Genomic DNA, 57,671 nt, shown 5'->3' on the forward strand with positions numbered 1-57,671 from the left:
ATTTTCACATATAAAAAATAAAATAATTCATTTCAACCAAATAATTTATTATTCAAGATAAGATAAATTTTTTGATAGCATTATGGTTTTGTTAAAATAAAACGCTGAATAAAAAACTCACTTAATATAAGAATACTACATTAGTATATTTTAACATAATTTTTATTATATATTTTTTAATGATATTTAATTAAAAAAATAAAAAATTTTTATAAAAAATAAAATAAAAAATAAATTTTATATTATAAAGGTTATAACATGACAAAGTTAAATAACTTTCAAGTAATTATTATTGGAGGAGGCCATGCAGGAACTGAAGCGGCGTCTGCTAGTGCTAGAATGGGTTATAAAACACTTTTATTAACTCAAAAAAAAAAAAATATTGGATGCTTATCTTGTAATCCATCTATAGGAGGTATTGGAAAAAGTCATTTAGTTAAAGAAATTGATGCTCTTGGGGGTATTATGGGATTGGCAATTGATCAATCCGGAATACAATTTAAAATACTAAATACAAGAAAAGGCATTGCTGTACGATCAACTAGAGCTCAAGCAGACCGTGTACTATATTCAAAATTTGTACAACAATATTTAAAACAACATGCTAAGTTGACAATTTTAGAACAAGAAGTTAATGATATAATTATAAAAAATAACAATGTTATAGGTGTAAAAACAAAACACAATAATTTATTTTTTTCTAAATCAGTTGTATTAACTACTGGTACTTTTTTAGGAGGAAAAATACATATAGGAGATAAAACTACAATAGGAGGTAGAAAAGGAGATATTTCATCTATTCCATTAGCTTTAAAATTACGAGAATTACCTTTAAAAGTAGGAAGATTAAAAACAGGAACACCTCCTAGATTAGCATTAAAAAGTATAAATTTTAAAAATTTAAAAAAACAAAACGGAGATTTTCCTCTACCTTATTTTTCTTTTTTAAAAAAAAATTGTATAAGACCAGCTCAAATTCCATGTTTTTTAACTTTTACTAATAATGAAACACATGAAATAATATATGAAAACATAAATAAAAGCGCAATTTATAATGGTAAAATTATAGGAATTGGACCTAGATATTGTCCATCTATAGAAGATAAAGTCATGCGTTTTAAAGATAAAAATCGTCACCAAATATTTCTTGAACCTGAAGGTTTAAAATCAGAATTAATTTATCCAAATGGAATTTCTACTAGTCTACCTTTTTCTATTCAAAAAAAAATAATTCATTCAATTGAAGGATTAGAAAACGCTGAAATTGTCCAACCAGGTTATGCTGTTGAATATGATTATTTTAACCCAAAAGATCTAAAGTTAAATTTAGAAAGTAAATATATAAACGGTTTATTTTTTGCTGGTCAAATTAATGGAACAACTGGATATGAAGAAGCAGCTGCGCAAGGATTATTAGCTGGTATCAATGCAGCCCGGTTTTCAAACAACTTAGAACCATGGTTTCCTCGTAGAGATCAAGCATATTTAGGAGTCATGATTGATGATTTATGTACACAAGGCATTACAGAACCATACCGTATTTTTACTTCTAGAGCAGAATATCGGTTATCATTAAGAGAAAATAATGCTGATTTAAGATTAACAAAAATAGGTAAAAAATTAAATCTTATTGATACAAAACGTTGGTTACGTTATATTGAAAAAATAGAAAATATTGAAAAATATCAAACCATTTTAAAAAAAAATATTTGTTTTAAAAAATCTGAAAATGCTAAAAGTATTTTTGTATTTACTACATTAAATATAAAAGAAAATATTACTTACTTTGATTTACTAAAAAGACCTGAATTGAGCATTCATACATTAATAAACTTAAATTTAATTAAAAATAAAAATTTAGATATAGAAGCATTAGAAGAATTAGAAACAAATATAAAATATCATGGTTATATTTTAAGACAAAAAAAAGAAATTATACGTCAAATATTATATGAAAAATCTTTATTACCTATTAATTTTGACTATAATCAAATTAAAGGATTATCTAAAGAAGTTATATCGAAATTAAATACTTCACAGCCTTTTTCTTTAGGACAAGCATCTCGTATCGAAGGTATTACCCCTGCTGCATTATCTATTTTACTTATTTATATAAAAAATAATTTTTTTTTAAATAAATATTAAAAATAATAAATAAAAATAATTAATGTTCCATTTAAATATTAAATTTTAAAAAATTAAAAAAACAATATATTTAATTATTAAAAATTATTTATTTTTATAAACAAAAATTATTATTATTTAATAATAAAAAATTATGCTAATTATCAGTTATCTAAATAAACTCAATTATCAATATTAAAAAAATAAAAATTATATTTTAAATATAGATATTTATTTGTAATAAATTAAAAAAAATAAATTAAATAATTTTTATAAAAAAATATATATAAAATTTTATTAATAATTAATATATTTAACATATTAAAAATTAATAATTGTTTATGATTAATAAAAATGCATTTTTATTAATCATAAACAATGTAATATATTTATGCATTATATTTAAATAATTATGATGCTTTATTATATAAATATATAAGCTAATATTTTATAAAAATATATAAACAAATCAAATAATACAGGGCATATAAACCAATGTTTTTTAGACAAATATCTACTCCTCAAGAGTATATTAGTCATCATTTACAACATGTAAGATTAGATTTATCTAGTTTAAAATTAATACCAAGCAATATTTTATCAAATTCATTTTGGGTATTAAATCTAGATTCAATAATTGTTTCAATATTATTAGGGTGTATTTTTTTATCTTTTTTTTACATAGCTTCAATACAAAATTCTTATATTCCTAATAAAATTCAGATTTTCATAGAATTAATAATAAATTTTGTTAATAAAAATATTAAAGATATAATGCATACAAAAAATAACTTTGTTGGCCCTTTATCATTAACAATTTTTGTATGGATATTTTTAATGAATGCTATGGATTTAATTCCTGTTGATTTTTTTCCTTTCATTTTCGAAAATATTTTTAATTGTCCTAATCTTCGTATTGTTCCTTCTTCTGATATAAATATTACTTTTTCAATGTCACTTGCTGTTTTTTTATTAATTTTATTTTATAGTATAAAAACAAAAGGTATATCTGGTTTATTTAAAGAGTTGATTTGTCAACCTTTTAAACATCCTATTTTTTATTTTTTTAATTTTATTTTAGAAACAATTAGTTTATTGTCTAAACCTATTTCTTTATCGTTAAGACTGTTCGGTAATATTTATGCAGGAGAAATGATTTTTATTTTAATTTCTAGTTTTATACCATGGTGGATGCAATGGATCTTAAATGTTCCATGGGCTATTTTCCATATTTTAGTTATAACTCTTCAATCATTTGTATTTATGATATTAACTATTGTATATTTATCAATGGCTTCGAAAAAACATTAAAAAATTATAACAAAAAACATAATAACTTAAAAAATTAGAGGTAATTGATGAATCATGTAAATGCAGATACTATTTATACAGCTGTATCTATAATAATTGGCCTAGCATCAATAGGGGCTGCAATTGGAATAGGATTATTAGGTGGTAAATTTTTAGAGGGAGCGGCTCGACAACCAGATTTAGTGCCTTTACTCCGTACTCAATTTTTTATTGTTATGGGTTTAGTAGATGCTATTCCAATGATTGCTGTTGGTATAGGTCTTTATATACTATTTGCAACCAAATAAAAATTAAAAAAATATTAATAATATTCATACGATACGCGCTGCCCTTACAGTTAATATCAAAAAAAGTAAGGGCAATAAATATTATTTATTTTAACATTAATAAAAAAGGATATACATTCTGTGAATTTAAATGCAACGCTAATTGGACAAACTATTTCATTTATTTTATTTGTATGGATATGTATGAAATACATATGGCCTCCCATCATTTATATTATTAACAAAAGACAAAAAAAAATAATAGATTCTTTTGAATTAATAAAAAAAGAAAAATTAGAAATAGATATACAGAAAAAAAACATACAACAAGAAATAAAAAATGCAAAAAAAGAAGCTTTTTCTATTTTAAACAAAGCTAAAAAAAGAAAAGAACAATTATTAAAATCCACTATTGAGCAAGCGGAAAAAGAACGAATAACAATATTAAAAGAAGCCAAATTATCAATTCAAGCAGAAAGAAAAAAAATGATCATAGAGTCAAACCAATATACTACTAAAATAGCCATACAAATTGCAGAAACAATATTAGAAAAAGCAATTAAAAAACATGGAAATAGTAATTTAATAAAAACATTAATATCAGATATATAATATGAGAAAAATTATGTTATGTACATATCATAAAAATATTGCATACCCTTATGCTAAAGCAGCATATCAATTTTCTAAATCGAACAATTGTATTCAAGAATGGAATAATATGTTTATTCTAGTTACAAAAACATTAAAAATACCAATATTTAATTCCTTATGTCATGGAATATTAGGAATAACTTATCCTAAAACCATTTTTAATCAAATATTCGAAAAATACATAGATTGTTTTTTTAAAAATTTTATTTATATTATTATAGAAAATAAAAGATTATTTTTAATAGAATCTATTTTTTTTATTTTTAAAAATCTATGTGAAAAATTTAATAATATACAAAATATACAAATCATAGTTCCAAATAAATTATCTGAAATAGAATATAAAAATATTATTAGTCAATTAGAAAGAAAATTCTCTTCAAAAATTAATTTAACGCATAATGTTAATAAAAATATTATTGGAGGAATTATTATTAAAAAAGAAAAATTACAAATAGATAAAAGTATTAAAAATTATCTAAATCAAATTAAAAAATATTTAAAAACTAATTAAATAAGAGATAAAAATGCAATTAAATTCAAATGAAACTTTTGAAATAATAAAAAAAAGAATAAAAAATTTTAATTTTATTAATGAAAAAATTAATGAAGGAACTATAGTTTCAGTAAACGATGGAATCGTAAAAATTATCGGATTATCTGAAGTTATGCAAGGAGAAATGATCGAACTTACAGAAAATTTATATGGAATTGCATTAAATTTAGAAAAAAATATTGTTGGAGTAATAGTTTTAGGTCCTTTTGATCATTTAAAAGAAGGTATGCAAGTACGTTGTACAGGAAAAATATTAGAAATACCTGTAGGATTAAAATTTTTAGGTAGAATTGTGAATAGTTTAGGTTGTCCAATTGACAACCAAGGAGAAATTAAAGAAGATCAGTATTCACCTGTAGAAACAGATGCGCCTGGAGTAATTGACCGTATTTCAATTAGCGAACCTTTACAAACAGGATATAAGTGTATTGATTCAATGATTCCGATAGGAAAAGGGCAACGAGAATTAATTATTGGAGATAGACAAACAGGAAAAACTACCTTAGCTATTGATACAATTATTAATCAAAAAAACACAGGAGTTAAATGTATATACGTTGCTATAGGTCAAAAAAATTCAACTATTATTAGTATAGTGCAAAAATTACGCCAAAATAAAGCTTTATCTAATACAATAATAGTCGTTGCATCCGCTTCAGAATCTGCTGCATTACAATATTTGTCCGCTTATTCTGGATGTACTATGGGTGAATTTTTTAGAGATCGTGGAGAAGACGCGTTAATTGTATATGACGATCTTTCTAAACATGCAATTGCATATAGACAAATTTCACTACTTCTAAAAAGACCACCAGGAAGGGAAGCATTTCCAGGAGATATATTTTACTTACATTCTAGATTATTAGAACGGTCTGCTAAAATCAACTGTTCTAGTATAAAAAAAAATAATAATATTAAAAAAAAAATAGGATCATTAACAGCATTACCAATTGTGGAAACACAAGCAGGAGATGTTTCATCTTTTGTACCGACAAATATTATATCGATTACTGATGGACAGATATTTTTAGAGTCAAGCTTATTTAATTCTGGAATTCGACCTGCTATTAACCCTGGAATTTCTGTATCAAGAGTAGGAAGTGCAGCACAAACACAAATCATAAAAAAATTATCTGGGGGAATTCGTTCTGCACTAGCGCAATATAGAGAACTGGCTGCTTTTTCTCAATTTTCATCTGATTTAGATATAATTACTAGAAAACAACTAGATTATGGAAAAAAACTCACTGAATTACTAAAACAAAAACAACATCAACCAATGAGTATTGCAGAACAAAGCATTATGTTGTTTGCAGCTTCAAAAGGATTTTTAGAAGATATAAAAGTAACTAATATTTTAATTTTTGAACAACAACTAATAGATTTTTTTAAATTAGAACATATTAATATTTTTAATATCATTAATTTAAATAAAATTTATAATGATGAAATAGAATCACAGTTTAACGAATTAATTACATATTTTAAAAAAAATGTTTTTATATAAAAAATTTTATAATAAAAAATAAAAATAAGATGAATTATGCCTATCAATATTGAGATAAAAAACAAAATTCATAGCATTGAAAATACTCAAAAAATTACAAAAGCTATGGAAATGATTTCTATTGCCAAAATGAAAAAAACTCAATGTAAAATGGAAATAAGTAGACCTTATGCTAATATTCTAAATAAAGTAATTTCACATGTATCACAAGGATATCTAGAATATAAACATCCTTTTTTATATACAGAAAAAAAAATAAAAAAAAATGGATATATTATACTATCGACAGATAAAGGTTTATGTGGAAGTTTAAATACTAATTTATTTAAAAAAATATTAGACATGTTCATAATTGACGCTAAAAAAAATATTTTTACTGAAATTATACTATTAGGATCAAAAGGATCAAATTTTTTTGAATCACTTGGATATAATATTCTAGATAAAACAATAAATATAGGAGAAAACCCATCATTTTCAACAATAATAACATTTGCTCATCCGTTAATTCAAGCATATAAAAATCAAAAAATTCAAAAATTATATATCTGTTATAATCACTTTCATAATAGATTATCTCAACATCCTATTATTAAACAACTGTTACCTTTTCCGAAAAAACAAACAAATAATTATAAAAAAAAAATATGGGATTATATATACGAGCCTAACGCAAAATATTTATTAAATCTTCTATTAAACAGATATCTAGAATTTCAAATATATCAAAGCGTGTTAGAAAATTTAGCTTCTGAACAAGCAGCTCGAATGGTAGCAATGAATACTGCAAATAATAATAGTACATCTATGATTAAAGATTTGCAGTTAATATACAATAAATCACGTCAATCTAACATTACTCAAGAAATTACGGAAATTATTTCAGGATCAAATGCTTTATCCAAAGAATAAAATAAAAAAATAATACAAAGTATAAATTTTTAAAAGGTGAAAAATGAAAGTTATTGGAAAAATTGTACAAGTAATTGGATCCGTAGTTGACGTCGAATTTCCTTATAATCAAGCTCCAAAAATTTATAATGCGTTACAAATTAAAGATTCTTCTCTTTCATTAATATTAGAAGTACAACAACACCTAGGAGGTGGGATAGTAAGAACCATTTCTATGGGTAATTCTAATGGATTAAAAAGAGGTATGAATGTTATTGATTTGCATCATGGAATTAAAGTGCCAGTAGGATCAGCAACTTTAGGAAGAATAATGAATGTTTTAGGTCAACCTATCGATATGAAAGGAGAATTTAGAAATAAAAATAAAAAAGAAAAATTAGAACTATGGGAAATTCATAGATCCGCACCAAAATTCTGCGAACAATCACAGTCTCATGAAATATTAGAAACAGGAATTAAAGTCATTGACTTAATTTGTCCTTTTTCTAAAGGAGGAAAAGTAGGATTGTTTGGAGGAGCTGGGGTTGGTAAAACAGTTAATATGATGGAATTAATACGAAATATTGCAATAGAGCACTCAGGATACTCAGTTTTCACAGGAGTAGGCGAAAGAACAAGGGAAGGAAACGATTTTTATCATGAAATGAAAACATCTAATGTTTTAGATAAAGTATCTCTAGTATACGGACAAATGAATGAACCCCCCGGTAATAGATTAAGAGTAGCTTTTACTGGTTTAACTCTTGCAGAAAAATTTAGAGAAGAAGGAAAAAATGTATTACTATTTATAGATAACATTTATCGATACACACTTGCTGGAACTGAAGTTTCTGCATTATTAGGAAGAATGCCTTCAGCAGTAGGATACCAACCAACATTATCAGAAGAAATGGGTATTTTACAAGAACGCATAACTTCTACACAAAAAGGATCTATTACATCAATACAAGCTGTATATGTTCCAGCTGATGATTTAACTGACCCTTCTCCTGCTACTACTTTTGCGCACTTAGATTCTACAGTTACTTTAAGTCGACAAATCGCTTCTTTAGGAATATATCCATCTGTTGATCCTTTACTTTCAACAAGTCGTCAGTTAGATCCAGAAATCATAGGTATAGATCATTATACAATTGCACAAAAAGTACAAAATATTCTTCAAAGATTTCAAGAACTAAAAGATATAATTGCTATTTTAGGCATGGATGAATTATCGGAAGACGATAAAATCTTAGTATCACGCGCTCGAAAAATACAACGATTTTTATCCCAACCTTTTTTTGTAGCTGAAGCTTTTACAGGAAAAAAGGGAAAATATGTTCCACTTAAAGAAACAATTAAAGGATTTAATAAAATTGTTACTGGAGAACTAGATTCTATACCAGAACAATTGTTTTATATGGTCGGTAATATTGATGAAGTAATTAATAAATCAAAAAAAATAAAATCCATTTAGTATTTTTCGTTATAAAATTTAATTATTTATAAGGTTTACCATGGTGTTTCATTTAGATGTTGTTAGCGCTGAACTTCAAATTTTTTCAGATCAAGTACAAAAAATACGTATACATGGTGTAGAAGGAGAATTAACAATTTATCCTAAACATACACAATTATTAACATCGGTAAAACCAGGAGTATTATATATAAAAAATAAATCTGGTAAAAAAAAATATATGTATTTGTCTGGAGGAATACTAGAAGTACAACCTGAAATAGTAACTATATTGGCTGATACTGTTATCAATAGTAAAGATCTGAATCGTTATAAAGCTATATCGCAAAAAAATCAAGCAATAGCTTATATAAAAAATTGCGATTTACATGATAAAAATAGATCTAAAATGATAAAAAAATTATCTAAAGCGTTAGCTAAAATTAAAACTATAGAAATGATGAAATGTTCTTCATAAATAAAAAAATATTTTAATTTGTTTTCAGGGTTCGGCAGGTTAGATATATCATTAAAACCTGCCGTATAATTAAGATAAATCATATAAATTTTTTATGTTTATTAAAAATCAATATTTTTAGCATATAATGCATTTTTTTCTATAAAAGATCTTCTTGGTTCTACTAAATCACCCATTAATACTTTAAATAATTGATTAGCTTTTTCGGCATCTTGTATAGATACCTGTAACATTCGTCTCGTTTTAGGGTTCATAGTAGTATTCCATAATTGTATAGGATTCATTTCACCTAAACCCTTATATCTCTGTATTGTTGTTCCTTTATGTTCATTATCAATGATATTTTTTAAAGTTACATCAATATTTAAAAAAGAAAATTTCTTTTCTTTTTGTTGGATTATTCCATTATCTCTATTTAATTGACTAATTTGCTGGTTTATTTTTATTATTTGTGTATATAATTTACTTTGAAAAAAATTATATTGTAATTTATAAGTAAACTCTTCTCCATATATCTTTTTCTTAAAGATAGGTTCAAAAAAACTACAATTATGACTTTTACAAACTTCACCAAAATAAATAATATTATTTTTATTTTTTTTGTTTAAAGAATCAGTAATGTTATTTATCCAATTTAAAACCACATCTTTTTTTGTTAATTCGCATAAAACTGGTTGATAAATTAATTCATGCAATATAATATTTGGAATATTTTTTGTATGTATACTGATTTCATTCTTAATTTGCACATAATCTGTAATTAATTTTACGATCTTACTATGATTTAAAATTTTTTTATATGGTTTAGTTATGTAAAAAATGCAATTTTCTAAAGCAGTATTAATTTGGTATGTATTAAGTTCTTCTTCATCTCTAATATATTGTTCTTTTTTTCCTTTTTTTACTTTATATAAAGGAGGTTGTGCAATATATATATATCCTTTATTAATAATTTCAGGCATTTGACGGTAAAAAAAAGTTAATAATAAAGTGCGAATATGTGATCCATCTACATCAGCATCAGTCATAATAATGATGTTATGATATCGTAATTTATCTAAATTGAACTCATTTTTTTCAATACCACAACCTAATGCAGCAATAAGAGTTGCTAGTTCTTGAGATAAAATCATCTTATCAAAATGCGCTTTTTCTACGTTTAATATCTTACCTTTTAAAGGAAGGATAGCTTGATTTTGTCTATTTCTTCCTTGCTTTGCTGAACCTCCTGCAGAATCACCTTCTACAATATATATTTCAGATAGTTTTGGATCTTTTTCTTGACAGTCAGATAGTTTACCAGGTAATCCAGATAATTCTAAGCTTCCTTTTTTTCTAGTGATTTCACGAGCACGACGCGCAGCTTCTCGAGATCGCGCAGCTTCTATAATTTTATTTAAAATAATCTTCGAGTCTTGAGGGTGTTCTAATAAAAATTGCATTAAAAATTCTTGAGTTAATGATTCAACCACTGATTTTACTTCTGAAGAAACTAATTTTCCTTTAGTTTGCGAAGAAAATTTTGGATCTGGAACTTTAATAGATATTAAAGCAACTAAACCTTCTCTTGCATCATCGCCTGTGATATTAATTTTATTTTTTTTAGAAGTATAGCTTTCTTTTTCTATATAATTGTTAAACGTACGAGTTATAGCTGATTTAAAACCAGATAAATGAGTTCCTCCATCTTTTTGAGGTATATTATTTGTAAAACAATATATTTTTTCTGTAAAATTATTATTCCATTGCATTGCAATTTCAACAACTATTTTATCTTTTTTAGAAAGACTATAAAAAATATGAGTATGTATCGGATTATTATTTAAAAGAGATATGAATGCCTTAATACCTCCTTTATAATGAAATTTTTGTGATAAATGTTTTTTTTTATCATGTAGATAAATCGTAATTCCAGAATTTAAAAAAGATAATTCTTGCAATCTTTTATATAAAATTTCATATTTAAAATTTACTATATTAGTAAATATTTGCAGATTAGGCCAAAATCTAATTTTTGTACCCGTTTTTTTATTATCACAATTTGTATAAATAGGAGCAGAAGGGTTTCCATTATTATAAATTTGAGTGTATTTTTTATTACTTTTATACACCGTTAATTTTAATTTTTCTGATAAAGCATTAACTACAGATACCCCTACTCCATGTAATCCTCCAGATACTTTATATGAATTATTATCAAATTTACCTCCTGCATGTAAAATAGTCATAATTACTTGAGCAGCTGGTATTTTTTCCTCATTGTGTATATCAATTGGTATACCTCTTCCATTATCTTGAACTGAAACGGAATTGTCTTCGTGTATAGTAACAATGATTTCATTACAATATCCCGCTAATGCTTCATCAATAGAATTATCTACTACTTCAAATACCATATGATGTAATCCGCTTCCATCATCTGTATCTCCAATATACATACCTGGACGTTTGCGAACAGCATCTAATCCTTTTAAAACTTTAATACTAGACGAATTATAAGAATTCGGCATTAATACTCCTTTTTTTTATTAATAAAAGTTCAAAATACCTAAATTGAATAAATGTATATTAATAGAATAAAAAAATAATTAATATTTTATCAATAAATTTAATTAATATTTATTATATTTATTTAATTTTAATTATAAATATTATAAATATTTAAATGTCATTTATAACAATAAAGGCATAACTACAAAAATATTATTTGATTGTTGATCTTCTTGAATATGAACGGAACAAACTGGTATATTAAATGAAAAAAAAACGTATTCTTCTGTCATATTATTTAATATGTCAATAATATAATTAACATTCATATTAAATGCTATCTCTTCTTTTATAATATTAATATTAATTATTTCTTTTGCCTTCTCTTCTTCTTCATTATTAGATCGTAACTCTAATTGATCTTTACAAAAACAAAATTTTACACTTTGAAATTTTTTATCAGATAGAATAGACACTCTTAATAATGCATTTTTTAATTGTAATGTAGGAATTTTGATTTTTATTTTAGGATATTGTAATAAAACATTATTATATTCTGGATAGTTTCCTTCAATTAATTTTGAAATAAAAACGGTATTATGTATTTTTATTCTAATATTATTTTTATTTAAAAATAATATTAATTTAATATCTCGATTATTTAGTAACTTAATAAGTTCTAATACTCCTTTTCGAGAAATAATAACAGAATAAAAATTATACCTATTGTCTAAATGTACAGAAGAAACTGCTAATCGATGACCGTCAGTAGCTACCATTTTTAACTGATTTTCGTTAATTTCAAATAATATTCCATTTAAATAATAACGTACATCATTAATAGCCATAGCAAATTGTGTATTATGAATCATGTTTTTAATAATAGATTGTGAAACAACAAACGTCATTTCATGATTAAACGATTTTAATAACGGAAATGAAGTCTCAGATACAATTAATAATTCAAAAACACTGTTATTAGATTTGATTAACATTTTTTTTTCATTAACATATACTTTAATAACAGAATTATTAGGAATACTTTTACAAATACTTAATAATTTTCTACCAGAAACTATGGTAGACTTATTAATATCTTGAGAAATAATAGTAGTATAAACAGTAATTTGAGTTTCTAAATTAGTACTTGTTACTGTCATAATATTACCGTTAACATTGATTAAAACATTTTCAAGAATAGCAATATTATGATTTTTTAATAATAAAATAGAAACTTTCTGTAAAGCTTTTAAAAAATTTTTTTGTTCTACAATAAATTTAATCATATTTTTTTTTAAGAAGATAAAATAATTTTTAAAATAAAAAGTCTTCTATATATCCAGTTATTTTCTTTTAACAGTAAATTTATTTTATAAGATTATAAAAATTTTTAAATCAGATCTATGATATAGCATTAACGATTTAAAAATAACAAAATTTAAATATTTTATTTTAAAAATATCTATTTAATAAATTATAAAGTAATTAATTTTTAATTTTTCAGTAAGTAATAAAATAAGTACATTAAATAGAGTTTTTTCAAAATTGAATATATTATATATATTTCAACTTAATAAGTTTATTTATATTATAATTTAAAATTATAACAATTCTTTTGTTGCAACATAAATTAATAAAAAAAATTATATTTAATATGAAATTATTTGCATATATTTCTATAAATATAGATATACTAATTATATTATAAAATAATAATTCCATATGAAATTAAAATTTATAACTTATATATGTTAAAATTTTTATCTATACATATTATATGTATCATAATTTAAAAAAATATATATAATTATTTATAAAAAATTTTATTTTTTTTTAAAAAAAATAATATATATTCGTAATAATAAAAAACAAAACCATGATTGTTATTAATATCGTTAAAATAAATTAATTTATACATGATGAATTAATTAATAGTAATTATTATAAATATAATTACTAATAAAATTAAGTATTTATACAAGAATTTATAATTTATTATATTTATTTTAAAATATTTTGTTTTGTGATTAATAATTAAAATTATTTTTAACTTTACATTTTATAATACATTTTAATCATAAATTAATTATTTTGAATATATTAATAATAAAATTATTAATATATTAATACATTTTTATAAATTGTAATTTTATGAATAAAATGTTTAGTTTCGTATTTTATAAATAAAATAATCTAAATTCTTGTTTTGATTAAAAGTTAAAAAATAAAGTAATAAAAAAATTATTTTTTTCTCAACAAAGAATAAAATAATAATTTAATCAGCACATACAAAATTTAATAATATATTAAATATATACTAAAAAAGCTTTTTATTTATAATAAAAAATGAATTATTTCATTAATGAATTATATATAATTAATATTTTATTAAAATTTATAAAAATTTTTTGTAATAAATAAATAAGTATTTAATAAAATTATTCTATAAATATAAAAATATAGTTTATATAATTTTGAGATAATATATTATAAATTCTAATTCAAAATTATATTAATAAAAAATAAATAATTAAAAAATTTAATTTCAAACAAATTTATTTAATAATAATTAATTTTATTTTTTTTATATAAATTAAAAAATATTTCTGTATAACCAAATATAAAATTAATTTAAAATACTATTATTAAATGTAAAACAATATTCATAACGGATAACTTTAGTATGAAACGTACCTTTCAACCATCTTTATTAAAACGCAATCGTTTACATGGATTTCGATCTCGAATGTCAGATAAAAACGGAAAACACATTTTATCTAGACGTAGAGCTAAATTACGTAGTAAGTTAACTGTTTCTTCTAACTAATAAATTTAACTACATAGAGTATGAATATTATATTTTCATATCCTCGGGAGTTGCGCCTGTTAACTCCCATTCAATTTAAAAAAGTTTTTAAAAAATCATATAAAGTTACTAATAAAGAATTAATTATTCTCGGAAAACCAAATTCTTTACTATTCCCTCGTTTAGGAATTAGTATTTCTAAAAAAAAAATTAAATATGCAACCATACGAAATAAAGTAAAACGATTAATTAAAGAATCATTTAGAATTTTACAACATAATTTAATGCATATGGATTTTATAGTGATTATAAAACAATTTTCTATTTTTTTAAAAAATAATATTTTTTTTAATAAAATAAATAAATTATGGAATAGATACTCTTTAATTAATTTAATACATAAAAAATAAATCTTTAAAAATACAACTAATAAAAAAAATTATAAATTTCATTTATTAATAAATAGAAAATATAAAATTATAAAAATAATTAAAACAGATAAATGTGAGAATATAAATAATGAATCTGTTACGCAATTTTATTCTTGTTTCTTCTTTCGTTGCTTTAATAATCTCCTGCGCTGTTTGGAAAAAAAATATTGAAGCAAATCATAGTTCAATAAAAATTGAAAATTTTAATCATGATGATTCGTTAATAACAACGAAAATAAACCCATTATCATTTATAACAATAAAAAACGATGTAATCAAATTAACAATTGATAAAAAAGGAGGAGATATTGTACAAACAGAATTATTAAAATTTAAAGATACGCTAAATTCTAAAAACGATTTAAAATTATTAGAAACATCTCATAATTTTATATATCAAGCGCAAAATGATATAATAAAATCAAAATATTTAGGTCATGAATTTCAAAAAAATTACCGATTAAATTATCAAACTAAAAAAAATGATTTTATCTTAACAAATCAAAATTCTATAATAGAAGTACCTCTATTATCTATTTCTAAATCTGGTATTAAATATATTAAAACTTTTGTTTTAAAAAAAAATAGTTACGCTGTCGATGTAAAATTTAAAGTTATAAATAATACTAATCAATCCATTGATATGATTATGTTTAATCGTTTAATACAAAGCATTGTCCAACCAAAAAGTAAACAACATGAGAATAATAATATTGCCTTACAAATTTTTAGAGGGGTTGCATACTCTACTGATAATAATAAATATAGTAAGTATAAATTTACAGATATACAAAATAAAGCAAATTTAAAAATATCGACAAAAAATGGATGGATTGCAATGTTACAAAAATACTTTGTATCTGCATGGATTCCAAAAAATACATCCTATAAAAACCATATATTCACCAATTATTTAGAAAAAAATATTGCAGCTATAGGATATAAAACAGATATTATTCATATACCAGCAAAAAATGTTACTAATTTAATATCAACATTATGGGTTGGTCCAGAAATTCAAGATAAAATGGCTGCAGTTGCTCCCCATTTAGATTTAACAATAAACTATGGATGGTTATGGTTTCTATCACAACCTCTATTTAAATTACTTAAAATATTAAATAATTTTTTTCATAATTGGGGATTTTCTATTATTGCCATCACTTTTATCATGAAATTATGTATGTATCCAATTAGTAAAGCTCAATATATTGCAATATCTAAAATAAAAAAAATACAACCTTTAGTAGAAAATATTAAAAAAAAATTCGCTCATGATAAACAAAAACTAACTGAAGAAATGATCATTTTATACAAAAAAGAAGGAGTTAATCCTTTAGGAAGTCTCTTTCCAGCATTAATTCAAATGCCTCTTTTTTTAGCACTATATTATATGTTAATGAGTTCAGTAGAATTAAGACATGCCCCTTTTATCCTATGGATTCAAGATTTATCAGATAAAGATCCATACTATGTATTACCTATTTGTATGGGTATTACTATGTTTTTTATTCAAAAAAATAATACACTTAATGATCAAAACAAATCATCTATACAAGACATCATACTGCAACTAACGCCTTTTATTTTTACTATATTTTTTCTATGGTTTCCATCAGGATTAGTTTTATACTATACAGTTAGTAATTTAATCACAATATTTCAAAATAAAATAATGTTTAAAAATATAAAAGTTTAAAATCTATTAATTTTTAATCAAAGAAATTATTCATAACGAGACTAATTATTGTGTATGATATGCAAACTATTGTTGCTCAGTCTACATCTCCTGGAAAATCAGGAATAGGTATATTAAGAATTTCAGGAAAAAAAACAATTGAAGTTGCTCAATTAATATTAAAATGTTTACCATCCCCTCGTGTAGCAACATATTCTAATTTTTTTGACGTAAAAGGTAATATTCTAGATACGGGGATAGCTATTTTATTCCCAAAACCTAATTCCTTTACAGGAGAAGACGTATTAGAATTACAAGGGCATGGAAATGATTTAATTATTGACTTATTAATAAAAAATATTTTAACAATTAAACATATACGATTGGCAAAACCTGGGGAATTTACACAACGCGCTGTCTTAAATAATAAAATAGATTTAACACAAGCAGAAGGAATCGCTGATTTAATCAATGCTGAATCAGTAAGTTCAATTCAACTATCACTAAAAATAATGCAAGGAGATTTTTCTAAACACATTAAAAATGTAATAAAAAATATATCTGATATCAATGTTTTATTAGAAACTGAATTAAACTTTTCTGAAGAGGAAGGTTTAATGCTCAATCTTAATGTCATTGAAAATACATTAAATACAACATTAAAATTTTTATTAAAAATTAAAAATAGTGATAAAGAAGGAATAATTTTAAAAGAAGGGGCTAAAATAGTTATCTGCGGACCTCCTAATTCTGGAAAATCCACTATACTAAATATGTTATCAAAAGATAACACATCTATTGTAACCAACATAGCAGGTACAACAAGAGATTTAATCCATCAAAAAATTCAAATTAAAGGATTGTCATTCATTGTTACTGATACAGCTGGATTAAGAAAAAGTGATAATATAATTGAAAAAATCGGAATAAAAAAAACAAAAAAAATGATTCATTTGGCTGACCATGTACTATTCGTTATAGACTTAAAAAAATATAAAATAAATAAAGAATATTATAAAAAAATAGAAAATGAATTACTGCAAGATAAATCATATTGTATTATTTTTAATAAAATAGATTTATTATCATTAACTCCTATAATTAAAAAAAATAAAAATACAACACATATTTATATTTCTGCGAAAAATAATATTGGATTAAAATTATTAACAAATTATTTATTTCATAAATATAAAAAAAATAATTCTAAAGAAAGTATTTTTACAACTAGGAGAAGACATTTAATTATAATTAATCAAGTATTTATAGAATTATCACAATCATTAACAAATTGGAAAAAAAATCATAATTTAGAATTGCTGTCAGAAAGTTTAAGAATTGCTATTAATTTACTACAAGAAATTATTCATTGTGATTCGTCAGAAACAGTATTAAAAAAAATTTTTTCTGAATTTTGTATCGGAAAATAAAATGTATATGAACATATACACTGTTATGTAATACATAAAATAAAATTTTATATTTAAATAATATTTAATGTTGTGAATTAATAAAAATTGCCCGAAGGCGGAATTGAACCACCGACACGGGGATTTTCAGTCCCCTGCTCTACCGACTGAGCTATTCGGGCATCGATTCTGAGTAATATATATTAATTAATCGATTTCGTCAAATTTTATTTAAAATAAATAATTTTAAAGTTTTTGTTAAAAATAAATTTTTAAATTTAAATATTATTACCCTTGAAAGTCTCTAATTTAATCCATATATATATATTTAAATACTTATTATAATATAATGATCGATTGGACTGATTAAAACAAAAGGAGATCTTAAAATGAACATTCGTCCATTGCACGATCGTATTATCGTTAAACGCAACGAAGTTGAATTAAAATCAGCAGGTGGAATAGTATTAACTGGATCAGCTGCAGGTAAATCAACACGCGGAACCGTTATTGCAATAGGAAATGGTAGAGTTTTAGAAAATGGTAAAATCAAACCATTAGATGTTAAAGTTGGTGATGTTGTTATTTTTAATGAAAGTTACGGTGCTAAAACTGAAAAAATTGATAATGAAGAAGTTTTAATTTTAACAGAAGGTGACATTTTAGCAATTGTTGAAAAATAAATTTAATCCGTTATTTAATTAAAAATTACTTTTAAAGGAAACCTCTAAAATGGCAGCGAAAGACGTAAAATTTGGAAATGAAGCGCGAATTAAAATGCTTCGAGGTGTTAACATATTAGCAGATGCTGTTAAAGTAACTCTAGGACCAAAAGGACGTAATGTAATTTTAGATAAATCTTTCGGAGCTCCAAGTATAACAAAAGATGGAGTTTCTGTTGCACGAGAAATCGAGTTAGAAGATAAATTTGAAAATATGGGCGCTCAAATGGTAAAAGAAGTAGCTTCTAAAGCAAATGACGCTGCTGGTGATGGTACAACAACAGCTACTTTATTAGCACAATCGATTGTAAATGAAGGATTAAAAGCTGTTGCTGCTGGAATGAATCCTATGGATTTAAAAAGAGGAATTGATAAAGCAGTAATTAATGCGGTAGAAGAACTTAAAAACATGTCTGTACCTTGTTCTGATTCAAAAGCAATTACACAAGTAGGAACCATTTCTGCAAATGCCGATGAAAAAGTTGGAGCATTAATAGCTGAAGCTATGGAAAAAGTAGGAAACGATGGTGTAATTACAGTAGAAGAAGGAACTGGATTACAAAATGAATTAGAAGTAGTAAAAGGTATGCAATTCGATCGCGGATACTTATCTCCTTACTTTATTAACAAAGCTGAAACAGGCCTAGTAGAATTAGAAAATCCTTATATATTGATGGCGGACAAAAAGATATCAAATGTCAGAGAACTATTGCCTGTTCTAGAAGCAGTTGCTAAATCTGGAAAACCACTGCTAATTATTTCTGAAGATTTAGAAGGTGAAGCTTTAGCAACATTAGTAGTAAATTCTATGAGAGGTATTGTTAAAGTAGCAGCGGTAAAAGCTCCTGGATTTGGAGACCGTAGAAAAGCAATGTTACAAGACATAGCTGTTTTAACATCAGGATCTGTTATTTCTGAAGAATTAGCAATGGATTTAGAAAAAACAACATTAGAAGATCTAGGTCAAGCAAAAAGAGTAGTTATTACAAAAGACACAACGACAATAATTGGCGGAATTGGAGAAAAATATACCATCCAAGGTAGAATAAATCAGATTCGTCAAGAAATACAAGAAGCTTCATCCGATTATGATAAGGAAAAATTAAACGAAAGATTAGCTAAATTATCCGGAGGAGTAGCTGTATTAAAAGTAGGAGCGGCAACAGAAGTTGAAATGAAAGAGAAAAAAGCTCGTGTAGAAGATGCTTTACATGCTACTAGAGCAGCAGTAGAAGAAGGAGTCGTTCCAGGAGGAGGAGTAGCTTTAGTTCGTGTAGCAGCAAAAGTATCTACTATTTCTGGGCAAAACGAAGACCAAAATGTTGGAATTAGAGTTGCAGTACGAGCAATGGAAGCACCTTTACGTCAAATAGTTTCTAATTCAGGAGAAGAACCATCTGTTGTAACAAATAATGTTAAAGATGGTCAAGGAAATTATGGATATAACGCAGCTACAGATGAATACGGTAATATGATTGATTTTGGAATATTAGATCCAACAAAAGTAACTCGATCAGCATTACAATATGCAGCTTCAGTTGCTGGATTAATGATTACTACAGAATGTATGGTGACTGATTTACCAAAAGAAGAAAAATCTGATATGACACCTCCTCCAGGAGCTGGAATGGGTGGAATGGGTGGAATGATGTAATTAATTTATGCATTTTTATTAAAAAATACATAAATTACATTCAAAAAGCACATTTTATAACAGTTAATATTTAAAATCTTTTAATTAATTTAAATAAATATTTTTAACTTTTCACCTTGGATATAAAGGTGAAAAGTTTTAAATAAATTTAAATTTTATTTAATAAGTAAAAATTATGATTATATTACATAGTAATAACATAAAAAAAGGAAGCAAAATTATTTTTTTAAATGAACCTTATTCTATAGAACATAGTGAGTTTGTTAAACCAGGAAAAGGACAAGCGTTTATTAGGGTAAAATTACGTAATTTAATATCAGGAAAGTTATTAGATAAAACATTTAAAGCTACAGATTATTTTAATGCTGCAAATGTGCATACAACTTCAGTTATTTACATATATAAAGATCAAAACAATTATTTTTTTATGGACAAACAATCATTTGAACAATTTTCAATAAATCAACATACATTAAGAAATAATTATAAATGGATTGTAGAACAAAACGAATATTCAGCTAACATATGGAATAATAAAATTATCTCCATTTCTATAAACAATTTTGTTATATTAAAAGTAATTAATATAACAAACGCTATTAAAGGAAATTCAATTAATCCGGGAAACAAAATGGCTACATTATCCACAGGAGCTGTAGTAAAAATACCTTTATTCATTAAAATAGGAGATTTGATCAAAATAGATACTCGATCTGAAGAATATGTCAGTCGAATAAAAATAAACTAACAATTTATTATTTATTTTAGCATTTTATTCCTATTTTACATATTGACGATAACTATCCCATTCAAATGTCAACCATAAACTATTTCCTAATCTCATACGATCAATAACACGTTCTCCTAACAATAACCGCATTCCCTCATGATCCAAATTCGATAGCATTCCAGTAGAACGTTTAGAAGAAGATCTTCTATCAACTATTTGATTAATAATAACTTTTTCATAACGTGATTCTGTTTGCATTCCTATTTCATCGATCATTAATAAGTCTACTGTACTTAAGTTATGTAATAAATTTTCTTCGGTAATAATACTCGAATCGCTAAAAGTTCCTTTCATATTAGACATTAAATCTGCAACAGTTACAATTAATACAGTTTTACCATTAAGTATTAAATGATTTCCGATTGCTGAAGCAAGATGATTTTTACCAGTTCCAGGTTTTCCTGAAAAAATAAAACTTGCTATATTACCATTAAATTCTTCTGCATAACGTCGAGCTGCAGATACGACTTTTTTATGACCTTTGTGTTCTATTTTATAGTTATCAAATGAACAATCAATATACAATTCGCGAATTCCTGATCTTCCTAAAATCTTCTGTATTTTTATAGATTGATTGTGTTTTAATATAGCTTTAGAAGCTAATCTTCCCTGTTCCTGATTCCAGGATATCAAATCATGTTCAGTATTAAATTTTGGTTTGACATGAGTTGGTATTAATCGCTGTAATCTTTTTAAAAAACTGCTATGATTATCCATATTTTATTTATCTCTAAAACCTATTGGTATTTTTTTATCTGGAACTGGTAATGCATTAATATCTCTTTTACAACAATGATGTTTATTTTTTATAAACCTGATACGTTCTAAACTACGCGCAAATTTTTGTTGCCATTGCATATGATGAAATAATCTTCCTTCTGCTTTCCAATATGAAATAAATGATAATAATTCTTCATTTTTTGGTGCGCTTGTTAATTTTATACCCCATATAAGTGCTTGATGTAAAAAATTATTATCTGGCTTCCAGTCATCATAGATAAGAAATTTACCTTGAGGTGTATAATTACAACTATTACTTTTTCCTTTAATATCTATTTTTGTTAAATACTTATTCAATAAAATTGATCGATCATAATCAATATTTTTTTTATGTACATAAAATAATTTTTTCATAATTCTAGGAGTAACAACATACATTACTGGAACGTTTTCATTAAAAACAGCAAGAATTTCGTTTTTTGCACCATATAATGATTTTATAGGATTCTTAGAAAAAACTTTTAATGTTGTAAAAAAAGAGGTAAACGTACTATATGTCATATATTAATAACCTTTAACTAATTAACAATTAATCAAATAATTAAATATTATTAAAAATATTATTTTTATCATAAAAATTAATTTATTAATAATAATTAATATATAAATTATAAATTTATACAAAATATAAATTCTTTATGACAAACACTTATACAAAATATATTTTTTTTTCTTATTCATTTTAATTTTATATAATTTCCAAGATTTTGGAATTTTTAAATCTTCTACACTCCCATAAAATTCTACATAAATTAAAGAATCTTTTTTCGTAAAATTATTTTTATAAATCAAAGTAATTATTTTGTTAATAATATTTAAATAAAAAGGAGGATCAATAAATATTATATCAAAACTATTATTATTAGTAGAATTTAACCATTTTAATGTATTAGTATGAACAATTTTTACATTATTAATTAATAATCTATTCATATTACTTCTAATAGATAATATATTTTTTTTTTGAATCTCTAATGCAGTAACAAATTTAGCATGACGAGAAATTGATTCAATACTTAAAATTCCACTTCCAGAAAAACAATCTAAACAGGAAGATTCATAAATATATGAATCTAACCAATTAAATAACATTTCTCTTCTAATAGATATCGTAGGTCGCATATTAATACTTCTTTGAGTATATACATATTGAGACCTTAAATATCCACCGGTTATACGTATCTTAATGTTGTTTTTTTTTATTTTTATTTGCATTTTTAATCAAAATAATTATTTATTTACAATAAAAATATTTAATTTTTTTGTTATAATAAGTAAAATTTATAAAAAATATATTAATTTTTAATTAAACATCAGGAAAATATTTATGTCAAAAGAAAAAAAATTCAGTTTTTTTTCTTTTTTTAATTTAAAAAAAGAAAAAGAAAAAAAAAAAGATAACACACAAAAAAATAAAATTATACAATCAAAAAAAACGAATGAAAATAATAAAATTATCGAAAGCAACACAAATATAGAAAAAAATATTATTTGTAAAAAAGAAAATATTCATTCATCTAATAGTTTTTTCCAACGATTAAGTAATAAATTCCAAAAAACAAAAGAAAAATTTACTACTAATATAAAAAATTTATTTTTAAAAAAAGAAATTGACAAAACAATATTTAAAAAAATTGAAGAACAATTAATCATGGCAGATTTAGGAGTTAAAACTACATCTAAAATTATAAACCAACTAATTAATAATGCAAACAATAAACAAATAGAAAATCCAGATGAAGTATATATTTTACTAAAAAAAATTATGCTTTCAATTATAAAAACAGTAGAACAACCATTAGTAATTACTGAAAATGAACCTTTTTTTATTTTAGTAGTAGGAGTTAATGGAGTAGGAAAAACTACAACAATCGGTAAATTATCTGAGAAATTTAAAAAGCAAGGAAAAACTATTGTCTTAGCGGCAGGCGATACCTTCCGAGCTGCAGGTATAAATCAATTATTATTTTGGTCAAAAAAAAATAATATCCCTCTTGTAAAACATCTTCCACATTCTGATCCAGCATCTGTTATTTTTGATGCACTACATTCAGCAAAATCTAAAAAAAGCGATATTGTTATAGCCGATACAGCTGGAAGATTACAAAATAAAATAAACTTAATGGAAGAAATAAAAAAAATTATTCGAGTTTCAAAAAAAATTAATCCTACTTTCCCTAATGAAATTATACTGGTTATTGATGCTTGTAGTGGACAAAATGCAATAGATCAAGTAAAAATTTTTAACGAAAATTTAGGTATAACAGGATTAATTATCACTAAATTAGATGGCACAGCTAAAGGTGGTGTTATTTTTTCTATCGCAGAAAAATATTCTATTCCTATTAGGTATATAGGTATTGGAGAAACAACAGAAGATCTAGATGTCTTTAATGCAAAAAAATTTATTGAAGCATTATTTTAAATAGTATTAAATAAATATAGATCTCTTATCTATAATCAGATTTTCTTTTAAATACGATATGTATATAAGAAAATATATTCTTTGATTTATTATTTTTGATAAAGTAGACTATAAAATAGATTCTATCTAATCTAAATTTATTTAAATTAAATCAGCAAATAAAAATAATAGAGACAAAAAATGATTCATAAAATGCAAAAGTTGTCTTTTACTCCTTTAGAAAATTTAGATGCATATATAAGAGCAGCAAATAATTGGCCAATGTTATCTTTAGAAAAAGAAAAAAAACTCACTCATCTTTTATATTATAAAGGAGACTTAGATGCAGCAAAAACTTTAATTTTATCACATTTACGTTTTGTTATTCATATTTCTAGAAACTATTCTGGGTACGGATTATTACAAGCTGATTTAATTCAAGAAGGAAACATTGGATTAATGAAAGCTGTTAAAAGATTTAATCCCGAAGTAGGTGTTAGATTAGTTTCATTTGCTGTACATTGGATAAAATCAGAAATACATGAATATGTTTTAAAAAATTGGCGTATTGTTAAAGTCGCAACTACGAAATCTCAACGTAAATTATTTTTTAATCTTAGAAAAAATAAACAACGACTAGGATGGTTTAATAATAATGAATTAGAAATTGTTGCAAAAGAACTAGGAGTTACCAGTAATGATGTTAGAGAAATGGAATCACGAATGTCTGCCCAAGACATTGCTTTTAATCCTACACCTGAAGAAGAATACATTGATGGAAAACAAAAATATAATAATTATGCATATTTAAACGATTATTCTTCCAATTTTGCAAACTATTTAGAAAAAAATGATTGGAATATTCATTCAGCTAATAAATTAACTGATGCTTTATCAATATTAGATAAACGTAGTCTACATATTATTCGTGCTCGTTGGTTAGATGAAAAAAATAAAGAAACTTTACAAAAAATTGCAAAACATTACGGGATTTCAGCAGAAAGAGTACGACAATTAGAAAAAAACGCAATGAAAAAATTAAAAATAGAAATAGAAAAGAATTAATAAAAAAATTTAAAATATATCAGTTTTGATTTTAATGTAATTAAATTACAAATGAAATTTGTATTTCAATAATAAATATAATTCAATTAAAAATTAATTTTTAATTCTTATTAACTTAATAATTAATTATAATTTATTTTTATCAATTATTTTGTAAAAATTTGTTAAAAATATTTCTATTTTTAATAAATTTATTGTTAATGGAATAAATTTCTAATTATTAAAATAATATTAACTACTATATACAAAATACTATTAATAAGTAAAATTTTTATCTTAAACAATTGTATTAAAATAATAATAACTACATTTATTAATAATATATTCATCAACAAAATATTAAAAAATACTTAATATTCATATTAAAATATGAATTATTTAATTTTAATAATATTAAATGGAATAATCAAAAAATTAACATAAAATTTTTTATTATAAATAAATCTTTTATTAAAGAGTTTTTGAAACGTATTACTTTAGTTAATAAATAAATTTATTGCAAATAAAAAGGTTTAATAAAAAATGCATCAAATTATTACATGTGATTTAGACGGAACTTTACTAACATCTAATTATAATATAAGTAATTATACTCGTAATATTTTAAAAAAAATTATTAATAAAGAAACTATTTTTGTTATATCAACAGGTCGCAATTTTGCTGATACATGGAAAATCAAAAATCAACTAAATATTCAAGCTTTTATGATTACTTGTAATGGAGCAGAAATATACAATAACGATGGAAAAAAAATTTATAATAATAATATAAAAACAGATATTACCTTACAATTAAGTCAAATGTTTTATTTAAAACAAGATATAATTACTCACATTTATTTTAAAAATAAATGGTATACAAATAAAAATATTGACACGAATCTAAAACTATTAAATTCATTTAGCATAAAAAATCAACTCTATACTAAAAATTTTTTTAAAAATAAAAACGCAGAAAAAATTTTTTTTACCTCTAATAACTATTCTCAACTAAAAATTATACAATCTTATTTACAAAAAAAATTTAAAAATAAAATTACTACTACTTTTTCAAAAAAAAATTGCTTAGAAATAAATAAAAATAAAGTATCTAAAGGCACAGCTTTAATTTTTTTATTAAAAAAACTAAATCTTTCATTAAATAATTGCATTGCGTTTGGAGATGGCATGAATGATAAAGATATGCTATCAATATCAGGTAATAGTTTTATAATGAAAAATGGAGACATAGAATTAAAAAAAAGCTTACCTGATGTTCCAATAATAGGTAGTAATAACGAAGACGCAGTTGCATATTGTTTATATAATACTTTTATAAAAAACAAAAAAATATGCAAATAAATAACAATTAAAACTATAAAGTTAAAAATAAATCAATTTACATATTGTTCATTAAAAATATCTAATCTATATGTATTAATTTTATTATTTTATAATAAATAGTTAATAATTTTTATTGTAATTTTAATTAATATTAAAAATATTATAATTTTAAAAATGTTAATTTTTTATTTTTCCTTTTTATTTATTAATTACATCAAATTATATTTACGGTATAGAATACAAAAAGTTATCAATTTATATTGATACATATAAACTAAAACTGAAATTTTTATCTGCATAATTTATTATATCTATAATATACACTAAATTTTAAATATGTTGCATAATTATAATTAACGCATGATTATACATATATAAAATATATTAAATATATACTTCATTTAATTTTTGAATTAATAAATTGATAAAAAATAAATGTATATTTACATATATAATTATAAAATTATTTACAATAAATAATTGTATAAAATTCAATATTTATATATAAATTAAAAATGATTTAAATCATATATTTTTTCATACTATCAGAAATACAAAAATTTAATCAGTATAACACATAGTTCATTTTTATTTTGTATATAAAATATTTTGGAGATGTTAGAATGAATATTTTAAATCATGTGGTTGGATATCCTAGAATAGGAAAAGATCGAGAATTAAAAAAAGCTCAAGAAAATTATTGGAAAGGTTTAATATCGCAAGAACAATTATTTACAGTAGGTAAAATATTAAGAAAAAATAATTGGGAACAACAAGTTAAATCAGGAATAGATTTGGTAACAGTAGGGGATTTTGCTTGGTATGATCATGTTCTAACAACATCAATGATGTTAGGTAACATACCAAAAAGGCATATCGACCAAAAAAATACCGTAATTAATATTGATACATTATTCCGTATTGCAAGAGGCGCTGCTCCTACAGGTCCAAAATCCTTCGCTTCAGAAATGACTAAATGGTTTAATACTAATTATCATTATATTGTACCTGAATTTTCAAAAAATACTCAGTTTCAATATAGTTGGAACCAACTAATAGACGAAGTAGATGAAGCAATTACATATGGTTATCGTGTAAAACCTGTTTTACTTGGACCTTTAAGTTATTTATGGTTAGGAAAAATTAAAGGAGAACATTTTAATAAATTAGATTTACTAGATTCTATTTTACCTATTTATCATTATATTCTTTCAGAAATTAATAAAAGAAATATTGATTGGATTCAAATTGATGAACCAATACTTACATTAGAATTGCCTTCTGAATGGCTAAAAGCTTTTGAAAAAACTTATTATAATCTAAACGATAATAAACAAAATAATATTTTATTAACAACTTATTTTGGTGATATTAGTCATAATATAGATACTATTTGTAATCTCCCAATACAAGGTTTACATATTGATATTATTAACTCTAAAAAAAATCTAAATATTTTAAATACAATCATTCCAGAAGATTGGTTATTTTCTTTAGGAATCGTTAATGGTCGCAATATTTGGAAAACAGACTTAATTAATTGGTTTTATCAAATTAAAAAAATTCAGTATACTAGAAAACAATTTTTTTTGAGTACATCTTGCTCATTATTACATTCACCCATTGATTTAAAAGATGAAAAGTATCTTAATAAAGAAATAAAAAGTTGGTTTGCTTTTGCTGTGCAAAAATGTTATGAACTATGCATATTAAAAAATGCATTACAAAATGATAACGTTAATATATTGACAAAATGGGTTGAACCTATATTAATTAGAACTAATTCAAAATTAGTACACAATCCAGAAGTACAAAAAAGACTCCAATCAATTGAATCATTTATTCCAAATAGAAATAATAAATATGAAGTAAGGGCGATAGAACAAAAAAAATTATTACAATTACCTGTGTTACCAACTACTACTATTGGATCTTTTCCTCAAACTGATTCAATACGTAAATTAAGATCAGATTTTAAAAATAATTTAATTAATGAACGATTTTATAATAATGAAATAAAAAAAGAAATAAAAAAAGTTATTGAAGAACAAGAAATGTTAGGATTAGACGTTTTAGTACATGGAGAACCAGAAAGAAATGATATGGTTGAATATTTTAGTGAATATTTAAATGGATTTGCTTTTACTAATAATGGCTGGGTTCAAAGCTATGGATCTCGTTGTGTTAAACCACCTATTATCATTGGAGATATTAGTAGAAAAAAAAATATAACTACAGAATTTACATGTTATGCTCAAAGTTTAACACAAAAACCTGTAAAAGGAATGTTAACTGGACCAGTAACTATTTTACAATGGTCTTTTCCTCGAGAAGATTTACCAAAAGAAATCATAGCTAAACAAATCGCATTATCATTACAAGATGAAGTCTTATCACTAGAAAAATCAGGAATTAATATTATTCAAATAGATGAACCTGCTTTACGTGAAGGATTACCATTACATAAAAAAGAATGGGGTTTGTATTTAAAATGGGCTATTTTTTGTTTTAAATTAAGTTGCGCTGAAGTAAAAGATTCCACTCAAATTCATACTCATATGTGTTATTGTGAATTTAACGATTTTATGGAAGCTATTACTCAATTAGATGCTGACGTAATCACAATTGAAACTTCTCGCTCTGATATGGAGTTATTAGAACTATTTAAAGCATTTAATTATCCTAATGAAATAGGTCCTGGCGTTTATGATATACATTCTCCCAATATTCCATCTATTAGTAATATAAAAAATCTTCTAAAAAAAGCAATAAAACATATTGATAAAAAAAGATTATGGGTTAACCCAGATTGTGGATTAAAAACTAGAAATTGGGATGAAACAAAGAAAGCTTTATCATCAATGGTAAAAGCAGCTATAGAAATACGTAAAGAACTATAAATTAAAAAAATTCTATATTACTTATGTATAAGTAATATAGAATAATACAATTGATATAAAAATTCATTAATTTTTATTTATATAATCATATATATTTAAAAAAATGTCAGTAAACTATATTTATAATTTCTCATAAAAACAATTTTTATTAATGTTTAAAATAACGTTTATGCGTAAAAATCATTTTCATACCATATTTATTTACAGTATTAATTACTTCTTGATCTCGAATTGATCCACCTGGCTGAATAATGCATGAAATTCCATTTAAAAAAGCACTTTCGACTGAATCTTTAAATGGAAAGAATGCATCTGAAGACATAATCAAATGTTTGTTATGTAATACATTGTTATTTTTATTTAACTTATAATTAGCAATTCCAACAGCGTCAATTCTACTTGTTTGACCTCCTCCAATTGCAAGAGTTTGTTGATTTTGCACATACACAATAGAATTAGACTTAACAAACTTTGATACTTTTAAAGCAAAAACACAGTCTTCTATCTCTTCTTTACTTGGTTTTTTATAACTAACTGTTTCCCAATTTGCAATATCCTTATTAGAAATTATTGAATCTGTACTCTGTATTAATAATCCATTATTTATTTGTTTCAAGTGATAACTTGGTTGATTATCAACATGCTCACTACTATTATTATTATCATCATAACCACAAATTAAAAGTCTAATATTAGGTTTTAAATTGAATAATTCACGCGCCTTTAAATCAATATCTGGAGCGATAATAACTTCTACAAATTGATTGTCAATAATATATTGAGCTAAAATTAGATCTATTTTTTGATTTAAAGCAATAACACCTCCAAAAGAAGATATAGGATCATTGGAATATGCAGAATAGTAAGATTCTAAAGCGCTATTTCTTAAAGCAACACTACACGGATTACCATGTTTGACAATAACACATGTCGTAAAATTAAATTCTTTAATACATTCTAAAGCAACATCAGCATCTAATATGTTATTATAAGACAGTTGCTTACCCTGAATCTGAGAACATCCAATAATAGATTGGGTATTTGTATTATAATTATTAGCAGCATATAATGCAGCTTGTTGATGTAAATTTTCTCCATATCTAAGATTATTTTTTTTATTTACATTTATCAAAATAGTATCTGAAAAAGATTTTTTATTTATTCTAGAAAAAAAATACTCATAAATAGAATAATCATATAAACAAGTATACTTAAAAGCTTTTTCTGCAAATATTTTCATAAGACGACGTTCGCATTTAAAAATATTATCTTTATTATCATTATTTTGTAATATTTTTATAATAAGGTGATAATCATTATAATCAGTTAATATAACAACATTATTATAATTTTTTGCAGCAGCTCTAACTAAAGCCGGTCCCCCAATATCTATGTTATTTAATACATTTTCTTGGCTAGATTGAGTATGTAAATTTAATTTTTTATTATTAAATGGATAAAAATTAATGATTACTATACTAAACAATATAATTTTATGTTCTTTAATATCTAAATGATCTAAATGATAATTATATAATATTCCTCCTAAAATTTTTGGATGTAAAGTTTTTACTTTCCCATTCATTATTTCTGGAAAATTAATGTATTGAGATAACTTTTTTGCTTTGATATTATTTTTAATAAGATATAAATATGTATTCTCGGTGGCAAATATTGTAAAATTATTTTTTTTTAATTCTAAGGCTATAATTAAAATATTCGTTTTATCGAAAACGCTAATTAATGCGTTTTTATTTGTTTTCATATTTAACATTAATATATTCACTATTTATGAATTTTAATCAATAATTTTAATACCAATTAACATATCCATCTTGAAAACTACAAAATAATTAGTTTTCAAGATATAATTAAAAAATATTGTTATACTTTAGAACAAAAAATTTTTTAATTAAAATCAGAATTCAACATTTCTGATAAATTAGCTGAAGCTTCTTCAGCAGAAGATAAAGTAGAATTATAAGAATCATTTTTTTTTAATAACATTTTGTTTAGTTGTTTTTGCCTATGTAATAAACGTTCTTTGTGATACGAATATCCTGTTCCAGCTGGAATTAACCGACCAACAATTACGTTTTCCTTTAATCCTCTTAAATCATCTTTTTTACCCGCTACAGCAGATTCAGTTAATACTCTGGTAGTTTCTTGAAATGAAGCAGCTGATATAAAAGATTCTGTCGCTAAAGAAGCTTTAGTAATACCTAATAAATCGCGACTAAAAATAATTGATTTTTTATTTTCTAAATGTAATTGTATATTTTTTGTTCTTATCTTGGAGTATTCTACTTGCTCTCCATTTAAAAAATCAGAATCACCAGAAAATATTATTGTTGCTTTTCTTAACATTTGTCGTACAATTACTTCAATATGTTTATCATTTATTTTTACTCCTTGTAAACGGTAAACATCTTGAACTTCATTAACAATATATTTCGTAACTGACTCTACTCCACGTAATCTTAATATATCATGGGGAGATTCAGGTCCATCAGATATTACATCTCCTTTCTCAACCCTTTCACCTTCAAATACATTAAGCTGTCTCCATTTTGGAATCATTTCTTCATAATGAATAGATTCATTATTGATTGGAGTAATAATCAATCTTCTTTTACCTTTAGTTTCTCTACCAAAAGAAATAATACCGCTAACTTCAGCTAATATCGCTAATTCTTTAGATTTTCTAGCTTCAAATAAATCTGCAACTCTTGGTAATCCTCCAGTAATATCTTTAGTTCCTCCTGATTCTTGAGGAATTCTAGCAAGTGTATCTCCTGAACAAATTGCACTAGTATCATTTAATTGTACTATAGTTTTTCCTGGTAAAAAATACTGAGCAGGCATATCAGTACCAGGTAACAAAACATCTTTACCTTCATTATCAACAATTTTTAAAGCAGGTCTTAAATCTTTTCCTAAAACAGTCCTTTCGGATGTATCTAAAATAATGATTGAAGTTAATCCAGTCAGTTCATCTGTTTGACGTATAATGCTTTGACCATCAATCATATCTAAAAATTTTATAAAACCATTTACTTCAGTAATGACAGGCATAGTATGAGGATCCCATTTTGCAATAATTTCACCAGATTTTGCAATAGAACCATCTTGCTTTTCAATTATCGTACCATAAGGTATTTTATAACTTTCTTTAATTCTCCCATATTTATCAATCATTTGTAATTCAGCGTTTCTTGAAGTAATAATTATTTTTCCTAACGAATTAATAACAAATTTTGCATACTGTAATTTTATTGTTCCAGTATTCTTTACTTGTATATTAGATTCTGTTGCCATTCTAGATGCCGCACCTCCAATATGGAAAGTTCTCATCGTAAGCTGCGTTCCAGGTTCTCCAATAGATTGTGCAGCAATTACCCCTATTGCTTCACCTTTTTTAACTAGACTTCCTCGCGCTAAATCTCGACCATAACAATAAGCACAAACACCAAAATCTGTTTCACAATTAACTACTGAACGTACTTTAACGTTATCAATAGAATTCGTTTCTAAAATATCGCATAATTGTTCGTTAAGGACAACATTACGTTTAATTAACACAATTTTTTTGTTATCTGGTGATAATATTTTTTCTGCAGTTACTCTACCTAAAACTCTATCTCGCAAAGGCTCTTTTACTTCACCACCTTCAATCACAGGAGTCATAGTAATACCTTCATGAGTTCCACAATCATCCTCTGTTACAACCAAATCTTGCGCAACGTCTACCAATCGACGCGTTAAATATCCAGAATTAGCAGTTTTCAAAGCCGTATCAGCTAGACCTTTTCTTGCTCCATGTGTTGAAATAAAATATTGTAATACATTCAATCCTTCTCTAAAATTTGCGGTAATAGGAGTTTCTATAATTGAGCCATCTGGTTTTGCCATTAACCCCCTCATTCCTGCTAGCTGTCTAATTTGAGCCGCTGAACCTCTAGCTCCTGAATCAGCCATCATAAAAATACTATTAAATGAAATTTGTTGTTCTATTTTACCTATTTTATTTACTTTAATTTCAGTAGACAAATTTTTCATCATTGCTTTGGCAACCCTTTCATTAGCAACTGCCCAAATATCTATAACTTTATTATATCTCTCCCCTGAAGTCACTAAACCAGATTGAAACTGTTCTTGAATTTCAGATACTTCATTTTCTGCTTCTAAAATAATTTCATTTTTTTCTTCAGGTATAACCATATCATCGATACCAACTGAAGCTCCTGATTTTGTAGCAAAATTAAAACCTGTATACATAATTTGATCTGCAAATAAAACAGTTTCTTTTAATCCTAATACCCGATAACAAGTATTCAGCATCATCGAAATTGATTTTTTTCCTAAAACTTGATTAATCATAAAAAAAGAAAGACCTTTTGGTATAATGGTCCATAAGATTGCTCTACCAATAGTAGTTGAAGCAATATATGTAGATTTAACTAAACTGTTATCTTTTTTCTTAGTATATTCAGTTATTTTTACTTTTACTAACGCATGCAAGTCTACCATTCCCAAATAATACAAACGTTCTGCTTCTTGAGCGCTACTCAATAGCATCCCTTCACCTTTTGCATTAATTTTTTCTCGTGTCATATAATATAATCCTAATACAACATCTTGAGATGGAACTATAATAGGCTCACCATTTGCTGGAGAAAGAATATTATTTGTTGACATCATTAATGCTCTAGCTTCTAACTGAGCTTCGGCAGTTAAAGGAACATGTACTGCCATCTGATCACCGTCAAAATCAGCATTATATGCTGCACATACAAGAGGATGTAATTGTATTGCCTTTCCTTCAATAAGGATAGGTTCAAAAGCTTGAATTCCTAACCGATGTAATGTTGGAGCTCTATTTAATAATACTGGATGTTTTTTTATTACTTCGTCTAATATATCCCATACTACTGATTCTTCTCTCTCTACCATTTTTTTTGCTGCTTTAATTGTACTAGCTAAATTACGTAATTCTAATTTTCCATATATAAAAGGTTTAAATAATTCTAATGCCATTTTTTTTGGTAAACCGCATTGGTTTAACTTCAAATAAGGACCTACAGTAATTACTGAGCGACCAGAATAATCAACTCTTTTACCTAATAAATTTTGCCGAAATCTTCCTTGTTTTCCTTTAATCATATCAGCTAACGATTTTAAGGGTCGTTTATTAGATCCTGTTATTGCTCTTCCTCTTCTTCCATTATCTAATAAAGCATCAATAGCTTCTTGTAACATACGCTTTTCATTTCTAATAATGATATCAGGAGCCGATAAATCTAATAATCTTCTTAATCGATTGTTTCTATTAATTACTCTTCGATATAAATCATTTAAATCAGAAGTAGCAAATCTACCTCCATCTAACGGAACTAATGGCCTTAAGTCTGGAGGAAGTACAGGTAATACAGTTAAAATCATCCATTCAGGTTTATTGCTAGAATGTAAAAAAGATTCTAATAATTTTATTCTTTTAGTTAACTTTTTTCGTTTAGTTTCCGAATTACTTTCTTTTAACTCAATTCTTAATCGGATACATTCATTTTTAATTTCTATTTTTTTTAATAGTAACTGTATGGCTTCAGCACCCATTTTTGCATTAAATTCATCTCCAAATTCATCTAATGCATTTAAATATTGTTCTTCTGTTAAAACACGCCCCGTTTCAAAACTAGTAATACCTCCATCAATAACCACATAGGATTCAAAATATAAAACTCTTTCTATGTCCCTTAAAGGCATATCTAACAGTAAACCTATCCGAGAAGGTAAAGACTTTAAAAACCATATATGAGCAATAGGAGCCGCTAATTCAATATGACCCATACGATCACGACGTACTTTGCTTTGAGTGACTTCTACTCCACATTTTTCACAAATTACACCTCTATGTTTTAAGCGTTTATATTTCCCACATAAACACTCATAATCTTTTACAGGTCCAAAAATTCTAGCACAAAATAGGCCATCTCTTTCTGGTTTAAATGTACGATAATTTATAGTTTCTGGTTTTTTTACTTCACCAAAAGACCATGAACGAATCATGTCTGGAGAAGCTAATGCAATTTTAATGGCATCAAATTCTTCATTTTTATTTTGTGTTTTAAGGAATTTTAATAAGTCTTTCACAGATTTGGCTCTCGTCGGAACAAAAAAATCCGAAGTGATCTAGTTATATGGTTTTTAATATTTTAAATTGATTACTCTTAAAAATTTAATACTTATTCATTTTCTAATTCAATATTAATTGCTAATGATCTAATTTCTTTCAGCAGTACATTAAACGATTCAGGCATACCTGGTTCCATATGATAATTTCCATCAACAATATTTTTATACATTTTAGTTCGACCATTAACATCATCCGATTTAACAGTTAACATTTCTTGTAAAGTATAAGAAGCTCCATATGCTTCTAAAGCCCAGACCTCCATTTCTCCAAAACGCTGACCTCCAAATTGAGCTTTACCTCCTAAAGGTTGTTGTGTAACTAAGCTATAAGAACCAGTAGATCTTGCATGCATTTTATCATCTACTAAATGATTTAATTTTAACATATACATGTAACCAACCGTTACAGGTCTCTCAAATTTTTCTCCTGTTCTGCCATCAAAAAGATCTATTTGTCCAGATTTCGGCAAGTCCGCTAATTCTAAAAACTTTTTTATTTCTGTTTCTTGCGCTCCGTCAAATACAGGTGTTGCTATAGGCATACCATTTTTTAAATTATTTGCTAATTGCAATATTTCCTGATCTGAAAATAATGAAAGATCTACTTTTTGACGCAAATTTTCTCCAACATCATAAGCTTGCTGTATAAAATTTCTTAAATTAGCAATATTTTTTTTACTATTAGATAAATATGAACTAATTTTATCTCCAATCCCTTTTGCAGCCATTCCTAAATGTATTTCTAATATTTGACCAATATTCATCCTTGAAGGAACTCCTAATGGATTTAAAACAATATCAACTGGATTGCCGTTAATATCATATGGCATATCTTCTACTGGATTAATTTTAGATATAACACCTTTATTACCATGTCTACCTGCCATTTTATCTCCAGTTTGAATATTTCTTTTGACTGCAATATATACTTTTACAACCTTTAAAATACCCGGAGCTAAATCATCTCCTTGAATAATCTTTCTCCTTTGTAATTCTAATTTTTTTTTAAATTCTTTTTTTAAATTATTAAATTGCAAAATCAATTGATTTAATTTTTCTTGCTTAAGTTCATTGTTTAAAACAATATTTAACCATTTTTCATGAGGTAATTTTTCTAATTTCTCTTTAGATATACCCTCACTTAATAACAATTGTTTTATACGCAAAACTAAACTCGATTCAAATATTTTTAACTCTTCTTGTAAATCTTTTTGAATTTCTTTTAGTTGCATTGATTCAATTTCTAATGCTCGTTTATCTTTTTTAATTCCATCTCGAGTAAAAATCTGTACATCAATAACAGTACCAGAAGAACCATTTGGAACTCTCAAAGAAGAATCTTTTACATCAGAAGCTTTTTCTCCAAATATAGCTCTTAATAATTTTTCTTCTGGAGTTAATTGTGTTTCTCCTTTAGGTGTAACTTTTCCTATTAATATATCACCACTAACAACTTCCGCTCCTATATACACAATACCTGATTCATCTAATTTTGATAAAGCTGCTTCTCCAACATTAGGTATATCAGATGTAATTTCTTCTGGTCCAAGCTTGGTATCACGAGATATACAAGATAATTCTTGAATATGTATTGTAGTAAATTTATCTTCTTTAACAATTCTTTCAGAAATTAAAATCGAATCTTCAAAATTATATCCATTCCAAGGCATAAATGCTATCCGCATATTTTGCCCTAAAGCTAATTCTCCTAAATCAGTAGCAGGTCCATCAGCAATAACATCTCCTTTTTTTATTTCATCATATAAAAAAACGCATGGATTTTGATTAATACAAGTATTCTGATTAGATTTCGTATATTTTGTCAAATTATAAATATCAATACTAGATTGACCTATTAATGTTTCATCATCATTAACTTTAACAACAATTCTAGAAGAATCTACATATTGTATTATTCCACTTCTTTTCGCAATAATTGTTACTCCAGAGTCTACTGCTACAGCTCTTTCCATGCCTGTTCCAACTAATGGAGTTTCTGATTTTAAAGTAGGTACTGCTTGTCTCTGCATATTAGCGCCCATTAAAGCTCTATTTGCGTCATCATGTTCTAAAAAAGGAATTAAAGAAGCTCCAACCGAAACAATCTGCTGAGTCGAAACATCCATATAATTTACTTGAGAAAAATGAAATAAACTTGATTCCCCTTTATTTCTACAAGTAATCAATTCTTCTTTTAATCTACCATTACTTTTAATATTAGTATTTGCTTGAGCAATAATATAATTACCTTCTTCAATAGCAGAAAGATAATGAATATCATTTGTCACCATTCCTTCTTTTACTTTACGATAAGGAGTTTCTAAAAAACCATATTCGTTTGTTCTTGCATATACTGATAAAGAATTAATTAATCCTATATTAGGACCTTCTGGAGTTTCAATCGGACAAACTCTTCCATAATGGGTAGGATGTACATCACGAACTTCAAATCCAGCTCTTTCTCTGGTTAATCCTCCAATTCCTAAAGCAGAAATACGTCGTTTATGAGTTATTTCAGATAAAGGATTATTTTGATCCATAAACTGAGATAATTGACTTGAACCAAAAAATTCTTTAATTGCAGCAGAAATTGGTTTTGCATTAATTATATCCTGAGGCATAGCAGTATCTACATCCCCAATAGACAGTCTTTCTTTTACTGCTCTTTCAACACGAACTAATCCAATTCTAAATTGATTTTCTGCCATTTCACCTACAGATCTAATTCTTCTATTACCTAAATGGTCAATATCATCAATGTCTCCTTTTCCATTTCTAATATCAACTAATTTTTTTATTACATCAATAATATCTTCTATATTTAGAATACCTGATCCACTTGACGCTTTTCTGAACAAAGAACGATTAAATTTCATACGACCTACCGATGATAAATCATATCTTTCTTCGTTAAAAAAAAGATTGTCAAAAAGATTTTCTGCAGCTTCTTTAGTAGGAGGTTCTCCAGGTCTCATCATTCTATATATTTCCACTAACGCAGAATTTCTATCAAACGTAGAATCTATTTTTAACGTTTCAGATATATATGGACCATGATCAAGATCATTAGTAAAAATCGTTTCAATTTGAGTGAATCCCGATTTCTTAATTTCTTCTATTATTTCTAAAGACAATTCAGTATTAGCATTTATTATAGGTATACCTGTTTTAGGATGAATGTAATTTTTCGATACTACTTTTTTTAATAGATATTCTATTGGAACTTGAATTAGATTAATTTTATTTTTTTTTAAATTTTGTATATGCCGAGCAGTGATTCTTCTTCCTTTTTCAACATATCGAATCCCTTGTGATTTAATATCAAAAGAAGCAGTCTCTCCTCGTAATCTTTCTGGAACTAATTGCAATTGAATACAACTATTATTAATAATATAAACATTTTTTTGAAAGAAAATATCTAATATTTCCTCTGTATTATAATTTAATGCACGCAATATAATTGTAACAGGTAATTTTCTTCTTCTGTCTATTCTTACAAACAGATGATCTTTTGGATCAAATTCAAAATCTAACCATGACCCTCTATAAGGAATAACTCGAGCGTTGTATAATATCTTTCCAGAAGAATGTGTTTTCCCTTTGTCACTATCAAAAAAAACTCCTGGACTACGATGTAATTGAGAAACTACTACACGTTCTGTTCCGTTTACAACAAAAGTTCCATTATCTGTCATTAATGGAATTTCTCCCATATACACTTCTTGTTCTTTAATATCTTTGATACTTGTAGATGCAGTATCTCTATCATAAATAATTAACCTAAGCTTAACACGCAAAGGGGAAGAATAAGTTAAACCTCTGATTTGGCATTCTTTGACATCAAATGTATTGTCTCCAATACGGAAATTAACATATTGCAATTCAGCATTACCATTATAGCTTTTTATGGGAAAAACTGAACGAAATGCAGCTTCTAGTCCATATTCTCCTGTAGGATCTTGGTTAATAAATTTTTTAAAAGAATCTAATTGGATAGAAAGTAAATAAGGTATATTTAATACTTGAGGGCGTTTTCCGAAATCTTTACGAATTCTTTTCTTTTCAGTATAAGAATAAACCATCAGAATTCCTTGTTTAAATGAAGAATAGGAGCATTAACTTTTTTCAAATATATACACAATAAATGTAATTATTTTTATATGCTAAAACCATTGAAAATATAAAATAAAAATATAAAGATAAAAAAATTATTTATTTTACTAAAAAAAATGAAAAATTTAAAAAAATAAATAAATTTATGGTAAAATATAATTTATAAAAAATTAATTCTATTAATAAAAAATTTATATTTATGTATACTCAGATTCTGAAAAAAATTATTATAGCTGGTGACTTAAATAATACAGCCACCAGATTATATAAATTAAATATTTAGATAAAACGTAAATAATTAAATAATTTTAATTAATAGTTATACAATTTATTTAATTTCTATTTCAGCGCCAACTTCTTCTAAAATTTTCTTTAATTTTTGAGAATCTTCATTATTAATACGCTCTTTAATAGCAATAGGTGCTGATTCTACAAGATCTTTAGCTTGTTTTAGTCCTAATCCTGTAGCTGTACGTACTGCTTTAATTACAGAAACTTTATTAGGACCGATATTTTTTAAAATTACATCAAATTCTGTTTTTTCTTCTACATTAGTTTTATTTACATCATTTGAAGCATTAACAGAAATAGTAGCAGATACTCCAAACTTTTCTTCCATAGCAGCAACTAATTCAACAATATTTTTGACAGACATTTCTGATATTGATTCTATAATTTGTTCTTTTGTAATAGACATAATAATTATTATTCTCAATTTTATTTCATAAAATAATTAATTGTTTACTAATTAAACAATTGCTTGTGCTATTTATTTTTTTCTTTTTTATTACGGATAGAATGCAATAATCGAATTAATTTTCCTATCGCAGCTTCCTGTATAGTAAAAATAAAACGAGATACTGCTTCTAAATGAGTTGGCATAAGAGCTAATTGAAGTATTTCTTGTTTTTCTAATAATTTTCCTTCGAAAGCTACATTCACAATTTTTAAATTATTGAATTCTTTTTCATAAACTTGTAATATTCTCATAGCACTACCTGGATGTTTCATCGAAAATGCTACTAAAATAGAACCTTTTAATACAGTATTCAAACATTCAAATTCAGTTTTATTAAAAGCAATTTTTAACAATGTATTACGTATAATATGAATATATACATCATTTTTTAACGCTTCTTTTCTTAATTTAGTAATTGTATTAACAGATATATTTTTAAATTCTACTATAACAACAGATAACGCTGAATGACAAATTTTATTTACTTTTTCTATAATTGTTTTTTTATCTTGCTGATTTAATGGCATTTTTTAAGTGTTACTCCTAAATATTTACCTAAAAATATATAATTTATTTTTTAAAATATTAAACTATTATAGATAGTAACTCATGCGAACTTATTTTATTTTTATTCTGATAAAAGAATAAAAATACTATTTATTATCAATAATGATAAAAATAATATTAAAACAATAAAAACAAATAAAAATAAAAAACGTTTATTTTTAATTTAAAATCATTAATTTGTAAACTATAAATTATTTTTTTTCTTTAGTAAATTAAAATTTTTTTAAAGCAAATAAGATTGATCTAACGGTAGAGATATACCCATTGTTGATGACAATATAATTTTTTTTAAAAAATTTCCTTTTGAATTGGTAGGTTTATTTTTTTTTAATGACGTTAAAAAAGATATTAAATTATCTTTTAATTGATTTTTATGAAAATTTGTTTTACCTATTATTGTATTAATTATGCCATTTTTATTATTTTTGTATTGTATTTGTCCAGATTTAGCATTTTTAACAGATTGAAACACATTTGAAGTGATAGTTCCTAATTTTGGATTAGGCATTAACCCTCGAGGACCTAAAAAAGACCCAATAGTACTAACTAATTTCATCGTATCAGGAGTCGCAATAACAATATCAATTGTTAAATTATCTTTTTTAATTTTCTGTACTAAATCTTCCATTCCTATAAATTCAGCTCCAGCATCTTGCGCTTGTTGTACATGAACAGCATCTTTTGCAAAAACAGCAACTACAATATTTCGACCAATGCCATGAGGTAAAATAACTGTTCCTTTAACATTTTGTTCTGTTTTTTTTGGATCAATGCCTAAGTGAATTGATACATCAATACTTTCGTTAAATTTAGCAATAGCTGTACTTTTTATTAACTCTATCGCTTCTGTAAAAGAATACAATTTATTTACATCAATTGTTTCTTTTATTCTATTTATTTTTTTTATTCTTGTGTTCATTCTAATTCTCTATTATTATGCCCATAGACTTAGCCGTTCCTTCAATTGAACGCACCATTTTTTCAATACTATTACCGGTCATATCTGCTTTCTTAATTTCTGCAATTTGATAAAGTTGTGATCTTTTAAGTGTTCCTATTTTTTTTTCTTTCGGATTATCTGAACCAGACTTAACATTTAATTCTTTTTTTAATAATGTTGAAGCTGGAGTTGTTTTAATAATAAAAGTAAAAGTTTTATCAGAATACACAGTGATAATAACGGGAACAGGTAAACCTTTTTCAATCTGATTAGTTTGACTATTAAATAACTTGCAAAACTCCATAATATTTAATCCTTTTTGACCTAACGCAGGACCAATAGGAGGACTAGGATTTGCCATTCCAGCAGCAACTTGTAATTTTATATAACCTTGTATTTTTTTCGCCATTGTATAATACCTAATTTAAATTTACATAATAAAAAAATAAAAAAATTTTATTAATTTAACTTTTTTCTATTTGAGCAAAATCTAATTCTACAGGAGTTGATCGTCCAAATATGGACACAGAAACAGTTAATCGATTTTTTTCATAATCAACTTTTTCTACAATCCCATTAAAATCTGAAAATGGTCCATCATTCACTCGAACCATTTCTCCTGGCTCAAACAAAGTTTTTGGTCTTGGTTTATTATCTGATTTCTTTAATCTATTTAAAATTTTTTCAACTTCTATATTACTAATAGGAGAAGGTTGATCTGACGTACCACCAACAAAACCCATTACGTGTGGAATACTTCTTACCAAATGCCAATTTTCATTATTCATAATCATATTTATTAATACATAACCTGGAAAAAATTTATACTCACTTTTTTTTCTTTGACCTTTTTTTATTTCTATCACTTCTTCTGAAGGAACTAATACTTCCCCAAAAATTGTTTCTAACTTATTATTTTTAATATAATCTCGAATAGACTCCGCTATACGACTTTCACAACCAGAAAAAGCTTGCAGTACATACCAACGTTTTTTTATAACTACCACAAATCTATATCCTCATTTTTAAAATGTAAGAAATTAAGTTATACGATAAATTGTCTAAAATCCATAAAATTAATGACATTATTATTGTTATAAAAACAACAATAATAGTTATATAAAACGTATCATTTTTATCTGGCCAAACAATTTTTTTAATTTCATTTTTAATTGAATATATTAAATAAAAAATTTTATTTTTATTTAATATTAAAAAAAAAACAGTTAATAATAATATTATAGTTAATAAAACTATGGAACCATAAAATAAATTTTTATTAAAATACGTATAACAAAAAATCGAAGAGCAAAAAATAAAAAGAAAAATACCATGCTTCCAATAGTTAAATATTACAATAAATTTATTAAAATAATTACAATATTTGTTATTCATAAAGTTCCTAAAAAATAATACGGTAAAATTTTTGTTATAAAATTAAATTGATTATAATCATGATAATTTATTGGATTAAATCAAATACAATAAAAAAAAATATTTTAGTAATAAAATTAAATAAAATCTTATTTTTTATAATATAAAAAATGTATACATTTGTTTTGTAAAATAAAAATAACTATTTTAAAATTTTTTATGTAATATGAAGGTTGATTCTAGAAAAAATTGAATTGTTATTATGAAGTTTTTTGATTAGATTTATTTAGCATTAGTAGTATATAATAATCAAAATTTTTTTGCTGATACCTAGATTTGAACTAGGGGCCTCTTTCTTACCATGAAAGTGCTCTACCAACTAAGCTATATCAGCAGAATAATTATATTTATATAAATATAAAATAGTTATTTAATAATATAATTAAATTTTTAGCGGATAGCGGGAATCGAACCCGCATCATTAGCTTGGAAGGCTAAGATAATAGCCGTTATACGATATCCGCATAATTAAAGATAAGTAAAAATATATAAAATATGAATTTTATATAGTTATTTGGTGGGAGAAGGATTCGAACCTTCGAAGTCATTGACGGCAGATTTACAGTCTGCTCCCTTTAACCACTCGGGAATCCCACCATATAAAAAATTTTTATAATATATATATATTTAATAAAATACATATTTGCCGGCTACCGGAATCGAACTGGTGACCTACTGATTACAAGTCAGTTGCTCTACCTGCTGAGCTAAGCCGGCATTATATTAATATATATATATAATATTATTGAAATAATAAATATTAAATAATGTTAATTAATAATTTTAATACTTTTTAAAATTGAATAAAAAAATATTTTTATTATTTACAATATAATATAAATTTAATGTTTTTTCAAGATAAGTTTAATGAAATTAATATAGAATTATTTAATTTATTGACTATTATACTAATTATCTATAATTAATAGTCAATATATAAACATTTTTTGATAAAACAAAATTTATGTTGTTTATAACATTTATATATATACAATATTTGCATAAATCAGTTATTTATATTAATAAAAAAATATTTTCTCATATATAATAATTAAATATGTAAAAACAAATAAAAAACACAATTAATATAAATAAAAATAATTATTTATTTCATATAAATTAATCAAACCAATAATTATTAAAGGAATTAAAATTCATGATTAAAATAAAAAATATCGATAATTACGAAAAAAATAAATTAAATAGTGTTGCTATTAATAAAATTTCATTTTCTTTTGAATTTTTTCCTCCTAAAAATTTATACGACGACTTATCTTTAAAAAACATATCAAAAATTTTTTCTGCATATAATCCTAGTTTTTTTTCTATAACATATAGTCCAAATAGTTGTGACCGATATCGTACACAAAATTTAGCATTAAAAATTCAAAATTATACCAATATCCCTACTGCAGCACACTTAACTTGTATAGATATTTCTCGAATAGAACTACTTAATATAATAAAAAATTATTGGAAAAATGGAATCAAAAACATAGTAGCTTTGAGAGGAGATAGGCCTAAAAATAATATATCTGTATCTAGCATGTATGCATTAGATTTAGTTAAATTATTAAAAAAAACAGCTGATTTTAATATTTCAGTAGCGGCATATCCAGAAACGCATCCTGAATCTACTTCTGCAAAACAAGATTTAATTTTTTTAAAAAAAAAACTAGATGCTGGAGCTGATCAAGCTATAACTCAATTTTTTTTTGATATTGACAAATTTTTATACTTTCGTGATGAATGTATTAAAATAGGAATAACTAAACCTATCATACCTGGTATTTTACCAATTAAAAATTTTATTCAATTAAAAAAATTTTCTAATTTAACTAATGTTACCATACCTAAACATATATCTAATTTATTTGAAAATATTACTCTAGAAAACAATTATTCTGGAAAAATTATTGGATCAATTTTAATATCTCAAATGATAGAAAAATTATATAAAGAAGGGATAAATAATTTTCATTTCTATACTTTAAACGATGTAGAAATGATTAATTCTGTATGCAAAACAATAAATTCTAAAATATCTCTAATGTAAAATTAGAAACTTAATATTTTTTAAAAAAATAAAAAATTTTTATTTAACTTTAAACACAAAAATAATTAATTAATTTTAAAAAAATCTTATAAGTTTCATCAAGATATCTAATATCAAAAAATTCATTGGATTGATGAGCTTGTTTAATTGAACCAGGACCTAAAATAATTGTTGGTAATACTGTATTTAAAAAAGATGCTTCAGTACAATAATCCACATAATTGCTTTTTTTTGATAAAACATATTCTAACTTTTTTAGTAAATTTAAATTTTTAAAATCATAACCAGGAATAAAATCATATAAATTAACTATTTTAATTTTTATTTTCCATTTTTTTTCTATAGGCATCAGATATTTAAATAGTAAAACATCGATTTCTGCTAAAGAAAAAATAGGTATAGGACGTATGTCAAATTGTAACGTGCATAAAGGACATATTGTATTAACTGCATTACCTCCTTGAATACAACCAAAATTCATAGTAGAGTATGGAAGATTAAATTTATAATTTGTTTTTAATTGTAATTCTTGTTTTAATTGCATTAAACAACCAATAACTTCATACATTACTTCAATTGTGTTAATTTCTTGGTATGGATTACTAGAATGTGCGGAACGACTTTGTATTTGAATTTGTTTACATAAATAACCTTTATGTGATTGTATGATTTCTAAAGATGTTGGTTCTCCAATAATAGATAAACTTGGAGTAATACCAAAATTATTATTAGAGAAATATTTCATGCCTTCCATAGTTGTTTCTTCATCAGCTGTTGCTAAAAAATATAAAGGCTTCTTTAAATTTTTTATATTTAACGTACGAATTAAACTAATCATAGCAGCAAAAAAACCTTTCATATCTGTTGTTCCTAATCCATACAAACGATTTTTTTTTCTTGTTAATTCAAATGGATTAAATTGCCATAAATTTTCATTACAAGGAACAGTATCTGTATGACCAGATAACATAAGACCTTCTGAATAAGTATTTTCGATTTTATGAGTACTAGCTATTAAATTAAATTTATCATTACTATTAGGAATTTTTTGTATATATATATTAAAATTAAAATCACTTAAATAATTTGCTAAAACATCAATAAATTTTTTATTACTTTGATCAACTTCTTTATTTGAGGAACTAATCGTAGAAATATTAACTAAAGATTTAAAAACATGCATAAAAAATTGTTTATCTTTCATTATGAAATTCTTTTAATTAAGGTTAAGTATTAATTAATAAATATTATTATTATTATAATCTGTTCAGCTGAAATAATTAATAAAAAATTTTCTATAAAATAAATTTAATAATAAAATTAAGGATATAATAATGATAAATGTTTTAATTGTTGGAGCAAGTGGATATGTAGGAGCAGAATTAACATTATATCTATCTAAACATTTTGGAATAAAAACTATTAATTTAGCAGTATCAAAAAATAGCAAAGATGCGAACATTAAAATTAATAAAATACATAATAAATTAAAAAATATTGTTGATTTAACTTTAACTCCATTAGATGATCCATCAGAAATAGCAAAAAAAATAGATGTTGTTTTTCTTGCAACTGATCATAAAGTTAGTCATGAATTAGTCCCTGTATTTCTATTGCATAAATGCGTTGTTTTCGATCTTTCGGGATCTTTTAGAATGAAAAACATAGAAGTTTATCACAAATATTACACATTTTCTCACAAATATCCTTCTTTATTAAATGATGCAATTTATGGGTTAGCAGAATTTATTAATTTTAATGAAATAAAAAAGAAAAATTTAATTGCTGTTCCAGGATGTTATCCAACTGCAGTACAAATAGGGCTAAAACCTCTTATTTTATCAAATGCAATTGATTTAAATTACAAACCTATTGTCAATGCAATCAGCGGTATCAGTGGATCAGGAAGAGTTCCTAGTTTAAACAATAGTTATTGTGAAGTAGGATTAAAACCCTACAAACTTTTTCATCATCGTCATCAACCCGAAATAGAAGAGCATCTTGGAATTCCAATAGTATTTAATCCTCACATAGGAAATTTTTCTAGAGGAATCATAGCAACGATAACATGTCGATTAAAAAATTTTTTCAAAAAAGAAGAAATACAAGCTATTTATTCTAAATATTATTCAAAAAAACCTTTAGTAAGATTATATAATCATGATATACCTAACTTAAATGCAGTTATAGGATTTCCTTTCTGTGACATAGGTTACGCAATACAAAAAGAATATATAGTTATAGTAGTAACAGAAGATAACCTATTAAAAGGCGCTGCATCTCAAGCAATTCAATGTTTTAATATCAAATTTAGGTATCCCGAATGTACTTCTTTATTGTAAACATAATTATGGAATCATAAAATGAAAAATAATTTAGTAATAAAATTCGGAGGAATTTTTTTAAAAAATCCAGAATTTATTAATCAATTTTTTTCAACTTTACAATCTGTTGAAAATTTATTAATTAAAAAAAATATTATTATTGTGCACGGAGGAGGATGTTTAGTTGATGAACTTATGAATCAATTATCTATACCAATAATTAAAAAAAACGGTATACGTATAACATCTAAACAACATATAAACCTTGTAACAGGTATTTTATCAGGAACAGCAAATAAAATTATCTTAGCCGCAGCTAAAAAAAATAAATTAAACACAGTAGGGTTATGTTTATCTGATGGAAACACACTTACAATAAATAAATCAACTAATACAGAATTAGGAAATGTAGGATTACCATTACCATCATCTGATGAATTTTTATATTTATTATTTCAAAAAAATATAATTCCTATAATTAGTTCAATTGGAATTACAAATACAGGAAAATTAATGAATGTTAATGCAGATCTTGCAGCTACATCATTAGCATGTATGTTAAAAGCAGATTTAATATTTTTGTCTGATGTTAATGCTGTATTGGACGGGAAAGGTAAAAGAATTAAACAAATTAATAAAACTCAGGCGTTATCATTAATTAATCAAGGCATTATTAGAAACGGTATGAAAGTGAAGGTAACTACAGCATTAGATGCTGCACATACATTACAAAGAAACGTTGAAATTGCGGGGTACAATAATAATAATTTAATTGAATTACTATTTAACAAAAAATCTATTGGAACTAAAATTATCCCTTAGTTCTTAATATTACATAAAATTTTACATTAAGCGAGTAATCATATATAACATGAACAAATATAAAAAAGTAGTATTAGCGTATTCAGGAGGTTTAGATACATCTGTTATTATACCTTGGTTAAAAGAAAATTATAATGCAGAAGTAATCGCTTTTATAGCAAATGTAGGACAACCATCTGACGATTTAATTGGAATTGAAAAAAAAGCATTACTATCAGGAGCAAATAGCGCATATATAGTCGACTTGAGAGAAGATTTTGTAAAAAATTATATATATCCTACATTACATACAGGAGCAATATATGAAGGCGAATACTTATTAGGAACAGCAATAGCAAGACCAATTATAGCTAAAAATCAAGTTAATTTAGCACTAAAATTAGGAGCTACATCAGTATGTCATGGAGCAACAGGAAAAGGTAATGACCAAATACGATTTGAAAATGTATACACTTCTTTAGCACCTCAATTAAAAATTATTGCTCCATGGAGAGAATGGAATCTAGCATCACGATCTGATTTAATTAAATATTTAAAACAAAGAAATATTTCTACAGAAGCAACATTACAAAAAATATATAGCAAAGATGAAAATATCTTTCATACTTCAACTGAAGGAGGAATATTAGAAGATATAAATAATGAACCAATTAAAGACTGCTGGTCACGGACTAATGATCCTATTATTACACCTAACAACCCACGCAAAATTCATTTAAAAATAAAAAATGGATATATCCACTCTATAAATAAAAAAAAATATTCTTATGTTAAAGGACTAGAAAAACTGAATAAAATTGGATCGCAATACGGAATTGGTAGAATAGATATAGTAGAAAATAGATTATTAGGAATAAAATCAAGAGGATGTTATGAAACACCTGGTGGAACAATAATAGTAAAAGCACTGCAAGCATTAGAACAAATAGTGTTAGATAGAGAGAGTTTTAAATGGAAGAAACAAATTGGTTTAGAAATGTCTTATGTCGTATATGATGGAAAATGGTTCTCTCCATTATGTCAATCATTAATAGATGCAGTACAAACATTTAATAATGTAATGACCGGTGAAGTAACAATACAATTATTTAAAGGGAATATTAATATTTTACAAAAAAGTTCACCTTATTCTCTATATAGTAAAAATTACGCCTCTTTTGAAACAAATAAATTATATAACCATTCCGATGCAGAAGGATTTATAAAAATTTTTACACTTCCATCAAAAATAAGAGCATTAAAAAAAAATAAAATAGAAAAATCAACAATTAAAAAAGATAATATTAATTAGAATAATAGAGGTATTAAATGAATTTATGGGGAGGTAGGTTTTCTAATTCTACTGAAAATAATTTTAAAAAATTTAATCAATCTATTAAATTTGATTACATTTTAGTCAAAGAAGATATTAAAGCATCTATTGCATGGTCAAAATCTTTAGTTCAAGGAAAAGTTTTAACTAATCAAGAACAAATTCAAATTGAAAAACAATTAAACATTTTATTAAAAAATGTAACTGAACAACCTAACGATCCTAAAAAAATGGATGTAGAAGACATACATACTTGGGTAGAAAAAAAACTAGTAGAAAATTTAGGAGAGTTAGGTAAAAAACTGCATACAGGAAGAAGTAGAAATGACCAAGTTACAACAGATTTAAAGTTATGGTGTCGAATACAGATAAAAAATTTAATAAAAAATATTTGCAATTTTCAAAATCAATTAGTTGAAAAAGCAGAAACAACGATTGATGTAATAATGCCAGGCTATACTCATTTACAAAGAGCACAACCCATTAGATTTGCTCATTGGTGTTTAGCTTATTATGAAATGTTAGAAAGAGATAAAAGTAGGTTAAAAGATTCATTACATCGTCTAAATACATGTCCACTAGGATCAGGAGCTTTATCTGGAACTAGTTGGAACATTGATAGAAAAGCATTAGCTGATAATATGAATTTTAATGCACCTACGAATAACAGCCTGGATAGTGTATCTGATAGAGATTATGTTATTGATATTTTATCAACAGCATCTATTGGAATGATGCATTTATCTCGATTTTCAGAAGATCTTATATTTTTTTCATCTAATGAATCAAACTATATTAATTTTCCTGATGATATTACTTCTGGATCATCATTAATGCCACAAAAAAAAAATCCAGATATATTAGAACTTATAAGAGGAAAATGTGGAAGAGTATACGGAGCATTAATTGGAATATTAGTTACATTAAAAGGTTTACCATTAGCATATAACAAAGACTTACAAGAAGATAAAGAAGGATTAATCGATGCTATTAATACCTGGAATAATAGTTTAAATATGGCATCATTAGTAATTAAAAAAATACAACTAAATAAAACAATATGTTATCAATCTGCACAAGAAAGCTATAGTAACGCAACAGATTTAGCAGATTATCTTGTTACAAAAGGAATAGCTTTTCGTAACGCTCATTACATAGTTGGTAAGATAGTTTTAAAAGCTATTGACATGAAAGTTACTTTAGAAAAAATGAATTTAAATATATTAAAACAATTTTGTAATGTAATTGAAAACGATGTATTTCAATATATTGCTATAGAAAAAATTATACAAAATCATAATACATATGGAGGAGTGTCAAAAGAACAAGTTTTGATTGCATTACGTAATGCGAAAAAAAAAAATAATACTAAATATATATTATAAATATAAATAAATTTTTTCTAAAAAAAAATAATTTATATATAAAATACAAAAATAATAAATACATAAATAAAATTGTTATAATAATAAATTAAAATAAAAATATAAATTTTAACTATTCTATATAGAATAGAAAACTGTACATTTATAGTTATTTCAACATAAAAATTTTAAAAATTAGTTAAAATAAAGAAAATATATATGACTAATAATAATTCAAAATATTTATGGAACAAGATCAGAGAAGAAATAAAAAAAACATTAGAAACAGAAAAAGAATTAGTATTATTTTATAATTTAAATATATTAAATCATAATAACTTTTTTCAATCTTTAATTCACATTCTTGCAGAAAAATTAAAAACCGATTCTTTTAATGAAAAAAACATAAAAAATATTGTAAATTCTATATCTATTTTTCATAATAAATTAGAACAACAATTTTCTCAAGATTTAATACATATTATTGAAAATGATCCAGTTATCAATAAAAAATGTTATATTCCTTTTCTTTACTTTAAGGGTTTTCATGCACTACAATCATATCGTATCAGTCATTATTTATGGAAACAAAAAAGAAAATCTATAGCATTATATTTACAAAACCAAATATCTACTGTTTTTTCAGTAGATATACATCCAGCAGCAAAAATTGGAAAAAAAGTAATGTTAGACCATGCTACAGGTATCGTTATAGGGGAAACATCAATCATTGAAGATAATGTTTCTATTTTTCACTCTGTAACTCTAGGTAGTAAACATTTTATCCATGGAAATAGACATCCTATTATCAGAAAAGGAGTAACTATAGGAGCAGGAGCAAAAATAATAGGAAATATCGAAATTGGGAAATATTCAAAAATAGGAGCTGGATCTGTAGTATTACATGAGGTAAAACCATATTCTATTGTTGCAGGAATACCAGCAAAAATTATTGGATATTATAAAAAAAACGAAAATATATTAGTTGATAATAATCATAATATAATCAATAAAAAAAAATTTTTTTTAAAATTTAATGATGGAGGAGGAATTTAAAAATTAAATAATAAATAAACTACACAAAACAATTTATTTATTGTCATAAAGCCTCCTTATAAAGGAAGCTTTATTTATATTTTAAAAAAAGTTAAAAAAAATAGAGAATAAATAAAGTTTAATCGTCTAAAAAGCTCTTTAGCACTTCTGATCGACTAGGATGACGAAGTTTTCTTAAAGCTTTTGCTTCTATTTGTCTAATACGTTCTCTTGTTACATCAAATTGTTTACCTACTTCTTCTAAAGTATGATCTGTATTCATATCTATTCCAAAACGCATACGTAATACTTTTGCCTCTCTTGCTGTTAATCCAGCTAAAACATCATGCGTTGCAGATCTTAAACTTTCGGATGTTGCAGAATCTAAAGGCAATTCTAAAGTTGTATCTTCAATAAAATCACCTAAATGCGACTCATCATCATCTCCTATAGGCGTTTCCATAGAAATAGGTTCTTTAGCAATTTTTAAAACTTTTCTAATTTTCTCTTCGGGTATTAACATCCTATTAGATAATTCTTCTGGAGTAGGTTCACGTCCAATTTCCTGTAAAATTTGTCTAGATATACGATTTAACTTATTAATTGTTTCAATCATATGGACAGGTATACGAATTGTTCTTGCTTGATCTGCGATAGATCTAGTAATAGCCTGTCTAATCCACCAAGTCGCATAAGTAGAAAATTTATAACCTCTTCTATATTCAAATTTATCAACTGCTTTCATTAATCCAATATTCCCTTCTTGTATTAAATCTAAAAATTGTAATCCTCTATTAGTATATTTTTTTGCAATAGAAATTACCAATCTTAAATTAGCTTCAACCATTTCTTTCTTTGCATTACGCGCTTTTTCTTCACCAATCACAACTCTATGATTAATATCCTTAATTTGCATAATACTCATGCCGATTTCTTTTTCAATATCAGTCAATTTTATTAATAATAACGTAAGATTTTTTTTATAACGTTTTAATCGATGTGACCAAGAATGCTTCATTGAAGCGATTATTTCAATCCAATTAAAATTATTTTTTTTTTGTAAAAATATTTTTAAAAAAACATTTTTTGGAATTTTACATTTATTTACACATATATTTAAGATTTTTTTTTCTTGATTTTTAATCTTAGAAATGACTAAACGCATATTTTTAATAAGTAAGTCGAACTGTTTTGGAACTAATCGAAATTGTGTAAATATTTCAGATAATTCACGTATAGCTTTTACAGAATCAATATGATTTCTCGGTTTTGTTTTTAACGTTATGTAAGTAATACGATATTGTTTTTTTAATTTTAAAAATTTTTCTTTAGCTAAATCAGGATCAATATGATTTTCATCATCAGTATTACTATCAACTTGATCAATTAAACTATTCTCTTTATGAATATCTAATAAGTCATCGTTAATAACAGTATTTGAAATAGATTGAAAATTATCTGTATCTAAAGTAGGATCCACAAAACCTGTTATTAAATCAGATAAACGTAATTCATTTAGCTCAACTTTTTTATATTGTTTTAAAAAATAAGTAATTGCATCTGGGTATTCAGATACTGAACATTGTACTTGATTAATACCTTCTTCAATTCTTTTAGCTATATCTATTTCACCTTCTCTAGTAAGTAGTTCTACACCTCCCATTTCACGCATATACATACGAACCGGATCAGTAGTTCTTCCTAATTCTGATTCTACATTTGATAAAACTTGAGTAGCCGCTTCAACATCATCCTCATCAGTATCTGGAGCTACAGATGCATTTAAAATTAAATCATCAGCATCAGGAGCTTGATCAACTACTTGAATACCCATATCATTAATCATTTGAATAATATTTTCAATCTGATCAGAATCTATAATATCTTCTGGAAGATGATCATTAATTTCGGAATAAGTAAGATAACCTTGTTCTTTTCCATGGAGTACTAGTATCTTCAGCTGAGACTGCGAATTTTTTTCCATAGTTCAACCATTCATGCATATTGATTAAAGTAATAAAGGCTAAAAAATAAAATTTTAAGAAAATAAAATTTTAAATTTTCTAAAATATCAATAAAATTTAAAAAATACTTTACATCAATTTAATAACTTTTTATAAGATTTTCTAAATTGAAATAACCGTTTATTAATACTCCACAAATTTAATTTTTCATTTTGATTTAATCCTAATAATCGTTCTTTCGCAAGTAGAGTATCTTGATAAAAACATAAAATTTTTATATCTAAATCTTTCAGAGCATCTAAAAATACACATTCTATTTTAGATTGAGTTATCATATGATCCCACTTTGAAATTTTTTTTATTTTTAACAAAAATTTTTCGTTATTCCTATAAAATTCTAATAATTGACCAGTATTCATTCCAGGATCATTTAAACATATACTAATAATATTTATAAATAATTTTAAACCTGTTAATTTTATTTTTTTATTTAAGTATTTTTCTATTGAAACTAATCTTACTAATTTAGGATATTGTACTAATAATCCTATAAGGATTCTCATAGTATTATGCTGTAAATTTCTATTTATTGTCTGTCTTTTATTAAATATAAACTCTTTATTTTTAAATAATTCTGATTTATAAGTAGAGACTATTCCTAACTTATGGGAAAGTGTTTGTTGTATCAACAATTTTGTTGTAACACTAGGAATTTGTGATATTAAAGGTAATGCTTTAACAATAATTTTACTTCTTTCATCAATAGATAATAAATTTATATTTTTTAATAAAACATGAAATAAAAAAGTAGATAAAGGTATAGCTTCTTTTATTTTTTTTTCAAAAAAAATTTTTCCTTTTTTTCTGATAATACTATCTGGATCTTCACCTTTAGGTAAAAATATAAACTTTACTGTTTTTCCATCTAAAATATAAGGTAAAGTCGCCTTTAAGGCTGACCATGCAGCTTTTTTACCAGCATCATCACCATCATAACAATAAATAATATTATTAGTTTTTTGAAATAAAATTTTAATTTGATAACGAGTAATAGATGTACCTAAAGTCGAAACTGCATAATTAATTCCACACTGGAACAAAATAATAACATCAATATAACCTTCTACAATTATTAATTGTTTAAAACTAGAAGACTTTTTTTTTAATTCATATAAACCATATAATTCAGTTTTTTTGCTAAATATTAATGTTTCAGGAGAATTAATATATTTAGGCAATCTTTCGTCAATAACCCTACCCCCAAATCCTGTAATTTTTCCATAAATATTACGAATAGGAAAAATAATTCTTTTATAAAATCTATCAAATTCTCTTTTTTCATTAATAACTAATATTCCTGACTGTACTAATTTTTTTTTATCAAAACCTGTTTTTTTAAAGTTCATTAAAAATGATTGAATATTAGATTCCGAATAACCAATACAAAATAAATTTAAAATATTTTGATTTATACCTCTTTTTTTTAAATAATTCAAAATATGCAAATTACGTTCAGAAAATAAATTATTTTTATAAATAATAGATGCCGCATTATTAACATCATACAAATAATTTTTTCTTGTGTAAAAATTATTTTTAGGTTGAAAAAAATTATAATAAGTTTGTTCTAAACCATTACGAATAGATAGCTCTTTTATACTATCAAGAAAATTTAAATGATTAAAATTCATTAAAAAATCAATAGCATTACCATGATTATTACATCCAAAACAATAATAAAACTGTTTTTCAAAATTAACAGTAAAAGATGGTGTTTTTTCTTGATGAAAAGGACAAAAAGCTAAATAATTGGATCCTTTTTTTTTTAATTTTAAACAACCACCAATAACATCAATAATATTTGTTTTATACAATAATTCTTTTATAAAATCCTGAGGAATTTTTTCTGACATATAGATCAAGTATTTAAATAAGGTTTACAGACCGTACTTTAAATAAAGAACGGTCAATAAGAAACAAAAAATTTTTAATTTTCTATTTTTATTAAATTAAAAATTTAGTATAGTCGAATTCTTCTAGTAGTATCTCTAGATAATTTTTTAGCTAATCTTTTAATTGCAGAAGCTTTTGCTCGTTTCCTTTCTGTAGTAGGTTTTTCATAAAATTCTCTTCGTCTAATTTCCGCTAAAATACCTGCTTTTTCACAAGAACGTTTAAAACGACGTAAAGCAACATCAAAAGGTTCATTTTCTCGCACTTTAATAATCGGCATGTTTAAATATAACACCTTATAAATTTAATTAGAATAATATAAAATAAATTAAATTTTATAAATAATTAAAACTTTATAAAAAATAATAAAATGATTAAAATAGTTGTTCAAATTTAATTAAGAAAGTTATCTCAAATTTAACTAAAAAAATGGAATAAAAAATTTATGCGTATTTTAGGTATTGAAACTTCCTGTGATGATACAGGTATTGCAATTTATGATGAAAATTTAGGTTTAATAGCCAATCAATTACATACCCAAACACAAATTCATAGAAATTATGGAGGAATAGTTCCAGAATTAGCTGCAAGAAATCATTTAATATATATAGTACCATTGATTAAAAAAGCTTTAAAGGAATCTCGATCTAAATTTTGCGATTTAAGCGCAATTGCATACACAGCCGGACCAGGTTTAGCAGGATCATTAATGATAGGATCATCAGTAGGAAGCTCATTAGCTTATGCTTTGAATAAACCAATCGTAGCAGTAAATCACATGGAAGCTCACTTATTATCTTTCGGAATAGGAAAGAATCTAAAAGAGGTAAAAAAGAAGTTTCCTTTTATAGGATTGCTAGTTTCAGGAGGCAACACTCAACTAGTTAAGGCTAAAAGTCTAGGCAAGTATGAAGTAATAGGAGAAACTAAAGATGATGCAGCGGGAGAAGTAATAGATAAAGTAGCTAAGATGTTGGGATTAACCTATCCTGGCGGTGTTAGTTTATCTTTATTAGCAGAAAAAAGCAATGGTATTGAAAAAATTATTTTTCCTAGACCTATGACTAAGATAACAGGTCTAGATTTTAGTTTTTCAGGTTTAAAAACAAGTGTATTTAATGCTATTCGTAAAGATAAGTTTAGTTCGGAAGATATTGCCAA

At 24.7% G+C, this 57,671-nt stretch carries 45 protein-coding genes and 5 tRNA genes (1 of these 50 running past the window's edge); 27 read left to right on the plus strand and 23 right to left on the minus strand.

Annotation, left to right across the window (positions count from 1 at the left end):
* The first annotated feature begins 258 nt into the window (after window positions 1-258).
* The 9 genes from mnmG to AB4W61_RS00045 all read left to right on the plus strand — a co-directional run bounded on the left by mnmG (window position 259) and on the right by AB4W61_RS00045 (window position 9,243).
* Window positions 259-2,145: a tRNA uridine-5-carboxymethylaminomethyl(34) synthesis enzyme MnmG gene (gene mnmG, locus AB4W61_RS00005; RefSeq protein WP_367678941.1), complete on the plus strand. Its 1,887-nt coding sequence runs from the start codon at window positions 259-261 to the stop codon at window positions 2,143-2,145.
* A 474-nt stretch (window positions 2,146-2,619) separates the two neighbouring features.
* Window positions 2,620-3,435 (plus strand): F0F1 ATP synthase subunit A, encoded by an 816-nt coding sequence (atpB, locus tag AB4W61_RS00010; RefSeq protein WP_367678942.1) that lies wholly within the window; start codon window positions 2,620-2,622, stop codon window positions 3,433-3,435.
* A 47-nt stretch (window positions 3,436-3,482) separates the two neighbouring features.
* Window positions 3,483-3,722: a F0F1 ATP synthase subunit C gene (gene atpE / locus AB4W61_RS00015; RefSeq protein ID WP_367678943.1), complete on the plus strand. Its 240-nt coding sequence runs from the start codon at window positions 3,483-3,485 to the stop codon at window positions 3,720-3,722.
* Window positions 3,723-3,842: 120 nt separating this feature from the next.
* The gene (atpF, locus tag AB4W61_RS00020) at window positions 3,843-4,313 is read left to right on the plus strand and encodes a F0F1 ATP synthase subunit B (RefSeq protein WP_367678944.1); all 471 of its coding nucleotides are present in this window, start codon (window positions 3,843-3,845) and stop codon (window positions 4,311-4,313) included.
* Between the two features lies 1 nt (window position 4,314).
* Window positions 4,315-4,869, plus strand: coding sequence for an ATP synthase F1 subunit delta (gene atpH, locus AB4W61_RS00025; RefSeq protein WP_367678945.1), 555 nt, complete (start codon window positions 4,315-4,317; stop codon window positions 4,867-4,869).
* A gap of 13 nt (window positions 4,870-4,882) precedes the next feature.
* On the plus strand, window positions 4,883-6,418 hold the full coding sequence (gene atpA, locus AB4W61_RS00030; RefSeq protein ID WP_367678946.1) for a F0F1 ATP synthase subunit alpha: 1,536 nt from the start codon (window positions 4,883-4,885) through the stop codon (window positions 6,416-6,418).
* Between the two features lie 36 nt (window positions 6,419-6,454).
* Complete coding sequence (gene atpG, locus AB4W61_RS00035) at window positions 6,455-7,330, plus strand: F0F1 ATP synthase subunit gamma (RefSeq protein WP_367678947.1); 876 nt, start codon at window positions 6,455-6,457, stop codon at window positions 7,328-7,330.
* 43 nt (window positions 7,331-7,373) lie between these two features.
* Complete coding sequence (gene atpD, locus AB4W61_RS00040) at window positions 7,374-8,786, plus strand: F0F1 ATP synthase subunit beta (RefSeq protein ID WP_367678948.1); 1,413 nt, start codon at window positions 7,374-7,376, stop codon at window positions 8,784-8,786.
* 40 nt (window positions 8,787-8,826) lie between these two features.
* A complete protein-coding gene (locus AB4W61_RS00045; protein ID WP_367678949.1) occupies window positions 8,827-9,243 on the plus strand; it encodes a F0F1 ATP synthase subunit epsilon in 417 nt (138 codons plus the stop codon).
* 101 nt (window positions 9,244-9,344) lie between these two features.
* Here AB4W61_RS00045 and gyrB read toward each other — a convergent pair whose 3' ends face one another.
* Together gyrB and dnaN are read right to left on the minus strand one after the other, a co-directional pair.
* Window positions 9,345-11,753 carry a DNA topoisomerase (ATP-hydrolyzing) subunit B gene (gene gyrB / locus AB4W61_RS00050; RefSeq protein ID WP_367678950.1) on the minus strand — a complete coding sequence of 803 codons (2,409 nt, stop codon included), beginning with the start codon at window positions 11,751-11,753 and terminating at the stop codon, window positions 9,345-9,347.
* Window positions 11,754-11,915: 162 nt separating this feature from the next.
* Entirely contained in the window at window positions 11,916-13,019 is a 1,104-nt protein-coding gene (dnaN, locus tag AB4W61_RS00055; protein ID WP_367678951.1) for a DNA polymerase III subunit beta, read from the minus strand.
* Between the two features lie 1,397 nt (window positions 13,020-14,416).
* Between dnaN and rpmH the strand changes: the two genes are divergently transcribed.
* From rpmH to mnmE, 4 genes are all read left to right on the plus strand, one after another.
* On the plus strand, window positions 14,417-14,560 hold the full coding sequence (rpmH, locus tag AB4W61_RS00060; protein ID WP_367678952.1) for a 50S ribosomal protein L34: 144 nt from the start codon (window positions 14,417-14,419) through the stop codon (window positions 14,558-14,560).
* Window positions 14,561-14,580: 20 nt separating this feature from the next.
* Window positions 14,581-14,949 (plus strand): ribonuclease P protein component, encoded by a 369-nt coding sequence (gene rnpA, locus AB4W61_RS00065; protein ID WP_367678953.1) that lies wholly within the window; start codon window positions 14,581-14,583, stop codon window positions 14,947-14,949.
* A gap of 109 nt (window positions 14,950-15,058) precedes the next feature.
* Window positions 15,059-16,669 (plus strand): membrane protein insertase YidC, encoded by a 1,611-nt coding sequence (gene yidC, locus AB4W61_RS00070; RefSeq protein WP_367678954.1) that lies wholly within the window; start codon window positions 15,059-15,061, stop codon window positions 16,667-16,669.
* A 59-nt stretch (window positions 16,670-16,728) separates the two neighbouring features.
* Window positions 16,729-18,078, plus strand: coding sequence for a tRNA uridine-5-carboxymethylaminomethyl(34) synthesis GTPase MnmE (mnmE, locus tag AB4W61_RS00075; protein WP_367679172.1), 1,350 nt, complete (start codon window positions 16,729-16,731; stop codon window positions 18,076-18,078).
* 88 nt (window positions 18,079-18,166) lie between these two features.
* Here the strand turns inward: mnmE and AB4W61_RS00080 are convergent.
* Window positions 18,167-18,239 (minus strand) — tRNA-Phe (locus tag AB4W61_RS00080).
* Window positions 18,240-18,446: 207 nt separating this feature from the next.
* Here AB4W61_RS00080 and AB4W61_RS00085 point away from each other — a divergent pair.
* The 3 genes from AB4W61_RS00085 to efp all read left to right on the plus strand — a co-directional run bounded on the left by AB4W61_RS00085 (window position 18,447) and on the right by efp (window position 21,181).
* Window positions 18,447-18,740 (plus strand): co-chaperone GroES, encoded by a 294-nt coding sequence (locus tag AB4W61_RS00085; RefSeq protein ID WP_367678955.1) that lies wholly within the window; start codon window positions 18,447-18,449, stop codon window positions 18,738-18,740.
* 49 nt (window positions 18,741-18,789) lie between these two features.
* Window positions 18,790-20,433 (plus strand): chaperonin GroEL, encoded by a 1,644-nt coding sequence (groL, locus tag AB4W61_RS00090; protein WP_367678956.1) that lies wholly within the window; start codon window positions 18,790-18,792, stop codon window positions 20,431-20,433.
* 175 nt (window positions 20,434-20,608) lie between these two features.
* The gene (efp, locus tag AB4W61_RS00095) at window positions 20,609-21,181 is read left to right on the plus strand and encodes an elongation factor P (protein ID WP_367678957.1); all 573 of its coding nucleotides are present in this window, start codon (window positions 20,609-20,611) and stop codon (window positions 21,179-21,181) included.
* 30 nt (window positions 21,182-21,211) lie between these two features.
* Here efp and dnaC read toward each other — a convergent pair whose 3' ends face one another.
* From dnaC to rsmD, 3 genes are all read right to left on the minus strand, one after another.
* Window positions 21,212-21,940: a DNA replication protein DnaC gene (gene dnaC, locus AB4W61_RS00100; protein ID WP_367678958.1), complete on the minus strand. Its 729-nt coding sequence runs from the start codon at window positions 21,938-21,940 to the stop codon at window positions 21,212-21,214.
* Window positions 21,941-21,943: 3 nt separating this feature from the next.
* Entirely contained in the window at window positions 21,944-22,504 is a 561-nt protein-coding gene (locus tag AB4W61_RS00105) for a DnaT-like ssDNA-binding domain-containing protein (RefSeq protein ID WP_367678959.1), read from the minus strand.
* 135 nt (window positions 22,505-22,639) lie between these two features.
* Window positions 22,640-23,218 (minus strand): 16S rRNA (guanine(966)-N(2))-methyltransferase RsmD, encoded by a 579-nt coding sequence (rsmD, locus tag AB4W61_RS00110; RefSeq protein ID WP_367678960.1) that lies wholly within the window; start codon window positions 23,216-23,218, stop codon window positions 22,640-22,642.
* A 112-nt stretch (window positions 23,219-23,330) separates the two neighbouring features.
* Between rsmD and ftsY the strand changes: the two genes are divergently transcribed.
* From ftsY to metE, 4 genes are all read left to right on the plus strand, one after another.
* Window positions 23,331-24,428 carry a signal recognition particle-docking protein FtsY gene (ftsY, locus tag AB4W61_RS00115; protein ID WP_367678961.1) on the plus strand — a complete coding sequence of 366 codons (1,098 nt, stop codon included), beginning with the start codon at window positions 23,331-23,333 and terminating at the stop codon, window positions 24,426-24,428.
* A gap of 180 nt (window positions 24,429-24,608) precedes the next feature.
* A complete protein-coding gene (gene rpoH, locus AB4W61_RS00120; RefSeq protein WP_367678962.1) occupies window positions 24,609-25,472 on the plus strand; it encodes an RNA polymerase sigma factor RpoH in 864 nt (287 codons plus the stop codon).
* A 522-nt stretch (window positions 25,473-25,994) separates the two neighbouring features.
* On the plus strand, window positions 25,995-26,813 hold the full coding sequence (locus tag AB4W61_RS00125; RefSeq protein ID WP_367678963.1) for a Cof-type HAD-IIB family hydrolase: 819 nt from the start codon (window positions 25,995-25,997) through the stop codon (window positions 26,811-26,813).
* Between the two features lie 605 nt (window positions 26,814-27,418).
* Window positions 27,419-29,695 carry a 5-methyltetrahydropteroyltriglutamate--homocysteine S-methyltransferase gene (gene metE / locus AB4W61_RS00130; protein ID WP_367678964.1) on the plus strand — a complete coding sequence of 759 codons (2,277 nt, stop codon included), beginning with the start codon at window positions 27,419-27,421 and terminating at the stop codon, window positions 29,693-29,695.
* 148 nt (window positions 29,696-29,843) lie between these two features.
* On the opposite strand, the gene purH is transcribed toward metE, so the two are convergent.
* The 13 genes from purH to AB4W61_RS00195 all read right to left on the minus strand — a co-directional run bounded on the left by purH (window position 29,844) and on the right by AB4W61_RS00195 (window position 44,397).
* Entirely contained in the window at window positions 29,844-31,460 is a 1,617-nt protein-coding gene (gene purH, locus AB4W61_RS00135) for a bifunctional phosphoribosylaminoimidazolecarboxamide formyltransferase/IMP cyclohydrolase (RefSeq protein WP_367678965.1), read from the minus strand.
* 143 nt (window positions 31,461-31,603) lie between these two features.
* On the minus strand, window positions 31,604-35,845 hold the full coding sequence (rpoC, locus tag AB4W61_RS00140) for a DNA-directed RNA polymerase subunit beta' (protein WP_367678966.1): 4,242 nt from the start codon (window positions 35,843-35,845) through the stop codon (window positions 31,604-31,606).
* 92 nt (window positions 35,846-35,937) lie between these two features.
* Window positions 35,938-39,969, minus strand: coding sequence for a DNA-directed RNA polymerase subunit beta (gene rpoB, locus AB4W61_RS00145; protein ID WP_367678967.1), 4,032 nt, complete (start codon window positions 39,967-39,969; stop codon window positions 35,938-35,940).
* Between the two features lie 359 nt (window positions 39,970-40,328).
* Entirely contained in the window at window positions 40,329-40,697 is a 369-nt protein-coding gene (rplL, locus tag AB4W61_RS00150; protein WP_367678968.1) for a 50S ribosomal protein L7/L12, read from the minus strand.
* 68 nt (window positions 40,698-40,765) lie between these two features.
* Window positions 40,766-41,266, minus strand: coding sequence for a 50S ribosomal protein L10 (gene rplJ / locus AB4W61_RS00155; RefSeq protein ID WP_367678969.1), 501 nt, complete (start codon window positions 41,264-41,266; stop codon window positions 40,766-40,768).
* Between the two features lie 263 nt (window positions 41,267-41,529).
* Window positions 41,530-42,225 carry a 50S ribosomal protein L1 gene (gene rplA / locus AB4W61_RS00160; RefSeq protein ID WP_367678970.1) on the minus strand — a complete coding sequence of 232 codons (696 nt, stop codon included), beginning with the start codon at window positions 42,223-42,225 and terminating at the stop codon, window positions 41,530-41,532.
* Between the two features lies 1 nt (window position 42,226).
* Window positions 42,227-42,655 (minus strand): 50S ribosomal protein L11, encoded by a 429-nt coding sequence (rplK, locus tag AB4W61_RS00165; protein ID WP_367678971.1) that lies wholly within the window; start codon window positions 42,653-42,655, stop codon window positions 42,227-42,229.
* 55 nt (window positions 42,656-42,710) lie between these two features.
* Window positions 42,711-43,253: a transcription termination/antitermination protein NusG gene (nusG, locus tag AB4W61_RS00170; RefSeq protein WP_367678972.1), complete on the minus strand. Its 543-nt coding sequence runs from the start codon at window positions 43,251-43,253 to the stop codon at window positions 42,711-42,713.
* A 4-nt stretch (window positions 43,254-43,257) separates the two neighbouring features.
* Window positions 43,258-43,641 carry a preprotein translocase subunit SecE gene (secE, locus tag AB4W61_RS00175; RefSeq protein WP_367678973.1) on the minus strand — a complete coding sequence of 128 codons (384 nt, stop codon included), beginning with the start codon at window positions 43,639-43,641 and terminating at the stop codon, window positions 43,258-43,260.
* A 300-nt stretch (window positions 43,642-43,941) separates the two neighbouring features.
* Window positions 43,942-44,014 (minus strand) — tRNA-Thr (locus tag AB4W61_RS00180).
* A gap of 58 nt (window positions 44,015-44,072) precedes the next feature.
* Window positions 44,073-44,144 (minus strand) — tRNA-Gly (locus tag AB4W61_RS00185).
* Between the two features lie 51 nt (window positions 44,145-44,195).
* A tRNA-Tyr gene (locus AB4W61_RS00190) sits at window positions 44,196-44,277 on the minus strand.
* Window positions 44,278-44,324: 47 nt separating this feature from the next.
* Window positions 44,325-44,397, minus strand: a tRNA-Thr gene (locus AB4W61_RS00195).
* Window positions 44,398-44,836: 439 nt separating this feature from the next.
* On the opposite strand from AB4W61_RS00195, the gene AB4W61_RS00200 reads away from it, so the two are divergent.
* A complete protein-coding gene (locus tag AB4W61_RS00200; RefSeq protein WP_367678974.1) occupies window positions 44,837-45,736 on the plus strand; it encodes a methylenetetrahydrofolate reductase in 900 nt (299 codons plus the stop codon).
* 49 nt (window positions 45,737-45,785) lie between these two features.
* Here AB4W61_RS00200 and argE read toward each other — a convergent pair whose 3' ends face one another.
* Window positions 45,786-46,940 (minus strand): acetylornithine deacetylase, encoded by a 1,155-nt coding sequence (argE, locus tag AB4W61_RS00205; protein ID WP_367678975.1) that lies wholly within the window; start codon window positions 46,938-46,940, stop codon window positions 45,786-45,788.
* Window positions 46,941-47,070: 130 nt separating this feature from the next.
* On the opposite strand from argE, the gene argC reads away from it, so the two are divergent.
* The 5 genes from argC to cysE all read left to right on the plus strand — a co-directional run bounded on the left by argC (window position 47,071) and on the right by cysE (window position 52,614).
* Window positions 47,071-48,078, plus strand: coding sequence for an N-acetyl-gamma-glutamyl-phosphate reductase (gene argC, locus AB4W61_RS00210; protein ID WP_367678976.1), 1,008 nt, complete (start codon window positions 47,071-47,073; stop codon window positions 48,076-48,078).
* Window positions 48,079-48,099: 21 nt separating this feature from the next.
* Window positions 48,100-48,882 carry an acetylglutamate kinase gene (gene argB / locus AB4W61_RS00215; RefSeq protein WP_367678977.1) on the plus strand — a complete coding sequence of 261 codons (783 nt, stop codon included), beginning with the start codon at window positions 48,100-48,102 and terminating at the stop codon, window positions 48,880-48,882.
* A 49-nt stretch (window positions 48,883-48,931) separates the two neighbouring features.
* Entirely contained in the window at window positions 48,932-50,173 is a 1,242-nt protein-coding gene (locus tag AB4W61_RS00220) for an argininosuccinate synthase (RefSeq protein ID WP_367678978.1), read from the plus strand.
* Window positions 50,174-50,190: 17 nt separating this feature from the next.
* Window positions 50,191-51,579 (plus strand): argininosuccinate lyase, encoded by a 1,389-nt coding sequence (argH, locus tag AB4W61_RS00225; RefSeq protein ID WP_367678979.1) that lies wholly within the window; start codon window positions 50,191-50,193, stop codon window positions 51,577-51,579.
* Window positions 51,580-51,777: 198 nt separating this feature from the next.
* Window positions 51,778-52,614: a serine O-acetyltransferase gene (cysE, locus tag AB4W61_RS00230; protein WP_367678980.1), complete on the plus strand. Its 837-nt coding sequence runs from the start codon at window positions 51,778-51,780 to the stop codon at window positions 52,612-52,614.
* A gap of 118 nt (window positions 52,615-52,732) precedes the next feature.
* Here the strand turns inward: cysE and rpoD are convergent, their stop codons facing one another.
* The 3 genes from rpoD to rpsU form a co-directional block, all read right to left on the minus strand.
* Window positions 52,733-54,577: an RNA polymerase sigma factor RpoD gene (gene rpoD, locus AB4W61_RS00235; protein WP_367678981.1), complete on the minus strand. Its 1,845-nt coding sequence runs from the start codon at window positions 54,575-54,577 to the stop codon at window positions 52,733-52,735.
* Between the two features lie 114 nt (window positions 54,578-54,691).
* The gene (dnaG, locus tag AB4W61_RS00240) at window positions 54,692-56,470 is read right to left on the minus strand and encodes a DNA primase (protein WP_367678982.1); all 1,779 of its coding nucleotides are present in this window, start codon (window positions 56,468-56,470) and stop codon (window positions 54,692-54,694) included.
* 104 nt (window positions 56,471-56,574) lie between these two features.
* Complete coding sequence (gene rpsU / locus AB4W61_RS00245) at window positions 56,575-56,790, minus strand: 30S ribosomal protein S21 (protein WP_367678983.1); 216 nt, start codon at window positions 56,788-56,790, stop codon at window positions 56,575-56,577.
* A gap of 165 nt (window positions 56,791-56,955) precedes the next feature.
* Between rpsU and tsaD the strand changes: the two genes are divergently transcribed.
* Window positions 56,956-57,671: the 5' portion of a tRNA (adenosine(37)-N6)-threonylcarbamoyltransferase complex transferase subunit TsaD gene (tsaD, locus tag AB4W61_RS00250; protein ID WP_367678984.1), read on the plus strand. It continues 310 nt past the right edge of the window; the window shows 716 of its 1,026 coding nt (coding positions 1-716); the start codon lies at window positions 56,956-56,958; the stop codon falls past the right edge of the window.

This window comes from Buchnera aphidicola (Thelaxes suberi) (genome assembly GCF_964059005.1).
GTDB classification, from domain to species: Bacteria; Pseudomonadota; Gammaproteobacteria; order Enterobacterales; family Enterobacteriaceae; genus Buchnera_I; species Buchnera_I aphidicola_C.

Excerpts from the sequence above, each read along its gene's own strand:
- mnmG (WP_367678941.1), top strand. The coding sequence starts at position 259 with ATGACAAAGTTAAATAACTTTCAAGTAATTATTATTGGAGGAGGCCAT.
- atpB (WP_367678942.1), top strand. The coding sequence starts at position 2,620 with ATGTTTTTTAGACAAATATCTACTCCTCAAGAGTATATTAGTCATCAT.
- atpE (WP_367678943.1), top strand. The coding sequence starts at position 3,483 with ATGAATCATGTAAATGCAGATACTATTTATACAGCTGTATCTATAATA.
- atpH (WP_367678945.1), top strand. The coding sequence starts at position 4,315 with ATGAGAAAAATTATGTTATGTACATATCATAAAAATATTGCATACCCT.
- atpA (WP_367678946.1), top strand. The coding sequence starts at position 4,883 with ATGCAATTAAATTCAAATGAAACTTTTGAAATAATAAAAAAAAGAATA.
- atpG (WP_367678947.1), top strand. The coding sequence starts at position 6,455 with ATGCCTATCAATATTGAGATAAAAAACAAAATTCATAGCATTGAAAAT.
- atpD (WP_367678948.1), top strand. The coding sequence starts at position 7,374 with ATGAAAGTTATTGGAAAAATTGTACAAGTAATTGGATCCGTAGTTGAC.
- AB4W61_RS00045 (WP_367678949.1), top strand. The coding sequence starts at position 8,827 with ATGGTGTTTCATTTAGATGTTGTTAGCGCTGAACTTCAAATTTTTTCA.
- gyrB (WP_367678950.1), bottom strand. The coding sequence starts at position 11,753 with ATGCCGAATTCTTATAATTCGTCTAGTATTAAAGTTTTAAAAGGATTA.
- dnaN (WP_367678951.1), bottom strand. The coding sequence starts at position 13,019 with ATGATTAAATTTATTGTAGAACAAAAAAATTTTTTAAAAGCTTTACAG.
- rpmH (WP_367678952.1), top strand. The coding sequence starts at position 14,417 with ATGAAACGTACCTTTCAACCATCTTTATTAAAACGCAATCGTTTACAT.
- rnpA (WP_367678953.1), top strand. The coding sequence starts at position 14,581 with ATGAATATTATATTTTCATATCCTCGGGAGTTGCGCCTGTTAACTCCC.
- yidC (WP_367678954.1), top strand. The coding sequence starts at position 15,059 with ATGAATCTGTTACGCAATTTTATTCTTGTTTCTTCTTTCGTTGCTTTA.
- mnmE (WP_367679172.1), top strand. The coding sequence starts at position 16,729 with ATGCAAACTATTGTTGCTCAGTCTACATCTCCTGGAAAATCAGGAATA.
- AB4W61_RS00085 (WP_367678955.1), top strand. The coding sequence starts at position 18,447 with ATGAACATTCGTCCATTGCACGATCGTATTATCGTTAAACGCAACGAA.
- groL (WP_367678956.1), top strand. The coding sequence starts at position 18,790 with ATGGCAGCGAAAGACGTAAAATTTGGAAATGAAGCGCGAATTAAAATG.
- efp (WP_367678957.1), top strand. The coding sequence starts at position 20,609 with ATGATTATATTACATAGTAATAACATAAAAAAAGGAAGCAAAATTATT.
- dnaC (WP_367678958.1), bottom strand. The coding sequence starts at position 21,940 with ATGGATAATCATAGCAGTTTTTTAAAAAGATTACAGCGATTAATACCA.
- AB4W61_RS00105 (WP_367678959.1), bottom strand. The coding sequence starts at position 22,504 with ATGACATATAGTACGTTTACCTCTTTTTTTACAACATTAAAAGTTTTT.
- rsmD (WP_367678960.1), bottom strand. The coding sequence starts at position 23,218 with ATGCAAATAAAAATAAAAAAAAACAACATTAAGATACGTATAACCGGT.
- ftsY (WP_367678961.1), top strand. The coding sequence starts at position 23,331 with ATGTCAAAAGAAAAAAAATTCAGTTTTTTTTCTTTTTTTAATTTAAAA.
- rpoH (WP_367678962.1), top strand. The coding sequence starts at position 24,609 with ATGATTCATAAAATGCAAAAGTTGTCTTTTACTCCTTTAGAAAATTTA.
- AB4W61_RS00125 (WP_367678963.1), top strand. The coding sequence starts at position 25,995 with ATGCATCAAATTATTACATGTGATTTAGACGGAACTTTACTAACATCT.
- metE (WP_367678964.1), top strand. The coding sequence starts at position 27,419 with ATGAATATTTTAAATCATGTGGTTGGATATCCTAGAATAGGAAAAGAT.
- purH (WP_367678965.1), bottom strand. The coding sequence starts at position 31,460 with ATGAAAACAAATAAAAACGCATTAATTAGCGTTTTCGATAAAACGAAT.
- rpoB (WP_367678967.1), bottom strand. The coding sequence starts at position 39,969 with ATGGTTTATTCTTATACTGAAAAGAAAAGAATTCGTAAAGATTTCGGA.
- rplL (WP_367678968.1), bottom strand. The coding sequence starts at position 40,697 with ATGTCTATTACAAAAGAACAAATTATAGAATCAATATCAGAAATGTCT.
- rplJ (WP_367678969.1), bottom strand. The coding sequence starts at position 41,266 with ATGCCATTAAATCAGCAAGATAAAAAAACAATTATAGAAAAAGTAAAT.
- rplA (WP_367678970.1), bottom strand. The coding sequence starts at position 42,225 with ATGAACACAAGAATAAAAAAAATAAATAGAATAAAAGAAACAATTGAT.
- rplK (WP_367678971.1), bottom strand. The coding sequence starts at position 42,655 with ATGGCGAAAAAAATACAAGGTTATATAAAATTACAAGTTGCTGCTGGA.
- secE (WP_367678973.1), bottom strand. The coding sequence starts at position 43,641 with ATGAATAACAAATATTGTAATTATTTTAATAAATTTATTGTAATATTT.
- AB4W61_RS00200 (WP_367678974.1), top strand. The coding sequence starts at position 44,837 with ATGATTAAAATAAAAAATATCGATAATTACGAAAAAAATAAATTAAAT.
- argE (WP_367678975.1), bottom strand. The coding sequence starts at position 46,940 with ATGAAAGATAAACAATTTTTTATGCATGTTTTTAAATCTTTAGTTAAT.
- argC (WP_367678976.1), top strand. The coding sequence starts at position 47,071 with ATGATAAATGTTTTAATTGTTGGAGCAAGTGGATATGTAGGAGCAGAA.
- argB (WP_367678977.1), top strand. The coding sequence starts at position 48,100 with ATGAAAAATAATTTAGTAATAAAATTCGGAGGAATTTTTTTAAAAAAT.
- AB4W61_RS00220 (WP_367678978.1), top strand. The coding sequence starts at position 48,932 with ATGAACAAATATAAAAAAGTAGTATTAGCGTATTCAGGAGGTTTAGAT.
- argH (WP_367678979.1), top strand. The coding sequence starts at position 50,191 with ATGAATTTATGGGGAGGTAGGTTTTCTAATTCTACTGAAAATAATTTT.
- cysE (WP_367678980.1), top strand. The coding sequence starts at position 51,778 with ATGACTAATAATAATTCAAAATATTTATGGAACAAGATCAGAGAAGAA.
- rpoD (WP_367678981.1), bottom strand. The coding sequence starts at position 54,577 with ATGGAAAAAAATTCGCAGTCTCAGCTGAAGATACTAGTACTCCATGGA.
- dnaG (WP_367678982.1), bottom strand. The coding sequence starts at position 56,470 with ATGTCAGAAAAAATTCCTCAGGATTTTATAAAAGAATTATTGTATAAA.
- rpsU (WP_367678983.1), bottom strand. The coding sequence starts at position 56,790 with ATGCCGATTATTAAAGTGCGAGAAAATGAACCTTTTGATGTTGCTTTA.